General features: G+C 70.3%; 55 protein-coding genes (2 of these 55 cut by a window edge). 16 read left to right on the forward strand and 39 right to left on the reverse strand.

Going from position 1 to position 56075, the window contains the following annotated elements; translation table 11 throughout:
• Window positions 1–723 carry the 3' portion of a DivIVA domain-containing protein gene (locus ACFXJ8_RS30220; RefSeq protein WP_379647369.1) on the forward strand. The gene continues 579 nt to the left of window position 1, outside the view, so only the last 723 of its 1302 coding nucleotides appear in the window; its start codon lies beyond the left edge, outside the window; its stop codon occupies window positions 721–723.
• A 116-nt stretch (window positions 724–839) separates the two neighbouring features.
• On the forward strand, window positions 840–1976 hold the full coding sequence (locus ACFXJ8_RS30225; protein WP_379647370.1) for an AI-2E family transporter: 1137 nt from the start codon (window positions 840–842) through the stop codon (window positions 1974–1976).
• Here the strand turns inward: ACFXJ8_RS30225 and ACFXJ8_RS30230 are convergent.
• The 4 genes from ACFXJ8_RS30230 to ACFXJ8_RS30245 form a co-directional block, all read right to left on the reverse strand.
• Entirely contained in the window at window positions 1936–2730 is a 795-nt protein-coding gene (locus ACFXJ8_RS30230) for an alpha/beta fold hydrolase (RefSeq protein WP_379647371.1), read from the reverse strand. The genes ACFXJ8_RS30225 and ACFXJ8_RS30230 overlap by 41 nt on opposite strands.
• 61 nt (window positions 2731–2791) lie before the next feature.
• Window positions 2792–3526 (reverse strand): alpha/beta hydrolase, encoded by a 735-nt coding sequence (locus ACFXJ8_RS30235; protein ID WP_379647372.1) that lies wholly within the window; start codon window positions 3524–3526, stop codon window positions 2792–2794.
• 10 nt (window positions 3527–3536) lie between these two features.
• Window positions 3537–3827 carry an ATP/GTP-binding protein gene (locus tag ACFXJ8_RS30240; protein ID WP_379647373.1) on the reverse strand — a complete coding sequence of 97 codons (291 nt, stop codon included), beginning with the start codon at window positions 3825–3827 and terminating at the stop codon, window positions 3537–3539.
• Window positions 3824–5236: a 3-hydroxyacyl-CoA dehydrogenase gene (locus ACFXJ8_RS30245; protein WP_379647374.1), complete on the reverse strand. Its 1413-nt coding sequence runs from the start codon at window positions 5234–5236 to the stop codon at window positions 3824–3826. The genes ACFXJ8_RS30240 and ACFXJ8_RS30245 overlap by 4 nt, the downstream gene beginning before the upstream one ends.
• A gap of 36 nt (window positions 5237–5272) precedes the next feature.
• Between ACFXJ8_RS30245 and nucS the strand changes: the two genes are divergently transcribed.
• The 3 genes from nucS to ACFXJ8_RS30260 all read left to right on the forward strand — a co-directional run bounded on the left by nucS (window position 5273) and on the right by ACFXJ8_RS30260 (window position 8331).
• Window positions 5273–5935, forward strand: a complete 663-nt coding sequence (gene nucS, locus ACFXJ8_RS30250) for an endonuclease NucS (RefSeq protein WP_379647375.1) — start codon at window positions 5273–5275, stop codon at window positions 5933–5935.
• A 231-nt stretch (window positions 5936–6166) separates the two neighbouring features.
• A complete protein-coding gene (locus tag ACFXJ8_RS30255; protein WP_379647376.1) occupies window positions 6167–7639 on the forward strand; it encodes an aldehyde dehydrogenase family protein in 1473 nt (490 codons plus the stop codon).
• A gap of 146 nt (window positions 7640–7785) precedes the next feature.
• Window positions 7786–8331: a TetR/AcrR family transcriptional regulator gene (locus ACFXJ8_RS30260; RefSeq protein ID WP_379647377.1), complete on the forward strand. Its 546-nt coding sequence runs from the start codon at window positions 7786–7788 to the stop codon at window positions 8329–8331.
• Window positions 8332–8463: 132 nt separating this feature from the next.
• Here the strand turns inward: ACFXJ8_RS30260 and ACFXJ8_RS30265 are convergent, their stop codons facing one another.
• The 5 genes from ACFXJ8_RS30265 to ACFXJ8_RS30285 all read right to left on the reverse strand — a co-directional run bounded on the left by ACFXJ8_RS30265 (window position 8464) and on the right by ACFXJ8_RS30285 (window position 12247).
• The gene (locus tag ACFXJ8_RS30265; RefSeq protein WP_379647378.1) at window positions 8464–8781 is read right to left on the reverse strand and encodes an STAS domain-containing protein; all 318 of its coding nucleotides are present in this window, start codon (window positions 8779–8781) and stop codon (window positions 8464–8466) included.
• A gap of 99 nt (window positions 8782–8880) precedes the next feature.
• Window positions 8881–9474: a response regulator gene (locus ACFXJ8_RS30270; RefSeq protein ID WP_379647433.1), complete on the reverse strand. Its 594-nt coding sequence runs from the start codon at window positions 9472–9474 to the stop codon at window positions 8881–8883.
• Between the two features lie 14 nt (window positions 9475–9488).
• Window positions 9489–10568 carry a sensor histidine kinase gene (locus tag ACFXJ8_RS30275; RefSeq protein ID WP_379647379.1) on the reverse strand — a complete coding sequence of 360 codons (1080 nt, stop codon included), beginning with the start codon at window positions 10566–10568 and terminating at the stop codon, window positions 9489–9491.
• A gap of 12 nt (window positions 10569–10580) precedes the next feature.
• Window positions 10581–11300: an ABC transporter permease gene (locus tag ACFXJ8_RS30280; RefSeq protein ID WP_379647380.1), complete on the reverse strand. Its 720-nt coding sequence runs from the start codon at window positions 11298–11300 to the stop codon at window positions 10581–10583.
• On the reverse strand, window positions 11297–12247 hold the full coding sequence (locus ACFXJ8_RS30285; protein ID WP_379647381.1) for an ABC transporter ATP-binding protein: 951 nt from the start codon (window positions 12245–12247) through the stop codon (window positions 11297–11299). Before ACFXJ8_RS30285 ends, ACFXJ8_RS30280 begins: the two co-directional genes overlap by 4 nt.
• Before the next feature lie 876 nt (window positions 12248–13123).
• On the opposite strand from ACFXJ8_RS30285, the gene ACFXJ8_RS30290 reads away from it, so the two are divergent.
• The gene (locus ACFXJ8_RS30290) at window positions 13124–13714 is read left to right on the forward strand and encodes a cob(I)yrinic acid a,c-diamide adenosyltransferase (RefSeq protein WP_379647382.1); all 591 of its coding nucleotides are present in this window, start codon (window positions 13124–13126) and stop codon (window positions 13712–13714) included.
• Window positions 13715–13724: 10 nt separating this feature from the next.
• Window positions 13725–15158, forward strand: a complete 1434-nt coding sequence (locus tag ACFXJ8_RS30295; protein ID WP_379647383.1) for a serine hydrolase domain-containing protein — start codon at window positions 13725–13727, stop codon at window positions 15156–15158.
• A 173-nt stretch (window positions 15159–15331) separates the two neighbouring features.
• Here ACFXJ8_RS30295 and ACFXJ8_RS30300 read toward each other — a convergent pair whose 3' ends face one another.
• The 19 genes from ACFXJ8_RS30300 to rpmE form a co-directional block, all read right to left on the reverse strand.
• Window positions 15332–15721 (reverse strand): DUF2550 domain-containing protein, encoded by a 390-nt coding sequence (locus ACFXJ8_RS30300; RefSeq protein ID WP_379647384.1) that lies wholly within the window; start codon window positions 15719–15721, stop codon window positions 15332–15334.
• A 25-nt stretch (window positions 15722–15746) separates the two neighbouring features.
• The gene (locus tag ACFXJ8_RS30305; RefSeq protein WP_379647385.1) at window positions 15747–16151 is read right to left on the reverse strand and encodes a F0F1 ATP synthase subunit epsilon; all 405 of its coding nucleotides are present in this window, start codon (window positions 16149–16151) and stop codon (window positions 15747–15749) included.
• 66 nt (window positions 16152–16217) lie between these two features.
• Complete coding sequence (gene atpD, locus ACFXJ8_RS30310; protein WP_379647386.1) at window positions 16218–17651, reverse strand: F0F1 ATP synthase subunit beta; 1434 nt, start codon at window positions 17649–17651, stop codon at window positions 16218–16220.
• A 1-nt stretch (window position 17652) separates the two neighbouring features.
• Window positions 17653–18555 carry a F0F1 ATP synthase subunit gamma gene (locus ACFXJ8_RS30315; protein WP_379647387.1) on the reverse strand — a complete coding sequence of 301 codons (903 nt, stop codon included), beginning with the start codon at window positions 18553–18555 and terminating at the stop codon, window positions 17653–17655.
• Window positions 18556–18558: 3 nt separating this feature from the next.
• Window positions 18559–20208, reverse strand: a complete 1650-nt coding sequence (atpA, locus tag ACFXJ8_RS30320; protein WP_379647388.1) for a F0F1 ATP synthase subunit alpha — start codon at window positions 20206–20208, stop codon at window positions 18559–18561.
• A gap of 47 nt (window positions 20209–20255) precedes the next feature.
• On the reverse strand, window positions 20256–21065 hold the full coding sequence (locus ACFXJ8_RS30325; RefSeq protein ID WP_379647389.1) for a F0F1 ATP synthase subunit delta: 810 nt from the start codon (window positions 21063–21065) through the stop codon (window positions 20256–20258).
• A complete protein-coding gene (locus ACFXJ8_RS30330; RefSeq protein WP_379647390.1) occupies window positions 21065–21616 on the reverse strand; it encodes a F0F1 ATP synthase subunit B in 552 nt (183 codons plus the stop codon). Before ACFXJ8_RS30330 ends, ACFXJ8_RS30325 begins: the two co-directional genes overlap by 1 nt.
• A gap of 35 nt (window positions 21617–21651) precedes the next feature.
• Complete coding sequence (gene atpE / locus ACFXJ8_RS30335; protein ID WP_132595523.1) at window positions 21652–21882, reverse strand: ATP synthase F0 subunit C; 231 nt, start codon at window positions 21880–21882, stop codon at window positions 21652–21654.
• A gap of 72 nt (window positions 21883–21954) precedes the next feature.
• Window positions 21955–22749 (reverse strand): F0F1 ATP synthase subunit A, encoded by a 795-nt coding sequence (atpB, locus tag ACFXJ8_RS30340; protein WP_379647391.1) that lies wholly within the window; start codon window positions 22747–22749, stop codon window positions 21955–21957.
• A gap of 70 nt (window positions 22750–22819) precedes the next feature.
• Window positions 22820–23035 carry an AtpZ/AtpI family protein gene (locus ACFXJ8_RS30345; protein WP_379647392.1) on the reverse strand — a complete coding sequence of 72 codons (216 nt, stop codon included), beginning with the start codon at window positions 23033–23035 and terminating at the stop codon, window positions 22820–22822.
• Window positions 23036–23101: 66 nt separating this feature from the next.
• Window positions 23102–23524, reverse strand: coding sequence for a hypothetical protein (locus ACFXJ8_RS30350; RefSeq protein WP_379647393.1), 423 nt, complete (start codon window positions 23522–23524; stop codon window positions 23102–23104).
• A 131-nt stretch (window positions 23525–23655) separates the two neighbouring features.
• On the reverse strand, window positions 23656–24903 hold the full coding sequence (locus ACFXJ8_RS30355; protein WP_379647394.1) for a glycosyltransferase family 4 protein: 1248 nt from the start codon (window positions 24901–24903) through the stop codon (window positions 23656–23658).
• Window positions 24904–24960: 57 nt separating this feature from the next.
• A complete protein-coding gene (glyA, locus tag ACFXJ8_RS30360) occupies window positions 24961–26220 on the reverse strand; it encodes a serine hydroxymethyltransferase (protein WP_379647395.1) in 1260 nt (419 codons plus the stop codon).
• Window positions 26221–26241: 21 nt separating this feature from the next.
• Window positions 26242–26619, reverse strand: a complete 378-nt coding sequence (locus tag ACFXJ8_RS30365) for a hypothetical protein (protein WP_379647396.1) — start codon at window positions 26617–26619, stop codon at window positions 26242–26244.
• A gap of 55 nt (window positions 26620–26674) precedes the next feature.
• On the reverse strand, window positions 26675–28492 hold the full coding sequence (locus ACFXJ8_RS30370) for a hypothetical protein (protein WP_379647397.1): 1818 nt from the start codon (window positions 28490–28492) through the stop codon (window positions 26675–26677).
• Between the two features lie 55 nt (window positions 28493–28547).
• Window positions 28548–29195: an L-threonylcarbamoyladenylate synthase gene (locus ACFXJ8_RS30375; RefSeq protein ID WP_379647398.1), complete on the reverse strand. Its 648-nt coding sequence runs from the start codon at window positions 29193–29195 to the stop codon at window positions 28548–28550.
• Between the two features lie 11 nt (window positions 29196–29206).
• Window positions 29207–30061, reverse strand: a complete 855-nt coding sequence (gene prmC / locus ACFXJ8_RS30380) for a peptide chain release factor N(5)-glutamine methyltransferase (protein WP_379647399.1) — start codon at window positions 30059–30061, stop codon at window positions 29207–29209.
• Window positions 30058–31110, reverse strand: coding sequence for a peptide chain release factor 1 (gene prfA / locus ACFXJ8_RS30385; protein WP_379647400.1), 1053 nt, complete (start codon window positions 31108–31110; stop codon window positions 30058–30060). The genes prmC and prfA overlap by 4 nt, the downstream gene beginning before the upstream one ends.
• 93 nt (window positions 31111–31203) lie before the next feature.
• A complete protein-coding gene (gene rpmE, locus ACFXJ8_RS30390; RefSeq protein WP_379576741.1) occupies window positions 31204–31419 on the reverse strand; it encodes a 50S ribosomal protein L31 in 216 nt (71 codons plus the stop codon).
• Window positions 31420–31667: 248 nt separating this feature from the next.
• Between rpmE and ACFXJ8_RS30395 the strand changes: the two genes are divergently transcribed.
• Window positions 31668–32765: a hypothetical protein gene (locus ACFXJ8_RS30395; protein WP_379647401.1), complete on the forward strand. Its 1098-nt coding sequence runs from the start codon at window positions 31668–31670 to the stop codon at window positions 32763–32765.
• Window positions 32766–32915: 150 nt separating this feature from the next.
• The gene (locus tag ACFXJ8_RS30400) at window positions 32916–33245 is read left to right on the forward strand and encodes a helix-turn-helix domain-containing protein (protein ID WP_379647402.1); all 330 of its coding nucleotides are present in this window, start codon (window positions 32916–32918) and stop codon (window positions 33243–33245) included.
• A gap of 273 nt (window positions 33246–33518) precedes the next feature.
• Here the strand turns inward: ACFXJ8_RS30400 and ACFXJ8_RS30405 are convergent, their stop codons facing one another.
• Window positions 33519–33752, reverse strand: a complete 234-nt coding sequence (locus tag ACFXJ8_RS30405; protein ID WP_379647403.1) for a hypothetical protein — start codon at window positions 33750–33752, stop codon at window positions 33519–33521.
• Between the two features lie 113 nt (window positions 33753–33865).
• On the opposite strand from ACFXJ8_RS30405, the gene ACFXJ8_RS30410 reads away from it, so the two are divergent.
• Window positions 33866–34507, forward strand: a complete 642-nt coding sequence (locus ACFXJ8_RS30410) for a hypothetical protein (RefSeq protein WP_379647404.1) — start codon at window positions 33866–33868, stop codon at window positions 34505–34507.
• 557 nt (window positions 34508–35064) lie between these two features.
• Here the strand turns inward: ACFXJ8_RS30410 and rho are convergent.
• From rho to thrC, 3 genes are all read right to left on the reverse strand, one after another.
• Window positions 35065–37059: a transcription termination factor Rho gene (gene rho, locus ACFXJ8_RS30415; RefSeq protein WP_379647405.1), complete on the reverse strand. Its 1995-nt coding sequence runs from the start codon at window positions 37057–37059 to the stop codon at window positions 35065–35067.
• Between the two features lie 451 nt (window positions 37060–37510).
• Window positions 37511–38482, reverse strand: a complete 972-nt coding sequence (thrB, locus tag ACFXJ8_RS30420; protein ID WP_379647406.1) for a homoserine kinase — start codon at window positions 38480–38482, stop codon at window positions 37511–37513.
• Between the two features lie 216 nt (window positions 38483–38698).
• A complete protein-coding gene (gene thrC, locus ACFXJ8_RS30425) occupies window positions 38699–39739 on the reverse strand; it encodes a threonine synthase (protein WP_379647407.1) in 1041 nt (346 codons plus the stop codon).
• Window positions 39740–39897: 158 nt separating this feature from the next.
• Here thrC and ACFXJ8_RS30430 point away from each other — a divergent pair, with 158 nt between their 5' ends.
• Window positions 39898–41355 carry a glycosyltransferase gene (locus ACFXJ8_RS30430; protein WP_379647408.1) on the forward strand — a complete coding sequence of 486 codons (1458 nt, stop codon included), beginning with the start codon at window positions 39898–39900 and terminating at the stop codon, window positions 41353–41355.
• A 162-nt stretch (window positions 41356–41517) separates the two neighbouring features.
• On the opposite strand, the gene ACFXJ8_RS30435 is transcribed toward ACFXJ8_RS30430, so the two are convergent.
• Window positions 41518–43137: a glycosyltransferase gene (locus ACFXJ8_RS30435; protein WP_379647409.1), complete on the reverse strand. Its 1620-nt coding sequence runs from the start codon at window positions 43135–43137 to the stop codon at window positions 41518–41520.
• Window positions 43134–44252, reverse strand: coding sequence for a glycosyltransferase family 2 protein (locus ACFXJ8_RS30440; protein ID WP_379647410.1), 1119 nt, complete (start codon window positions 44250–44252; stop codon window positions 43134–43136). The genes ACFXJ8_RS30435 and ACFXJ8_RS30440 overlap by 4 nt, the downstream gene beginning before the upstream one ends.
• A gap of 261 nt (window positions 44253–44513) precedes the next feature.
• On the opposite strand from ACFXJ8_RS30440, the gene ACFXJ8_RS30445 reads away from it, so the two are divergent.
• Genes ACFXJ8_RS30445 through ACFXJ8_RS30460 form a run of 4 tightly spaced genes read left to right on the forward strand, consistent with a single transcriptional unit; the run spans window position 44514 to window position 49844 of the window.
• Window positions 44514–44900, forward strand: a complete 387-nt coding sequence (locus ACFXJ8_RS30445) for a hypothetical protein (RefSeq protein ID WP_379647411.1) — start codon at window positions 44514–44516, stop codon at window positions 44898–44900.
• On the forward strand, window positions 44897–46366 hold the full coding sequence (locus ACFXJ8_RS30450) for a glycosyltransferase (protein WP_379647412.1): 1470 nt from the start codon (window positions 44897–44899) through the stop codon (window positions 46364–46366). Before ACFXJ8_RS30445 ends, ACFXJ8_RS30450 begins: the two co-directional genes overlap by 4 nt.
• Complete coding sequence (locus ACFXJ8_RS30455) at window positions 46363–48222, forward strand: glycosyltransferase (RefSeq protein WP_379647413.1); 1860 nt, start codon at window positions 46363–46365, stop codon at window positions 48220–48222. Before ACFXJ8_RS30450 ends, ACFXJ8_RS30455 begins: the two co-directional genes overlap by 4 nt.
• Entirely contained in the window at window positions 48219–49844 is a 1626-nt protein-coding gene (locus tag ACFXJ8_RS30460; protein WP_379647414.1) for a glycosyltransferase, read from the forward strand. Before ACFXJ8_RS30455 ends, ACFXJ8_RS30460 begins: the two co-directional genes overlap by 4 nt.
• A gap of 114 nt (window positions 49845–49958) precedes the next feature.
• Here ACFXJ8_RS30460 and ACFXJ8_RS30465 read toward each other — a convergent pair whose 3' ends face one another.
• From ACFXJ8_RS30465 to ACFXJ8_RS30485, 5 genes are all read right to left on the reverse strand, one after another.
• Window positions 49959–50483, reverse strand: coding sequence for a DUF6609 family protein (locus tag ACFXJ8_RS30465; RefSeq protein WP_379647415.1), 525 nt, complete (start codon window positions 50481–50483; stop codon window positions 49959–49961).
• A gap of 6 nt (window positions 50484–50489) precedes the next feature.
• Entirely contained in the window at window positions 50490–51458 is a 969-nt protein-coding gene (locus ACFXJ8_RS30470) for a hypothetical protein (RefSeq protein ID WP_379647416.1), read from the reverse strand.
• Window positions 51459–51743: 285 nt separating this feature from the next.
• Entirely contained in the window at window positions 51744–52337 is a 594-nt protein-coding gene (locus tag ACFXJ8_RS30475; protein ID WP_379647417.1) for a TetR/AcrR family transcriptional regulator, read from the reverse strand.
• Between the two features lie 525 nt (window positions 52338–52862).
• The gene (locus ACFXJ8_RS30480) at window positions 52863–53264 is read right to left on the reverse strand and encodes a DUF6463 family protein (RefSeq protein WP_379647418.1); all 402 of its coding nucleotides are present in this window, start codon (window positions 53262–53264) and stop codon (window positions 52863–52865) included.
• 91 nt (window positions 53265–53355) lie between these two features.
• The gene (locus ACFXJ8_RS30485; protein ID WP_379647419.1) at window positions 53356–54810 is read right to left on the reverse strand and encodes an alpha/beta fold hydrolase; all 1455 of its coding nucleotides are present in this window, start codon (window positions 54808–54810) and stop codon (window positions 53356–53358) included.
• Window positions 54811–54952: 142 nt separating this feature from the next.
• Between ACFXJ8_RS30485 and ACFXJ8_RS30490 the strand changes: the two genes are divergently transcribed.
• Window positions 54953–56075, forward strand: partial view of a sensor histidine kinase gene (locus ACFXJ8_RS30490; RefSeq protein ID WP_379647420.1) — the 5' portion only. Its footprint extends 125 nt past the window's final position; the window shows 1123 of its 1248 coding nt (coding positions 1–1123); the start codon lies at window positions 54953–54955; the stop codon falls past the right edge of the window.

The following is a 56075-nucleotide window of genomic DNA, read 5'->3' on the forward strand; positions in this document are numbered from 1 at the left end:
CGCACCACCACCGAGCGCGAGGTCGCGCAGCTGCGCGCCTCGACCAAGCGGGAGCGCGACGAGGTCCTCACCACCGCCAAGCGCCAGGCCGACGAGATGCGCGCCCAGGCCCAGCGGGTGCTGGAGGAGTCCGAGGCCAAGCGGGCCCAGGACGAGGCCGAGTTCGAGATCCAGCTCGCCTCCCGCCGCGAGGAGGCCGAGCGCCAGGAGGCCGAGCGCCACGCGACCGCCCAGGCCGCCACGCAGAAGCTGGTCGCCGAGGCCGAGCAGCGCGCCGCGACCGCCGAGTCCCGCGCCACCAAGGCCACCCAGCAGGCCGAGCAGACCCGCCGCGAGGCCGACACCCACGCCAAGCAGCTGGTCGCCAACGCCCGCAAGAACGCCGACCAGGTGGCGGCCGAGGCCAAGGCCAGCGCCGAGCACATCGTCAGCGAGGCCAAGTCGGAGGCCGAGCGCACCCGCACCAACATGCAGCGCCAGGTCGACGAGCTGACCAGGCAGCGCGACAGCATCACCAGCCACCTCGCGCAGCTGCGCCAGCTGCTCGGCGGCGCGCCGCTTCCTGGCATGGAGCCCGAGCCCGCCGTCACCGCCGCCCCGCCGAAGCCGGCCCTGGCCCCTTCGTCGTCCAACGGCGACAAGCCCGCGCCCGCGCCGGCTCCCGCCACGGCGTCCGCCAAGCCGCAGGCGGGTGACGACGACTCGGAGTGGTGGCAGGAGTAACCCGATCCGGGGGCTGATCGACGGCTGAAGAGAGCCTGGTGACCTTGAGGTCGCTAGGCTCTCTTCTTGTCTTTGTACGGCTTGCCCAGATTCGCCCCCACCCTCCTGGAGCCACCGTGACCGCCAACGTCGACGAGCCCGCGTCCCCCGAACCGGGAGTCCAGGAGGAGGACCGGCAGGCGGGCTGGAACCTGCAGGAGGGCGCGCTGCCGTACGGGATGCCGGGCAAGCCGCTGGCCAGAGGCCCCTTCCTGTTCGGCCTCGTGGGCGGGCTCGGCGTGCTGACGGCGATCGCCATCGGCCACCTGATCACCAACTCCCTCAGTGTGATCATTCTCATCGTGGTGGCGATGTTCCTCGCGGCGGGGCTCAACCCGGCCGTCGAGGCGCTCCAGCGGCGCCGGATGAAGCGGCGGACGTCGATCTCGATCGTGTTCGCCGGCGTGATCGTGCTGTTCGTGCTGTTCGGCCTGGCGATCGTGCCGCCGGTGAGCAAGGAGTCGGCCGACTTCATCGCCGCCGTGCCCGGCTACTTCGAGCAGCTCATGGCCAATCCGACGCTCAGGCAGCTGGACGCCGACTACCAGCTCCTGCCGAAACTGGCCGAGTTCGTCACCGCCACGCTGGCCCCCTCGCTCGCGGGCGGGCTGGTCGGCGCGGGCCTGGTGGTGCTGGACGGGGTGTTCACCGGCGTGACGCTGTTGGTGCTGATGCTCTACTTCCTCGGCTCCCTGCACTCGATCAAGGAGTATCTGCTCAAGCTCGTCCCCGCCTCGCGCCGGACGAGGACGGCGGCCATCGCCGACGAGATCCTCGACGGCATCGGCGGCTACGTGGCGGGCAACGTCCTCATCTCGGTCATCGCGGGCGTGCTGAGCTGGGCGTTCCTGACCATCGCGGGGGCGGACTACGCCCTGGCCCTGGCGCTGGTGATCGCGCTCACCGACCTGATCCCGCTGGTGGGCGCGACGATCGGGGCGGTGCTGGTGAGCGGCGTGGCGTTCCTGCAGTCAGTGCCGCTCGGCATCGCGTGCGCGATCTTCTTCATCGTCTACCAGCAGGTCGAGAACTACCTCATCTACCCGCGCGTCATGAAGCGCTCGGTGGACGTGGCGCCCGCGGTGACCGTGATCGCGGCGCTGTTCGGCGGCGCGCTGCTGGGCATCGTCGGCGCCCTGCTGGCCATCCCCGTGGCGGCCGCGATCGCGCTGATCATCCGTGAGATCGTGCTGCCTCGCCAAGCTCGGAGCTGACGAAGGCGGCCACGGCCGCGTTGAAGGCCTCGGGCTGCTCGACCGCGCTCAGGTGCCCGGCCCGCTCGATGATCGTCAACTGGCCTTCGGGCAGGGCGCGCAGCATCTCCTCGGCGTCGTCGCAGGTGGTGAGCCTGTCCTCCGCACCCACGATCACCAGGGCGGGCGCCTTGAGCGCGCCCAGCGTGTCGAAGGAGTCGGGACGTCCGGCCATGGCCCGCTGCGCCCAGGCAACCGCGCCCGGCGGCGCCGACTGGACCAGCCCCCGCACCCGGCCGTAGACCATCGCCCTGCGTTCCCTCGTGGTCGTCCCGACGAGGCCGGGCAGGACCTCCTCGATGAGCACGCCCGTGCCGTCGGCCTCGACCTGCCGCGCGATGCGCTCCCTGTTCTGCCTGGCCTGGTCGGTGTCCTGGCCGGCCTTGGTGTCAGCGAGGACGACGCCTGCGACGCGGTCGGGGTGGCGCCTGCAGAAGGCCATCGTCACGTAGCCGCCCATCGACTGCCCGCCGATCACCGCCCGCTCGACCCCCTCGCTGTCGAGCACGGCGGCGACGTCGTCTGCCATGAGGTCGATGGAGGGCTCGTCGTCGCCCAGCTGGGAGCCGCCGAAGCCGCGCAGGTCGGGGGTGATGACCCGGCAGGTGGCGGCCAGTCCTTCACGTTGGGCCAGCCACATCGCCGACGACAGCGGGAAGGCGTGGAGCAGGACGACGGGGACACCGGTCCCCGTTGATCTCGTGTAGAGCTGCACGGACCTCACGGTAACCCGGTTCCCGGCGACAATCACCGTGTGGCATGTGCCGTTTTCCGCCCTACGGCCTGACCGCTTCTCCTCCGGCGTCGACCACGTCGGTGGGCAGGGGGTAGGCGTCGGGGTTGACCCGCTTGACGATCTCGTTCAGCGCGATCCGCACGTACGGCTCGCCGACCCACAGATGCTTGGCCCCCTCCACCCCGATGACCTCGGCCTGGGGCACCCTGGCGAACCTGGCCTTGGCCTCCTCGGGCCGCAGGTAGTCGTCGAACTCCGGCACCAGCGCCGCCAGCGGACGCCCGAAGGCGGCCCACGCGTCGAGGTCGGCGTCGGTGGCCCGCTTCAGCGGCGGCGACAGCAGGATCGCGCCCTCCACCAGGGGGTCGTGCGCCCACCTCAGCGTGAGCTCGGTGCCGAAGGACCAGCCGACCACCCAGACGTGCGGCAGGTCGTGGAACTCGGCGTACTCCAGGGCGGCCGCCACGTCGTAGCGCTCCCCCTCGCCGCCGTCGAAGGCGCCCTCGGAGGTGCCGCGCTCGGAGGAGGTGCCCCGCGTGTTGAAGCGCAGGACCGCCAGGTCGGCGAGGGCGGGCAGCCGGTTGGCGGCCTTCTTGTAGACGTGGCTGTCCATGAACCCGCCGTGGGTGGGCAGCGGGTGCAGGGTGACGAGCGTCGCGACCGGCGGCCGGTCCGCGGGCAGGGCCAGCTCGCCGACCAGGGTCAGCCCGTCGGCGGTGTGCAGCTCGATCGGCTCGCGCCTGGCGGGCAGGACGGTGGCCGCGCGGATCTCCAAGTCAGTCTCCTCAGTACCTGCTGCGGCCGGGACCTCGGTCCAGCCGCTTGCGCCAGCAGTTGGTGTGCCAGTGGCGGCGTTCCTCGTCGCCGCCCGTCCAGTTGGGCCAGCTCACGATATGCGGAGCGCCGGAGCGGATCTCCTGGTCGCAGCCAGGGCAGCGGTAGTGCTTGGCCGAGGTGGCACCGTTGAGCATGCGGACTTTCCACTCCCCGTCCGGCCACTCCTCCACCCTGTCGGTCGAGCTGGAAAAGCCGACCGGGCGGGTCGACTCCTTACGGCGGGCACGGCGAGGGCTCATGGCCGGGGGAACCGGGTCAGCCCCGCGGTGACGAGCTGGTCGAGCAGGGGGGCGGGGGCGGAGGACGGCGTCAGCCGCTCGGCGTGCAGGGCGCGCAGGCCGTCGCGCACCGTGGCCAGGCCGATGGACTCGATCAGCTCGAAAGGACCGGTGACGTATCCGCAGCCGAGCCGCATGGCCGCGTCGATGTCGTCGATGGCGGCGTAGCCGGACTCGTACATGCGGACGGCGTCGTTCAGGTGGGAGAACAGGAGCGCCTCGATCACCAGCCCCGCCCTGTCCTTGCACGGCACGGGCGTATAGCCGGCGATCTTCAGCAGGCCGTGGGCGCCGAGCGCGGCCTCCTGCGTGGTCAGCACGGAGACGGCCAGCTCGGCGACCTGCCCGCTCAGCCGGACGCGGACGGTGTTGCCCGAGAGGGGGAGGGAGCCGCCCACCTGGAGGACCACGTCGGGGTCGTCGCTCTCCTTGAACCCCGCGGTGTCGAGTCGGTCGGCCAGCTCCGGCGAGCCGACGACGCGAACGGTCCGCGCGGGCGCCTTGTCCTGCGGGCCGTCGCCGGCCTCGCCGTAGAAGCCCCTGCCGGACTTGCGGCCGAGCAGGCCCGCCGCGACGTAGGAGCGCAGCAGCGGGGAGGGCACGTGCCGGTCGGAGCGCGACTCGTCGAACAGCACGTTCATGATCTCGTAGGCGGTGTCGAGGCCGATCAGGTCGAGCAGCTGGAAGGGGCCCATGGGCAGCCCAACGCCGAGCTTCATGGCGTGGTCGATGTCGTCGCGGGCGGCCACGCCGTGGTCCAGCAGGGTGACGGCGTGGTTGAGGTACGGCAGCAGCAGCCTGTTGACCACGAACCCCGCCCCATCGCCCACCGTGACGGGCGACTTGCCGAGCCTTACGGCCAGGCCGGCGACCTCGTCGACGACGCCGGGGTCGGTGACCACGGTGCCGACCACCTCGACCAGGCCCATGACGGGCGCCGGGTTGAAGAAGTGCATGCCGACCAGCCGTCCGGGGCGGCCGGTTGCGGCGGCCAGCGCGGTCACCGACAGCGAGGAGGTGTTGGTGGCCAGGATGGTGGACGGCTTGCAGATGCGGTCGAGCTCACCGAACAACTCGACCTTGAGGTCCATGCGCTCGGGGATCGCCTCGATCACCAGGTCGGCGTCGCGCAGGTCGGCGCGCGAGGTGGTGAGCGTCACCCTGGCGAGGATCTCCTCGCGCTCGGCCGCTGTCAGTTTGCCCTTGTCGAGCGCCCTTCCCGTGGACCTCTCCAGGTGCGCGCGCCCCCTGGCCAACGCCACCTCGTCCGCCTCCACGCCGCACACCCGGATGCCCGCGCGGGCGAAAACCTCCGCTATGCCCGCCCCCATCGTGCCGAGGCCGACCACTCCCACCATTTCCAACACCATGCGACCAGTTTTCCAGAGCCGGTAGGGTTGGCCGTCATGCGGCTGGTCATCGCGCGATGCAGCGTGGATTACATGGGGCGGCTCACGGCACACCTGCCGATGGCGCCGCGGCTGGTGCTCATCAAGGCGGACGGAAGCGTGAGCATCCACGCCGACGACCGCGCGTTCAAGCCGCTCAACTGGATGAACCCGCCGTGCAAGCTCAAGGAGGACGGCGGCACCTGGACCGTCACCCACGGCAAGACCGGCGAGAAGCTCGTGCTGACGATGGAGGAGATCTTCCACGACTCCTCCCACGAGCTGGGCGTCGACCCCGGGCTGATCAAGGACGGCGTCGAGGCGCACCTGCAGGAGCTGCTGGCCGAGCACATCGGCACACTGGGCGAGGGCTACACGCTGATCCGCAGGGAGTACATGACGGCGATCGGCCCCGTCGACATCCTGTGCCGTGACGCGGCGGGCATGACGGTCGCGGTGGAGATCAAACGGCGCGGCGAGATCGACGGCGTGGAGCAACTGACCCGCTACCTGGAGCTGCTCAACCGCGACCCGCTGCTCGCCCCGGTGCGCGGCGTGTTCGCGGCGCAGGAGATCAAACCGCAGGCGCGGGTGCTGGCGTCCGACCGCGGCATCGACTGCGTCACCCTGGACTACGCGGCCCTCCGCGGCATCGAGCCCGAGAACCCGACCCTCTTCTAGTTTCTGTACGGCAGCTTCTAGGTTCTGTACGGCAGGCGGGGTCATGGCCACCGTGGTCACCGGTGGCCGCCCGTCCATTACGGCACTCCGGCCGGACTTCGGCCGGCCGCCGTTACATCGCCCCTAAACCCAACCCCTCACACGCCCCTCGGGAGAACCCTTCCGGTCGCGCCGCGGCCCTCGACCCGGCGGGCCGTTGTAAGTAAGGGTTTACCGGCTTATCGTGGCGCCATGACGACCCTGACCTTCGATTCGGTGAATCCCGCGACCGGACAGGTCGTCGGCAGCCACGCCAAGCAGGACGCCCAGGCCGTACACGAGGCGGTCACGCGGGCCGAGCAGGCCGCGCGCTGGTGGGCCGAGCTGGGCGCCGCCGAGCGCAGGCGCAGGCTCCTCGACTACAAGGCGGTCATCACCCAGCATCTGCGGCCGCTGGCCGCGCTGGTCCACCAGGAGACGGGCAAGCCGGAAGACGACGCCATCCTGGAGATCGTGCTGACGATCACCCACCTCGACTGGGCGGCGCGCAACGCCGGGAAGGTGCTGGGCAGGCGCAGGGTCGCCACCGGCCTGGTCGGCCTCAACCTGGCGGCCACGCTGGAGTACCTACCGCTCGGCGTCGTCGGCGTGATCGGCCCGTGGAACTACCCGGTCTTCACCCCGATGGGCTCGATCTCCTACGCCCTGGCCGCGGGCAACGCCGTGGTGTTCAAGCCGAGCGAGCTCACTCCGGGCGTCGGGGTGCGGCTGGCGGAGCTGTTCGGCCAGGCCGTACCCGAGCAGCCGGTGTTCCAGACCGTCACGGGGCTCGGGGAGACGGGCGCCGCGCTGGCGGGCGACCCGAGGGTCAAGAAGATCGCCTTCACCGGCTCGACGGCCACGGCCAAGCGCGTGATGGCCGCCTGCGCCGCGAACCTCACCCCGATCGTCGCCGAGTGCGGCGGCAAGGACGCCTTCATCGTCGACGCCGACGCCGACCTGCCCGCCGCCGCCGACGCCTGCCTGTGGGGCGCGCTGTCGAACGCTGGGCAGACGTGCGTGGGCGTGGAGCGGGTGTACGTCGTGGACCAGGTCTACGACCCGTTCATGCGCGAGCTGACGTCGAGGGCCGAGCGGGTCAGGGCGGGCGAGCACTACGGGCCGATCACCATGCCCGCGCAGCTCGACGTCATCAGGCGGCACATCGACGAGGCGGTCGCGTCGGGCAAGGCGGTCACGGGCGGGCCAGAGTCGGTGCGCCCGCCGTACGTGGATCCGGTCATCGTCGAGGACGTGCCGGAGGATTCGGCGGCGGTGCGGGAGGAGACGTTCGGCCCGACCATCACCGTGCGCAGGACGAGTGACGTCCACGAGGCGCTGGAGCTGGCCAACGCCTCCGCCTACGGCCTGGGCGGCACGATCTTCTCCCGCGACACCCGCCGGGCCGCGCGACTGGCCCGGCTGATGCGCAGCGGCGCGACCGCGATCAACTCGGTGATCTCCTTCGCGGGAGTGCCGTCGCTGCCCTTCGGCGGGGTCGGCGACTCGGGGTTCGGCAGGATCCACGGCGCCGACGGGCTCAGGGAGTTCGCCAGGCCGAAGGCCGTCTCCCGCCAGCGCTTCGCCATGCCTGGAATGCGGCTGACGTCCTTCAGCCGCGGTCCCGACGATCTTGAGCGACTGATCAGGATGATGACCATTTTCCACGGACGACGTAAGCGCTAATGTAAATGCTCTTTCCCCATTGGGATCATCCATCCATAATTGTGTGCTCTGGGGGCTCGCGATCATGTAGGAATGGGTGAAAAGTGAACCGGTCTTACCGGGGAATGTCAGCCGAGCAAAGAGTGGCTGACAGGCGGGAGCGGCTGATGACGGCCGCGTACACGCTCTATGCGAAACCGGGGTTCGCCGCGACCACGATCGAAAGATTGTGCACGGAGGCGCGCATCTCCAACCGCGCCTTCTACGAGTGTTTCGGCGGCAGGGAGGAGCTGCTCCAGGCCCTCTACGAGCGCTGCGTCGACGAGGCCCTGACCGTGATCTCGAAGGCGATGCAGGACGCTCCGGCACGACTGGACGCGCGCATCAGCGCCGGGATAGCCACATATATCGATTTCGCTACATCTGACTGGCGTCGCGCCCGAATCATGCACGTGGAGGTCCGGCGGTCGGGCGACGTTCTCGCCGCGTCGCGGCAACGGGCGGTGGAGTCCTTCGCCCGCATCGTCGAGGACGAGACGCAACCGTTTCCGCGCTCCGCTCCGTTCGACCGGCATCTACTCGCGCTCGGCCTGATTGGCGTGCTACAGGAGCTGCTCATCGAATGGGTGCTGGCCGAACAACCGCCTTCCACGGATGAACTCGTGCGCGCAGCTGTCCATATCTTCCACCGGTCGTTTTCCGGTCTTTCCTGACAGGCCGTTACGGTCAATACCAATTATGTGATCATTTGCCGGACATGAAGAGGGCAGAGCGCGGCTGATCACACTCTGCCCTCAAATATGTTGTGGCGTCCGGCGAACTCCCGACCCCCGCCGGATGTCACATCAGGCCACCGCGGCCGCGGGCACTTCCACGTGGAGCACTCGATTCAGCCGAGTGACCGCGAGCACCCGCATGATCCTTGGTGGCACACCCCGGAGAACGAGGCGGCGTTCCGCGCTCAGCGCGCGGCGATGCGTGCCGACGAGCACACCGAGGCCGGTGGCATCGATCATCTCCAGCCGGGAGAGATCAACGATCAGGTCGCCGTCACCAGAGTCGACCGCGTCGTGCAGACGCGGACGGACCCCTGCCACGGTCCCCACGTCGAGCCGCTGCCCGACGTACACCACCTGAGCTCCAGGCCTACCCTTGACCCGCATGCCACCTCCTCAGGTCACGCTGCCATCTAATCACGCAACGTAGTCATTCTTTCTCTCGGGGTGATAATCGACACACCAACCATCAGTACGGGTACCCGGTCAGAGCCAACCCATGTCCCGAGCCATCCGAATTGCGGTGATCCGGTTGCTCGCGCCGAGTTTGGTGATCGCGCTCGACAGGTAGTTACGCACGGTGCCCTCGGTCAGGTGCATGACCGCGGCGATCTCAGTGACCGACGACCCCGCCGCGGCCAGCTCCAGCGCCCCGCGCTCGCGATCGGTCAGCGGGCTCTCCCCCGCCATCATCGCCGAGGCCGCCATCTCCGGGTCGAGGTAGCGCCCGCCGTCGCGAACCTTCCTGATCGCCGCCGCGAGCTCGCTGGCGGAGGCGTCCTTGGGGATGAACCCGCGCACCCCCGCCGCCAGCGCCCTGCGCAGGTAACCGGGGCGGCCGAAGCTGGTGAGGATGACGATGGCCTGGCCGGGCAGCGCCTCGGCGACGCTCAGGCCGTCCATGCCGGGCATCTCGATGTCGAGCACGACCACGTCGGGCGCGTGCTCGCCGACCGCGGCCACCACCTGGTCGCCCCTGCCGACCTGGCTGACCACCTCGATGTCGGGCTCCAGGCCCAGCAGGGTCGCCAGCGCCTGCCGGATGAGGTGCTCGTCGTCGGCGAGCAACACCTTGATCATGTGGATATCCTCGATCATGTGGGAATCCTCGCCCTCACCACGAACTGTCCTTCGCTCTCCCCTGCCGTCAGCACGCCGCCCAACGCGGCCACCCGCTCGCTCATGCCCGCCAGGCCGGTGCCGGCCGTACCCTTGGCCGGCTTGGGATGGTTGTTGGCCACGGTCAGCTCCACCGCGCCGGAACCGGTGACCACCTTGATCCGGCAGGTGGTGGCGGCGCTGTGGCGCAGCACGTTCGTGCTGCTCTCGCGCACCAGCCAGGCCAGCAGCGTGCTCGTCTCCTCGCTCAGGGCGTCGTCCGGCAGCTCCAGCGCGCAGCTGATGCCCGCCGCCTCCATGACCGCCCGCACGCTGAGGAGCTCGGCGTTGAGGTCGACCGTACGGTAACCACGGACCACCGCGCGGATCTCCTTCAACGACTCCCTGGCCAGCCGCCTGACCTCCATCATCTCCTTGGCCGCCTCGCCCGTCGCCAGCCGGGCCGCCAGCTCGCTCTTGACCGCGATGGCCGAGAGGCTGTGGCCGACGACGTCGTGCATGTCTCGCGAGAAGCGCAGCCGCTCCTCGGTGACGGCGAGCTTGGCCTTGGCGTCCCTGCCGTCGTGGGCGGCCTTGACCATCGTCCAGAACCAGAACTGGAAGCGGCTCAGCCACGCCACCAGCCCGATCATCAACACGTAGAAGACGACACCCATGGGCATCAGCGCCACGCACACCGCGGCGGCGCCCAGGCCGATCAGGACCGCGGTGATCCTGGAGACGCGCAGCACCGCCAGCGCCGCCCACGCGACCACGGCCATGGCGCCGGCGACGAACTGCTCGCGCAGCAGGACGAAGGAGAGCGCCGCCAGGACGCCTGTGATGATCACTTCACGGCGGGCGTACTCGCCCTGCACCATGATCCTCGCGCCGCGCACGTAGAAGAAGGTGAAGGCGATCACCACGATCGCCGCCGCCACCAGCTGCCACACGGCGGGCTGGACGCGGTTGGTAACCGCCGCAGGCAGGGAGAGCCACGGCAGCACGACGCCTCCGGCGACGGTCCACAGCGTGGCCCGCCGGAGGCGCTCGTAGTCAGTGCTGATGTCGGTCATGTCGCAGTAAACCTAGCTGTGCCGGGGATCCCACCGGAACAGCCACTTCACCAGCAGCGCGGCGACGCCGAGCCAGACGAGCAGCACGCCGATCCACGGCAGCGCGTCGGCCCACGAGCCACCGCCCGTGTAGCCCATCCGCATCATCTCGGCGATCGGCGTCGTGGGCACCAGCCTCGCGACGAAGGGCAGCTCCGTCACCGGCACCATGAGCGGCGCGCCGATCACCGCGACCAGCAGCACCGGCAGCACCGCCACCTGGGCGAACTCCGCGTTCGGCGTGATCCCGGAGAAGGCCGCCGCCAGCAGCGCGAACACCCCCACACCCAGGACCGCGGCCACCAGCATCATGGGCACGTTCACCGGCAGGCCGCCACCCGCGCGGTTGATCCACACGGTCAGCAGCGCGACCTGCGCCGCGTACACCGCGAACCCCGACAGCGCCGCCCCGCCGAAGATCGCCGCCGCCGAGCCCTGCCCGCCGCGCAGCCGCTTCAGCACCAGCTCCTCGCGGCGGGCGGTGAAGGAGTTGACCAGGTTGACGAAGACCGCGAACACCACCATCAGCCCCGGCAGCCCCGTCAGCACGAACGTCTGGTCGCCCATCTGCGAGAACATCAACCCGAACAGGAACGGCAGCAGCACCACGTTGACCATCGCGGTCGTGTTGCGGCCCAGCAGCTTCAGATCCATCCTGGCCAGCCGTACGGCGTGCAGCGCGTCGGTCCTCATCGGTTGTCCTCCACCACTCGCAGGAAGACGTCCTCGAGGGTGCCCCTGCGCACCTCGAGCCGCTCAAGAGTCAGGCCGTGCCCGTCGGCCCAGGCCAGCAGGGTCCGCACCGCCGGATGCGCCTCACCCGTCAGCGTGTAGACGACCTGCCTGTTGGCGACCACGGGAGCCGCGCCGTGCAGGAACGGCGGCTCGGCGGGCTCCGACAGCCTGAAGGTGATCTGGTCGCCCGTGGTGCTCACGACCTCGTCGACCGTGCCGTAGGTGCGGATCACGCCCTCGTGCATGATGGCCAGCCGGTCGGCCAGGCGCTCGGCCTCCTCCAGGTAGTGCGTGGTCAGCAGCACCGTGGTCCCGCGCTCCCTGAGCCCTCTGATGACCTCCCAGGTGGCCTGCCTGGCCTCGGGGTCCATGCCGGTGGTCGGCTCGTCGAGGAAGAGCACCTCGGGGCGGGACAGCACCGCCAGGGCCAGGTCCAGCCTGCGCTTCTGCCCCCCGGACAGCTGCCGGACCCTGGTCTTGGCCTTGTTCGCCAGATCGACGACCTCCAGGATGTCTCCCTCGGCGGGCGGGCGGCCCGCGTCGGCGCTCATCCCCTTCCAGACCGCGACCGTCTCCGCGACGGTGAGATCACCGAGGAAACCGGCCTCCTGCAGCATGATCCCGACGCGCGGGCGCAGCGCCCTGCGCTGCCGGACGGGGTCCAGGCCCAGGACCCGCACCGTGCCCTCGCTCGCCCTGGTGTAGCCCTCCAGGACCTCCATCGTGGTGGTCTTGCCCGCGCCGTTGGTGCCGAGCAGCGCGAACAGCTCGCCCGGCCGTACCTCGAAGGAGATGCCGCGCACCGCCTCGAAGCTCCCGTACCGCTGCCGCAGCCCGACGACCTCGATGGCGGGCCCGCCCACAGCCGTGGGGGCGGCGGTGTCCCGCGTCTCTGTGATCCTCATGGCATCTAGCCTGGCTTTTGCGGGTCTGTCCCAGTAGTCGCCGATATCACCGGCCGCTGATGAAGATCGCGCCACTCGCCCATGACATCTGTCATCCCTCGCCACGCCCGCCCCCACCGAGCCACCCGCCCGCTCCGAGCCACCCGCCCGCCCTCCACGCGGCACGGCCACCTCCCTGGTCACCGGCCCGCCGCCCTTTCAGGCAACGAGAGGACGGCCGGGCGAGCGCGACGGCCCCCGCCACACGAGAGGGTCTCCCAGCGAGCACAGCGGGGCCGGTCCCGCGAGAGGGCGCCCCGCGAGCAAGGCGGGCGGCCTCCCACTGAGGTCGCCCGGCAACGCAGTGGGACCCTGGACCCACGGACAGGTCCCGACCCCAGGCGGGCGGTCTCCCCTGGGATCGCCGAGCGAGCACGGCGGGCCCGGTCCCACGACAGGGCGCCCCGCGAGCAAGGCGGGCGGCCTCCCACTGGGATCGCCCGGCAAGCACAGCGAGCCCAGCCCCGCGAGAGGGCGCCCCGCGAGCAAGGCGGGCGGCCTCCCACTGGGTCGCCCGGCCAACGCGGCGGACTCCGGTCCCACGGACTCCCGACCTCCAGGACAGGCGGGAGGCCGCCCTCCTCGGGGGCCGCTCGGTGAGCACGAAGGACCCCGGCCCCACGAAGGGCGCCCCCAAGGCGGGCGGCCTCCCCTGGGGGGCGCCCGGCTACGCGGCGGACCCTGGACCCACGGACAGGTCCCGACCCCAGGACGGGAGCCTGGGGAGCGACCGGTCGGTGGGGTGGAGGCCGGTCCCGTGGACGGGTCTCGACGCCCTGGACAGGCTGGAACCCCACCTTGGGCCGTCACGTGGGGGAGGTCTGCGATGCTGGAGGCATGACGCGCGCAGACAAGGACAAGCCGGTCGTCCTCTCCAAGATCTACACTCGGACCGGCGACGACGGCACGACCGCGCTCAGCGACCTGAGCCGCACGTCGAAGACGGACCCGAGGCTCGCCGCGTACGCCGACGCCGAGGAGGCCAACGCCGCTATCGGTCTGGCCCTCGCCTACGGCACGCTCTCCCCCGAGATCACCGACGTGCTCGGCAGGGTCCAGAACGAGCTGTTCGACCTGGGCGCCGACCTGGCCACCCCGCTCGTCGACAGCCCCGAGTTCCCCCCGCTGCGCGTCGAGCCCTCCTACATCGCCTGGCTCGAATCGCAGTGCGACCACTTCAACGCCGAGCTGCAGCCGCTGCGCAGCTTCATCCTGCCCGGCGGCGACCTCGCCACGGCGCAGCTCCACGTCGCCCGCGTGACGGTCCGCCGCGCCGAGCGCTCGGCCTGGGCCGCGCTGGAGGCCCACGAGGACGTCAGCCCGCTGCCCGCCAAGTACCTCAACCGGCTGTCCGACCTGCTGTTCATCCTGTGCAGGACCGCGCACAACGGCGGCGAGATCCTGTGGAAGCCCGGAGGCACCCGATAATCGTCGCCATATGAAGAATGGATTCGCCCTCGTTTTCGCCGTTCTGGCGGTCGGTCTGGCCGTCGTCTCCCCCTGGCCCACGGGTCTCGGCGAGACGACCACCGGCGATCCCCGCCTCGCGGCGGCGCTCAGGGACACCGCCCCCTCCACCGGCCTGCGCGACGCCTCCGTCGCGATGATCGAGAACGGCAGGGCCAGGTTCGCCGGCGTGGGCGACCGGCCGATCACGCCCGAGACCCCGTTCGAGATCGGCTCGATCACCAAGACGCTGACCGCCATGATGATCGCCGATCTCGCCGAGGACGGCGTGCTCAGGCTGAGCGACCCCGTGGAAGGATTACTCCCCGAGCTGAAGGGCACCCCCGCGGGGAAGGCGACGCTGGAGGAGCTGCTCTCTCACCGCGCCGGGCTGCCGAACACCCCGGCGGGCGGCCTGCAGGGCATGGCCCGTGTGATCCTGTCGAACTTCTCCGGCGCCAACCCCTACCCGCTGTCCACCGAGGACGTCCTGCGCGAGGCGGCAGGCGCCGAGATCGAGGGACGCGGCACCGTCGCCTACTCCAACCTGGGCGTGGCGCTGGCCGGCCACGCCGCCGCCCGCAGAACCGGCACCCCCTACCCCGACCTGCTCAAGAAACGGGTCCTCATCCCGCTCGGCATGACCTCCACCGTGGTCAGGGGCCTGGACGAGGCGCCTCCGCAGGGCGCGGCGCTCCCCCACCGCGCCAACGGTCACCGGGTCAGCCCGTGGTCGGGCGCGGGCTACTCCCCCGCGGGCGGCGGCGTGTGGTCCACGACAGGCGACCTGACCAAGCTGCTCACCGGTGTGATCGCGGGCACCGCCCCCGGCGCGGACAGCGCGCGACCGCGGTTCGACGTGGGGGAAGGCGAGCGGATCGGCCTGGCCTGGTTCACCACGCCGAAGGGTGGCCGCCAGATCACCTGGCACAACGGCGGCACCGGCGGCTCGCGCTCCTACGCGGGCTTCGACGCGACGACTGGCAAGGCGGTCGTCGTCCTGTCGAACACCGCCCAGGACGTCGACGAGCTCGCCCTCCGCCTGCTCGGAATCGACGAGGAGGAGGGGTCCCTATCGATGCCGTTCCTGGTCCTCGGGATCGTGTGGCCGCTCATCGTGGCCTTCACCTCGATCTCCACGATCAGGCGCATCGGGGGCATCAACCGGCTGCAGGCGGTCAACGACGCCGTGTGGAGCGCGGTGCTGCTCTACCTGGCCTGGGTCACCGGGCCGTGGGAGCGGCTGACTGTGCTGCCGTGGCTGGCCGCGGCGAGCCTGTTCGCCGCGTCGGCGGTGATCGTGATCAGCAGGTGGCGGGACCTGCCCGCCACAAGAGAACGCAACCCGGCAGCCCAACGCTGGTCGGCGGGCCTCTCGCTGGCCTTCGCAACACTGGTGGTAGCCGCGATCACAGTCCCGACGTAGCGGTAATCGGTCAACGCCCGGCCCCGGTGCGACGGCAAGGCAAAGCGACTGCTGCCGTTACGGGCGACGTAGCGGCGGCCAGCCAGAGTCCTGCTGGGGTGGCGTGATGGACGGGCGGTCGCCGGTGACCACGGTAGCCTTGATCCGGCTTGCCGTACAGGATGAAGAAGAAGTCAGGCGACGTCGAGGTAGGCGCTGGGCGGGGCGGACTCGAGCCAGGCCAGGAAGCCGGTCAGCGCGTCCTCCGACATCGCCAGCGACACCTCGCCGCAGTCGACCGCCCACAGGCCGCCGCTGATCGGCTGCCGGGCGGAAACAGTCAGGCCGCGCCTCGCGATAGCGTGGCGCGGCCTGAACAGCACACCGATGAGCGGGATCCAGTGGAGCTCCCCGTCGGCATAGCGGGCTACACCGCTGCGCCAGCCACCGGGGCCCATGGACGGCCCTACTTTGAGTCGACATGGCACGCTCCCACGGGAGCGTGCCAGCGCGAAACCGCGGATCACCATGAGAGCTGCGAGCAGTAGGGCGACGAGCAGCGCGTCCGTGAGAATCGTCAGCATCGCCGCCCCCGCGTGTCGTGAAAGATCAGACGTTCTCGCCGGCCGCGCGCAGCCTGGCCCGTGCTCGCTTGGCCGCGACCGCCGCGTCGGCGTCCTCCTGGTCGGCCTCGATCGAGGCCTGAGCCCGCTCGAGAGCGTCGCGGGCAGCCGCGACGTCCACCTCGGAGCCCAGCTCGGCCGCTTCGGCCAGCACGGACACCTCGTTGTCGGCCACGGAGATGAACCCGCCGTGCACCGCGGCGATGAGGTCCTCCTCGCCGCCGCCGCGCTTCACACGCAGGACCCCGCCCTCGACGAGCACGCCGAGCACCGGTGCGTGTTGAGGCATAATACCGATCTCGCCGTCCACGGTCTTGGCAATCACCATGTCGGCCTCGCCCGACCAGATCTCACGCTCCGGTGAGACGACCCCTACGCGTAGCTTCGCCACTTGTGTAGGTTCCTTTCCGATCAGATGCCAGGTGCGGCTTTTCACCACACCTGGCACCGAAGGCGATTACTTGGAGAGTTCCTTGGCCTTGGCGATGGCCTGCTCGATGCCACCGACCATGAAGAAGGCCTGCTCGGGCAGGTGGTCGTACTCGCCCTCGCACAGACCCTTGAACGAGGCGATCGTCTCGTCCAGCGGCACGAACTCACCCGGCTGACCGGTGAACGCCTCGGCGGCGTACATCGGGTGCGACAGGAAACGCTCGATACGGCGGGCCCTGTTGACGGTGACCTTGTCCTCTTCGGACAGCTCGTCGATACCGAGGATCGCGATGATGTCCTGGAGCTCGCGGTACTTCTGCAGGATTCGCTTGGTCTCCTGGGCCACCGCGTAGTGCTCCTCGCCCACGACCTGCGGGTCGAGGATCCGGGAGCTGGAGTCGAGCGGGTCCACCGCGGGGTAGATGCCCTTCTCCGAGATCGGCCGCGACAGCACGGTCTGCGCGTCGAGGTGCGCGAACGCGTTGTGCGGGGCCGGGTCGGTGATGTCGTCCGCGGGCACGTAGATCGCCTGCATGGAGGTGATCGAGTGACCACGCGTCGAGGTGATGCGCTCCTGGAGCACACCCATCTCGTCGGCCAGCGTGGGCTGGTAACCCACGGCGGACGGCATACGGCCGAGCAGGGTGGAGACCTCGGAACCGGCCTGGGTGAAGCGGAAGATGTTGTCGATGAACAGCAGCACGTCCTGCTTCTGCACGTCGCGGAAGTACTCCGCCATGGTCAGCGCGGACAGCGCGACACGCAGACGCGTGCCCGGCGGCTCGTCCATCTGGCCGAAGACGAGGGCGGTGTCCTTGAGAACGCCGGCCTCCTCCATCTCCAGCCAGAGGTCGTTGCCCTCACGGGTACGCTCACCGACGCCGGCGAAGCACGAGGTTCCGGAGAACTTCAGCGCGACTCGGCGGATCATCTCCTGGATCAGAACGGTCTTGCCGACACCGGCGCCACCGAACAGACCGATCTTTCCACCCTTCACGTACGGCGTCAGCAGGTCGATGACCTTGATGCCGGTGGGCAGCATCTCGGTACGCGACTCGAGCTGGTCGAACGCGGGCGACGGGCGGTGGATGCCCCACTTCTCGGTGACCTTGAGGGTCGCGGTCGGCACGTCGAGCGACTCGCCGAGCGCGTTCCACACGTGGCCCTTGACGACGTCGCCGACCGGCACCGAGATCGGCGCGCCGGAGTCGGTGACCGCCGCGCCGCGGACCAGGCCGTCGGTGGGCTGCATCGAGATGGCGCGGACGATGTTGTCACCCAGGTGCTGGGCGACCTCCAGGGTCAGCGTCTTGGTCTCCTCGCCGAGGGTCACCTCGACGTTGAGGGCGTTGTAGATGTCGGGCATCGCCTCGACGGGGAACTCCACGTCGACGACGGGACCCGTGACGCGAGCCACGCGGCCCGTGCCGGTCGTGGTCTCAACAGTCTCTGCAGTCATTTCACTCTTTCCCCGCTGCGGCGTCAGCCAGCGCGTTGGCGCCACCGACGATCTCGCTGATTTCCTGGGTGATCTCGGCCTGGCGAGCCTGGTTCATCTGCATGGTGAACACGCGGATGAGCTCGTTGGCGTTGTCCGTGGCCGACTTCATGGCGCGCCGACGTGAGGCTTCCTCGGCCGCCGCCGACTGGAGCAGCGCGGTGAAGATGCGCGACTCGACGTAGCGCGGCAGCAACGACTCCAGAACATCACCGGCCGTCGGCTCGAACTCGAAGTACGGCGGGATCGTGTCGGACGCGGTCGCCTCGGTCTCCTCGACCTCAAGCGGCAGAACCCGCTTGACCACGACCTCCTGCGTCAGCATCGAGACGAACTGGGTGGAGACGATGTGGATCTCGTCGATCCCGTGCTCCTCCTTGAACGACTCGATGAGCGTGTTCGCGATCTCCTTGGCGTGGGTGTAGGAGGGCTTCCTGGAGAAGCCGGTCCACTGACCGCCCATCTCCCTGTTTCGGAAGCTGTGCCACACCACACCCTTGCGGCCCGTGACGAACGGCACCACGGTGAGGCCGCGACCCTCCAGGAGACCCCGGAGCGCCTCCGCCTCACGCAGGATGTTCGCGTTGAAGCCGCCGCAGAAGCCGCTGTCGCTGGTGACGATGAGGACGCCCGCCCTGGCGGGGTTCTCCTTCGCCACGGTCAGCGGGTGGTCGACGCTGGCCGCGTTGCTGACGACGCCCGTCACGGCGCGAGTGATCTCACGCTCGTACGGCAGCGCCGCCTGCATCCGCTGCTGCGCCTTCACGATCCGCGAAGAGGCGATGAGCTCCTGGGCACGCGTGATCTTGGCGGTCGACTTGACCGACTTGATCCGCCGCCGCAGCAGCCTTAGCTGGGCACCCATCGGCTACTTCTTCTCCGCCGGGCGGACGACCTTGCGGATCTTCTCCTGACCCACCTCGTCGGCGCCGAGCGGCGCGACGGGCTCGTCGACGATGAGCAGTTCACCCGAGGAGGTGGTGAAGCCCTTCTTGAACTCGGTGATGGCGTCCTTGAGGGCGGTCACCGTGTCGTCGGACAGGTCCCTGGTCTCGGCGATGCTGTCGAAGATGCCCTTGTGGCCGCTCTGGATGTAGTCGAGGAACTCGCTCTCGAAGCGGCGGATGTCCTCGACCGGCACCTCGTCGAGCTCACCGGTGGTGCCCGACCACACCGAGACGACCTCGCGCTCCAGGGAGAACGGGCTGTACTGCGGCTGCTTGAGCAGCTCGACCAGACGCAGACCGCGCTCCAGCTGGGCCTTGGAGGCGGCGTCCAGGTCGGAGGCGAAGGAGGCGAAGGCCTCCAGGTCACGGTACTGCGACAGGGCAAGACGGAGCGTGCCCGCGACCTTGCGCATCGCCTTCGCCTGCGCCGAGCCACCGACTCGGGAGACGGAGATACCGACGTTGATGGCGGGGCGGACACCGGCGTTGAACAGGTCGGTCTCGAGGAAGACCTGGCCGTCGGTGATGGAGATGACGTTGGTCGGAATGAACGCCGAGACGTCGTTGCCCTTGGTCTCGATGATCGGCAGACCGGTCATCGAGCCCGCGCCCATGTCGTCGGAGAGCTTGGCGCAGCGCTCCAGCAGACGGGAGTGGAGGTAGAAGACGTCGCCGGGGAAGGCCTCACGGCCCGGCGGGCGACGCAGCAGCAGCGAGACGGCGCGGTAGGCGTCGGCCTGCTTGGTCAGGTCGTCGAAGACGATCAGGACGTGCTTGCCCTGGTACATCCAGTGCTGGCCGATGGCCGAACCGGTGTAGGGGGCGATGTACTTGTAGCCGGCCGGGTCGGAGGCCGGAGCGGCGACGATGGTGGTGTACTCCATCGCGCCCGCCTCCTCCAGGCGGCCCTTGACCTGCGCGATCGTCGAGCCCTTCTGGCCGACGGCGACGTAGACGCAGCGAACCTGCTTGCTCGGGTCGCCCGACAGCCAGTTGTCGCGCTGGTTGAGGATGGTGTCGACGGCGATCGCGGTCTTGCCGGTACCACGGTCACCGATGATCAGCTGGCGCTGACCACGGCCGATCGCGGTCATGGCGTCGATCGCCTTGATGCCGGTGGCGAGGGACTCCTTCACCGGCTGGCGCTGGACGACACTCGGCGCCTGGAGCTCGAGAGCGCGCAGGCCCTCGGACTCGATCGCGCCCTTGCCGTCGAGCGGGTTGCCCAGGGGGTCGACCACGCGGCCGAGGAAGTTGTCGCCGACCGGCACCGACAGGACCTCGCCGGTCCTGCGGACCGTCTGGCCCTCCTCGATCTTGCTGAAGTCGCCCAGGATAACGACACCGATCTCGCGGGTGTCGAGGTTCAGTGCCAGGCCGCGCGTGCCGTCCTCGAACTCGAGCAGCTCGTTCGCCATCGCCGAGGGAAGGCCGGAGACATGGGCGATGCCGTCGCCACAGTCGACGACGGTCCCGATCTCCTCGCGCGCGGCGCCTTCCGGTTCGTACGCCTGGACGAATCGCTCAAGCGCAGACCGGATTTCATCCGGTCGGATCGTAAGCTCCGCCATCTCTACTCTGTCTCCCACATGTCTAATTCGCCCGAGCCCGGCGCTGCCTAGCCGGCCAACCGGCGGCGGACTTCTTCGATTCGTCCCGCGATGGTGGTGTCGATGATCTCGTCGCCGATGCGAACCGAGAAACCACCGAGCACTCGCGGGTCCACCTCGACGTTCACGTGAACGTCACGGCCATAGGAGGTGCGCAGCCACGCACCCAGACGCTGCTTCTGCTCGTCGGTCAGCGGCACGGCGCTGCGGACCACCGCCACCAGACGCTGACGCTGCGCCGCGACCAGGCCGGAGTATTCCTCCAGGCCCGTCTCCAGGCTACGTCCTCGCGGGTGGACTGCCAGCTGCGTGATGAGACGCAGGCTGGAAGGGGCGACCTTGCCGTCGAGCAGCTCGGCGAGCAGCCGGCGCTTGCCTTCGGCCGGGGTGGCCGGGTCGGTGAGCGCGCGACGCAGTTCGGCGTTGGCGGCGACGATACGGCTGAAGCGGAAGAGCTCGTCCTCCACATCGTCGAGCCGTCCCTCGGACTCGGCCTGCGCGGCCGAGGCGACCACACTGAGCCGCTCGAGCGCGTCGGCCAGGTCACCGGCGCGCGACCACTTGGCCTCGGCGGCCGCCGCGGCCGTCTCCAGCGCGGCGTCGCTGACCTTGCCTTCGAGCAGCATGCGGATGACCTGCGACTTCTGGGCCGCGGGCCGCGCCGGGTCCGACAGGCTCCGGCGCAACCCGTGCTCGCGGTCGAGCAGGTCCGCGATGGCGCTCAGGTCGTCGGCCAGGCGCCCGAAGTCCGCCGAAGCCGCCACCGCGTTGAAGCGCTCCTCAACAGCGGCCAGCGAACTCCTGCTCAGACCACGCATCAGCGCACCGCCTGCGCAGAGGAGCTCTCCAGCTCGTCGAGGAACCTGTCGACGGTGCGACGCTGACGCGCCTCATCCTCGAGGGACTCGCCGACGATGCGGCTGGCGAGGTCGGTCGACAGCCGACCGATCTCGTTGCGCAGCTGGGCGAACGCCTGCTGGCGGTCGGCCTCGATCTGCGCGTGCGCCGCCTCGACGATGCGGCGCGCTTCGGCCTGGGCCTCCTCGCGGAGCTCGACCTTGATCTGGGCGCCCTGCTCGCGAGCCTCCTCGCGCAGCCTGGCGGCCTCGTGCCTGGCCTCGGCCAGCTGGTCGCGGTACTGCCGCAGCAGTGCCTGCGCCTCGGCCTGGGCGTCCTCCGCCCTCTTGATGCCGCCCTCGATCGCGTCGGTCCGCTCGGCCAGAGTCTTCTGGATGCGCGGAGTGAGGATCTTGCCGACGACGATGAGAACGACGAAGAACGCGAAGATGCCCACGACCAGCTCGTACACGTGCGGAAGGAGCGGGTTGGCGCCGCCCTCCGCCGCGAGGAGCGAAGCTGCCGTATTCATGGATGCAGCCTTTCGTCAGGGGTTCTTCTGGATCGTCAGATGGCCTGGAAGATGAACGGCGCGACCAGACCGATCAGGGCGAGGGCCTCGGTGAGGACGAAGCCGAGGAGCATGTTCTGGCGAATCAGGCCATAAGCCTCGGGCTGGCGCGCGATGGCCTGCACGCCCTGACCGAAGATGATGCCGACGCCGATGCCGGGGCCGATGGCGGCAAGGCCGTAACCGATGGCGGTGACGTTGCCGGAGACCTCAGCGAGAACGCTCATTACTATTTTCCTTTACTTGGTCGGCCGGTGATGCGGGTCGATCACCGGTCTGGACAGTCCGGTAAGTGGTTCTTAGTGCTCCGGGTGCAGGCTGTTGCCGATGTACATGGCGGCCAGCATCGCGAAGAGGAACGCCTGCAGGAACATGATGAACATCTCGAAGCCGGTCATGATGATCGTCATAATGACGCCGAGCACGCCGATAGGGGCACCGAGAGGGGTCAGTTGCTCGAACAGGAACCAGAAGCCGACCATGCTGAAGAAGGCGATGAGCATGTGGCCGGCGAACATGTTGGCGAAGAGTCGCACCGCGTGCGTGAAGGGCGCGATGATCATGTTCGACAGGAACTCGATCGGCGCCAGGAGGACGTAGATGAACTTGGGAAGCCCAGGCGGGAACATCATGTTCTTGAAGTAGCCGCCGACGCCCTGCGTCTTGAAACCAAGGTAGAGCTTCAGCACGTAGATCGACACGGCGAGCACGATCGGGAAGGCGATATGCGAGGCGACGGGGAACTGGGCGATGGGGACGACGCCCATCATGTTCCAGACCCAGATCACGAAGAACATGGTGAGCAGCAGGCCCATGAACCGGTCGGCGTCCTTGCCCAGGAAGGGCCTGGCGACCTGGTCGCGCACGAACATGTAGCCCATCTCGGCGACGTTCTGGACGCCCCTGGGCACGATCTTCGGGCTGGAGAAGGCGGCCCACAGGAAGCCCAGCACGATGATCGAGCTGAGGACCGCCAGCAGCACCGGCTTGGTGAACCATTCGACCCCGGGAATGATCGGGGGGAGTTCGAACAGTTCGGCGGGCAGCGGAGCCTGGAACTGATCAGGATCGGCGAGGAGCGTCAGCGCGATCACGCGGCGTTCCCTTCAGCGTGGTAGGTGGTCACAACGAAGTTCCTTTGGCGGGCTGTCCCGCCGCGCGGAGTTAGCGGCCGTGCTTCCGGTAGACCAGGTAGACGGCGAGCACTGTCCCCAGGACGATGCCTATGGGGAAGAACGCGGACGTGTCGAGATACCGGTCCAGCAACCAGCCAGCACCGCCGTAGAGAACCATCCCGGAGAGCAGGTAGCTGGGAATCGACCACGCGGCGTTGGCGAAGTCGCGGCCGTCGTCCTCGGGCCGGCGTTTCTCTTCGCTCATCGCGCGCCCGACGATAGCAGGCACAGGCAGGACTAGTCATATCGGGCCCCGCTACTTTGCCGGGGATCATGACTGACCCTGCCCCGGCACCTTGGTCTCGGGGTCGACGTAGAGCATCTTGGTCTTCATGAAGGCGCGCACTTCGCCCGCGGTCCACACGATGGTGCCGACCACGACGGTCCAGGCGAAGGCCTTCGGGTTCCACGCGGTCGTGTCGCCGAACGTGCGCAGCATCGCGAGGATGACGAGAACCTTGACGAGGTAGCTGAGCATCGCGGCGATCGCCATCATCTGCGGAGAGACTCGGGCGGCGTAGGACACCGCCACCACGCTGATGGTGAAGAAGACCGCGACGAGGGCGAGGCCGACGGCGGCGCCGAGCGCCCCCTTACCGCCGGCGACCAGGAAAGCCACGATGACAGCGACGGCCCCCACCACCAGGGTGGGTAGCGCGGCGCTTTTGAGGACGCGCACGTCGTTGGCCTGCATCGGTGCTCCAGACAGTCAGTTAACAAGCGAGCGATTGCTACCCCAAGAGCCGTACTCCGTGGGGGCCCTGCTCGTGAAAGATATCACAAGCTCACGGATGACCGCCTTTACCTGCTCTTTCTAGTTCGCGATCAAGGTGAACGAACGGGAAACGCCGGGACAACGGCGGAGTCGTCGCCGCTCCCGGCGAGCCCCTGGGCATCGGCCCTGATGGGAGGCATGGGACCCGTCGCGGGGCCGTCGTCCTCGTCGTCCGGCGTGTTCTTTCGCCTGGCCGAGTGCGAACCGCCCCTCCCGCGCCACCGCGGCAGCGCCATCAGCACCAGCACGCCGATCGCCAGCACGATCACGACCGGGAAGAACTCGCTGGGCACACCCCTGACCGACATGCCGACCAGGCCGAGCGCGAACAGCGACGTCCACGCGTACATGATCAGCACCGTGCGCCGGTGGGAATGGCCGATGTCGAGCAGCCGGTGGTGCAGGTGCCCCCGGTCGGGGGCGAACGGCGACAGGCCCATCGACGTGCGTCTGATGACCGCGCCGATCAGGTCGATGAGCGGGAGCACCATCACCGCGGCGGGCAGCAGGATCGGCATCAGCGCGCCGAACCTGTTCATACCCTCGATCACGTCGGCGTCGACAGGGGTCACGGTGATCAGCGACGCGGCCAGGACCAGGCCGAGCAGCATCGCGCCCGTGTCACCCATGAAGATCTTGGCCGGATGGAAGTTGTGCGGCAGGAAGCCCAGGCACATGCCGATCAGGATCGAGGTGATGGCCGCGGTGGTGTTGATCCTGTTCTGCTCGATGTTCTGGTCGAGGAAGATAGCGTAGACCCAGGTGGCGGCGGCGGCGATGCCGACGATGCCGGCGGCCAGGCCGTCGAGCCCGTCGACGAAGTTGACCGCGTTGATGGAGACGACGACGACCAGGATCGTGATGATCGCGCTCAGGTCGGGCGCGAGGCCGATGCTCTCGCCGCTGACCCACGGGATCCACGGCAGGAACAGGCCGAAGTAGACCAGCACGCCCGCCGCCCCGATCTGCCCGCCGAGCTTGATGAAGGGGTCCATGCCCCACCAGTCGTCGAGGAAGCCGGTCAGCGTGATGAGCCCGCCGGCGACGATGAGCGCCAGCACGGTTTTGTCCTGGGCGAGCACGCCGCCCGTCTTGTCGAGCTGCGTGGCCGTCAGCAGCCCTGCGACCAGCCCGCCGTACATCGCCAGGCCGCCGAGTCGCGGCGTCGGCGTGGTGTGCACGTCACGATCGCGAACCTCGGGCATGGCTCCGATGCGGATGGCGAAACGCCGTACCAGCGGGACGAGCAGGTAGGTCACCGCCGCCGCTGCCAGCGCCATGAAGAGGTATTCGCGCACGGACCTAGTTTCCCGGATGCACCGGCCACCTGTGACCGGAAATCGACACAGATCACCTTATAATTCACTGAGATAAGGCTGATGTTCAGCGGCCAGCTCCGCGACACGTTCCCGCACTTCATCCACAGTTTCGGGATATCTCACCGCACGCGAGACCAGCGTTCCCACCTCCTTCATCTGCTCGGCGCCCATCCCCTGCGTCGTCACGCACGGCGTGCCGACCCGCAGACCCGACGTGACGGCGGGCGGCTCGGGGTCGTAGGGGATGGCGTTGCGGTTCAGCGTGATGCCCGCCGCCGCGCACCGCCGCTCGGCCTCCGCGCCCGTCACCCCGAGGGCGCGCAGGTCGAGGAGCGCGAGATGGCTGTCGGTGCCGCCGGAGACCGGACGCATCCCCTCCAGCGCCTCACACAGGGCGCGCGCGTTGTCGACCACCGCGCGCGCGTAGTCGGCGAACTCCGGCCGCATCGCCTCGCCGAACGCGACCGCCTTGGCGGCCACCGCGTGCATGAGCGGGCCGCCCTGCACGAACGGGAACACCGCCCTGTCGACCCTCGCCGCCAGCTCCGCCGTGCACAGGATGGCGCCGCCGCGCGGCCCGCGCAGCGACTTGTGCGTGGTGAACGTGACGATGTCCGCGTACGGCACCGCCGAAGGGATCGCGCCACCCGCCATCAGGCCGATCGTGTGCGCCACATCGGCCATCAGCCACGCGCCCGCCTCGTCGGCGATGCCCCGGAACACGCCGAAGTCGATGAGCCGGGGATAGGCCGTGGCACCGCACACGATCAGCTTCGGCCGGTGCCTGAGCGCCAGGTCGCGCACCTCGTCGTAGTCGATGAGCTCGGTGTCGCGGCGCACGCCGTACGACACCACGTCGAACCAGCCGCCCGAGAAGTTGACCCGCGAACCATGGGTGAGATGACCGCCGTGCGGCAACGCCATCGCCAGCATCGTGTCGCCGGGATGCAGCAGCGCGGCGTAGGCGGCCAGGTTCGCGCTCGCGCCCGAATGCGGCTGCACGTTGGCGTGGTCGGCGCCGAACAACTGCCCGGCCCGCCGCAGCGCCAGTTCCTCCGCCCTGTCGACCACCTCGCAGCCGCCGTAGTAGCGCCTGCCGGGGTAGCCCTCGGCGTACTTGTTGGTGAGCGTCGACCCGAGCGCCGCCAGCACCGCCGGCGAGCTGAAGTTCTCGCTCGCGATGAGCTGCAGGCCGCCCCGCACCCGGTCCAGCTCGTCCAGCAGCACCTGCGCGATCTCGGGGTCCTCCCGCTGGAGGGCTCCGAAGTCCGGGCCGTAGTGGGGTGCGTCACCCATTCCCCCACTGTAAGCCCACAATCACGAGAAGGCATGGGGCGCGCCGACCGGCGCGGGCACCCACCGCGGCGTGTCCGCCGCCTGGTCGCTGATCGCCGTCAGCACCGACTGCCGATACAGCGCCAGCCTGTTGCGCCACTCAGCCAGATCCTCGACGTACCGCCCGCCGACCGGCGCCTCCCACGTCTGCGGGCTGCGCGCCAACTGGTAGGCCTTGTCCAGGGCCGTCGTCAGCGTCTCCAGCAGGGGCAGGACGGTCTGCCACGCGGTCACCAGGCGCTGGTAGTCAGGGTTGAACTCCCAGGCCCTCGGATGGCCGTCCAGGGGGCTCGCCGAGGCCGTCGCGGGCGGCTGCTCGCCCGGCTGGCGCGGCTGCGGGGCCGGTGGATCGACGTACATGCGCGCTCCCTCTCAGCTTCCCGGGCTCGGCTTCCCGGGCTCGGCTTCCCGGCCTTCAGCTTCCCGGCGGCACGGTCGGCCGGTCGGGCGCGTTCGCCTCGACCCGGCCGGGCTCGCCGTCCGGCCCGAAATCTTCGGCGACCCACTCGCCGCTGCCCCACTCGCCGGGCGGGACCCGCACGGTCGGCATGTCCATGGGCTCGATGTCGCTCGCGTGGTCCATGAGCGCCTTGAGCGCGGCGTCGGACGGCGGCCTGGCATCGGCCGACACCACGTCACTCCCGTCGTTCGCCCACCGCGCCACATCGCCACCACCCACCGGAGCGGCCACTGTCGCCGCCGGATCGGTCCCGGTCGCGAGCGGGGTGTCTGCGGTCGGCGAGGGGGTGGCTGCAGTCGGCGTGGGGGATTCCGCGGTCGGCTGGGGGGTGGCTGCGGTCGGTATGGGGCTGGTCGAAGTCGGCGTAGGTGAGGCCGAGGTGTCTGCGGAGGGCTGGCCGGTGCCGCCTGGGGTCTGCGGCGTTGCTCCGCCGGGATCAACTGAGCCCGCGGGCCCGTCGGGGTGAATTCCGGGGACGGCCGCCTGGCCCCACTCTCCGGTCGGCAGCCGCACGCCCGGCATGTCCATCGGCCCGATGTCGCGCGCGTTGTCCACCAGCGACTTCACCGCCGCGTCGGACGGCGGCCTCGCGTCCGCCGACACCACGTCGCTGCCGTCGTTCGCCCACGTGGCGGGCCCGTCGCCGGTACCCGCCGAGGTTCCGGTACGGCCTGCCGTACCGTCGGACGATTGAGCGGGCTCGGCCGCGCCCACGGAGGGGACGTCGACCGGCCGCACGTCGTCGGCGTTCTCCAGCAGGTCCGCGACCTCGCGCGCCGTGGGCGGGTCGAGCGGAATCTGCAGGACCTTGACCCCGTCCACCTCGACCACCTGCGGTTTGCCCGCGCCAGTCTGATCGAGGTCGTCCGGATGATCCTTCTTCGGGGTGTCGAGAATGTCCTGGCCGGATCTGTCGGGCTCGACGCCCCTGTCCCGACGGCTGTCCCGCTCGTCGCTCTTCGGCGCGTCGGCCTCACTCTTCGGCTGGTCGGTCCCGGTCCTCGGCTCGTCCGCGCCGGTCTTCGGCTGGTCCGTCCTGGGCTGGTCGGTCCCGGTCCTCGACTCGTCCGCGCCGGTCTTCGGCTGGTCCGTCCTGGGTTGGTCGGTCCCGGTCCTCGGCTCGTCCGCGCCGGTCTTCGGTTGGTCGGTCCCGGTCCTCGGCTCGTCCGCGCCGCTCTTCGGCTGGTCGGTCCTGGGCTCGTCGGTCCAGGGCTGGTCGGTACCGGTCCTCGACCGGTCGGGCTCGCTTTTCGGCTCGTCGGTGCCCGTCTTCGACCGGTCGGGCTCGCTCTTGGGCTCGTCCGTGCCCGTCCTCGGCTGGTCATTCTTGGGGTCGTCGGGCCCAGTCTTCGACTGGTCGGTCCCGCTCTTCGGCTCGTCCGTGCCGGTCTTCGGGTGGTCGGTCTTGGGGGGTGGGTCCGTGGGGGTGGTGTCCCGAGGCGTCTCGCTTCTCGGGGCGGGCTCCGGTGGTGAGGTGTCCTTCTCGGACGCGGGCGTACCGTTCGTCGACAGGTCCTTGACCGGCTGCTCCCCCGTCCGGGGGGCGGCCTCCCTCTTCTCCAGCAGCGCCAGCCGTCCCGTGACGTCGCGCGCCATGGTCTCGCACGCGTCGGCCACCTGCGAGGGCCGGTGCGTCGAAGGCGTCGCGAGCCCCGCGGTCCTGGTCACCTGCGCGACCCTGGCCTCGATCGTGCGCATCTGCTCGGCGGCCCGCCGGACCTCGGCCAGCAGGTCACGTACCAGGGTCGGATCCATACCGTCGAACGAGCCCATGCGCCACACGGTAGGTGCAGGAGGGCCCGCCCGCCTCAGGGATAAACAGACGGCATCAATCGTCGGTGGCGATGTATCCCACGATGCCGCGCAGCTTCTCCACCGAGATGGCGCCCTTCCTGAGCAGGCGGGGCACCGCCGTCGTCAGGTCGAGGATCGTCGAGGGCGTGTCGTCGGCGCAGGGCCCGCCGTCGAGGTAGACGGCCACCGACTCGCCGAGCTGCTCCTCCGCGTTCTGCGCGGTCGTCGCGGCGGGCGCGCCCGAACGGTTGGCGCTGGAGACCGCCATCGGGCCCGTCTCCTTGAGCAGGTCGAGCGCGACGGGGTGCAACGGCATGCGCAGCGCGACCGTGCCCTTGGTGTCGCCGAGGTCCCACGACAGCGCCCTGTTCGCCTTGCACACCAGCGTCAGCGGCCCCGGCCAGAAGGCGTCGATGAGGTCCTGGCCGTACGGGCCGAGGTCTTCTGCCAGCGCGTTCGCCGCGCGCACGGTGCCGACGAGGACGGGCGGCGGCATGTCGCGGCCCCGTCCCTTGGCATCGAGCAGCGCGGAGACTGCCGCGGGGGTGAAGGCGTCGGCGCCGATGCCGTAGACGGTGTCCGTCGGCAGCACCACGAGCTCACCCTTGCGTACGGCAGAGGCGGCGTCGGTCAGCCCGGCGGCCTTCTGGTCGGGGTCTGCGCAGTCATAACGTCGTACCACGGCGAGCAATCCTATTCCTGGCCGAACTTGGCGGTGACGAAGCGGTCCCGGCGGGTGAGGTCCTGGCGCAGCCGGGCGTCGCGCCAGCCCTTGTCCTCGGGGAAGAGGCGGTAGACGGCTTGGCCCTGCTCGTCGGCGTGCTCGACGGCCACCAGGCCACCCGGCCTGAGCAGGCGGCGGGCCGTACGCTCGACGGCTCTGACCTCGTTGAGCCCGTCGGCGCCGCTGCCGTACAGCGCCCGAGAAGGGTCGTAGTCGCGCACCTCGGGGTCGCGCGGGATCGCGCCGGGCGGGATGTAGGGCGGGTTGGAGATGACGAGGTCGACCTTGCCGTTGAGCTCGGGCAGCGCGTCGGCGAGGTCCTCAGGGTGCAGGTGGACCCTGCCCTGGCCGTGCTCGGCGATGTTGCGCTTGGCCCAGCCGTACGCGTCGGGATCGACCTCGACCGCGTGGACCTGCGCCAGCGCCACCTCCTGCGCGATCGACAGCGCGATCGCGCCCGAACCGGTGCCGAGGTCAACCACGAGCGGCTCGGCGACGTCCATCTCGCGCAGGCGCTCGATCGCCCAGCCCGCGACCACCTCGGTCTCCGGCCGCGGCACGAAGACGCCAGGGCCCACCGCCAGCTCCAGGTAGCGGAAGTAGGCGTGGCCGGTGATGTGCTGCAGGGGCTCCCTGGCCGCGCGCCTGGAGACGCCCTCCCAGAAGAGGGCGTCGAAGTCGGCGTCCTTGACCGTGTGGAGCGCGCTCCTGCGCACACCGTGAACGAACGCCGCGATCTCCTCGGCGTCAGTGCGCGGCGACGGAACCCCGGCCTCGGCCAGCCGAGCGGTTGCGAGGGCGATCTCGTCCAGCAGGAATGTCATGAGTGTTGTGCGAGCTTCTCCGCCATTTCGGCGTCGATGAGGGCCTGGGTGACAGCGCTCAGTTCTCCGTCGAGCACCTGGTCGAGGTTATACGCCTTGAAGCCGACGCGGTGGTCGGAGATGCGGTTCTCGGGGAAGTTGTAGGTCCTGATGCGCTCAGAGCGGTCCATCGTGCGAACCTGCGACTTGCGCTCGGCCTGGGCGGCGGCCTCGGCCTCCTCCTGCGCCACGGCCAGCAGCCTGGCCCGCAGGATGCGCATCGCCGACTCCTTGTTCTGGAGCTGGCTCTTCTCGTTCTGGCAGGAGACGACCACGCCGGTCGGCAGGTGGGTGATGCGGACCGCCGAGTCGGTGGTGTTGACGCTCTGCCCGCCGGGACCGCTGGAGCGGTAGACGTCGATGCGCAGTTCGTTGGGGTCGATGTTGACCTCGACCTCTTCGGCCTCAGGGTAGACCAGGACACCGGTCGCGCTGGTGTGGATGCGGCCCTGCGACTCGGTGACGGGCACCCGCTGCACGCGGTGCACGCCGCCCTCGTACTTCAGCCTCGACCAGACGCCCTCGTCACCCTTGGCCTTGATCGCGACCGTGACGTCCTTGTAGCCGCCGAGGTCGGAGTGCTGGGCGTCGATGATCTCGGTCTTCCAGCCGGCCCGTTCGGCGTAGCGCAGATACATCCGCAGCAGGTCGCCGGCGAACAGCGCCGACTCCTCGCCGCCCTCACCCTGCTTGATCTCCATGATGATGTCTTTCTCATCATTGGGGTCACGCGGGATGAGCAGGTGCTTGAGCTTCTCCTCCAGCTTGGGGATGCGCTCCTCCAGCTGGGCGGCCTCCTCTGCGAAGGCTTCGTCCTCCGCGGCCAGCTCCTTGGCCGCGGAGAGGTCGTCTCTGACGCCCTCCAGCTCGCGGTAGGTGCCGACGATGGGCGTCAGCTGGCGGTAGCGCCTGCCGAGCGTGCGGGCCTTGTTCTGGTCGGCGTGCACGGCGGGATCCGCGAGCTGCTGCTCCAGCTCGGCGTACTCACTGAGCAGTTCGTCGAGATTCACCGTGCGTCCTTCTTCCGCTTTGTCGCCGCCCTCTTCACTACGAACGCCGACCCGGGAGCGCGCATGTGCGTCTCCGGGCCGGCGTCAGGGAAGCTACTTGCTGGCCTTCTTGCCGAAGCGCTGCTCGAAGCGCGCCACGCGACCGCCGGTGTCGAGGATCTTCTGCTTGCCCGTGTAGAACGGGTGGCAGGCCGAGCACACGTCGGCGTGGATGACGCCGTTCTTCGCGGTGCTGCGCGTGGTGAACGAGTTACCGCAGGTGCAGGTCACCTGAGTCACGTGGTACTCGGGGTGGATGTCGCGCTTCATGACTGTCCTTTCGGGGTGCGGTCGCCGGGTCGCTCCGTACGGCTTGCGCGCTGTCGCACACGGTCGGTCGCGCGCTGCGGGAACCGGTACCGCTTCGGTTCAGCTACCAGTGTGCCAGATCCTCCAACCACCCCAGGCCACGAGCCATTCCCACGGATCTTGTGGACGAGTCACACGTGCCCCACTAGGCTCCAGTGTCCAATCCGTAACTTTTCACCCATTTACACCGATGCAAGGGGCCCCATCACATGAAAAGAAGGATGCGGTTGCTGCTGGCGACCGCAACGGGGGTGGCTGTGCTCGTCGGGGGCGCCGGCCTCTCCTCGGCCAGCGCATCCGTGTCGCGTGCGGCCTACGTGGCAGCCGACGACATCACCAATGTCTCCGTCGGCAACGCGTACGTGCCCGCCGACAAGGAGATCGAGGTCAGCTTCAGCTTCGCGCTGGCCAACCCGCTCGGCCCCGGGACCGGGCCGACCACCGACGCCGACAAGGTCACGATCACCGCGGCCGACATCACCCCGGCGGGCAAGAGCGCCAAGGCGGTGACGACCTCCGTCAACTACCCGGCGCACGTCACCGGCGAATCGACGGCGCCCCGCCCGGCCTCCGCGTCGGGAACCGGCAAGTTCACCATCAGCAAGGACGACCCGGCGGGCGACTGGACGCTGCGCCTGCAGACCTCGCGCGGCAACACGAGCACCTTCACCGTCAAGGTGGCGGGCAAGCAGGGCATCACCGGCGCCTCGGTCACCCCGAACCCGGTCAACCTGGTCAAGGGCCAGGAGGTCAAGGTCACCGTGCAGGCCGCGGTGAAGGACGCCACGCTCGTCAGCGCCAAGATGGTCAGCGACACCACCTCCGAGTACTACGACCTCGGCAGCCTCGAACTCGCCACGGACGGCTACTACACGGGCACCGTCTACTTCACCGACGACAGCGCGCCGGGCGACTGGACGCTGGAGATCTCCGCCAGCCGCGGCGGCGAGACGCTCAAGGGCGTCGGCTCGTTCAGCGTGAACGCGCCGGAGGGCGGAGCGTCCAAGAAGTCCAAGTCGAAGATCACGCTGAGCGCGCCCAACAAGGCGAAGCTCGGCAAGACCTTCAAGATCTACGGCAAGGTCTATCGGGGGACCAAGGCGTACAAGGGCAAGGTCGTCGAGGTGTACTTCAAGAAGAAGGGCACCAAGTCGTACAAGTTCATGGGCTTCGCGAAGGCGACGTCGACGGGCAAGTACACGAAGACGGTCAAGCAGAAGTACGACGGGTACTGGCGCACGAAGGTGCCCGCGACCAGCAAGACCCACAGCTCCTGGTCGGCCCAGGAGTTCGTGGACGTCAAGTAACACCCGGCTCTGCCGGTACGGCCCGCTCCATTGAGGAGCGGGCCTTCTTTTTGGGTTCTCGCAGGGAGAATTCGACGCAAGCCCCGGCACCGCGCAGAAGGTTGAGGCTACGTTCACCTTCACGAACTGCGACCCGGATTCGGTGACCCTGTGAGCCCTGCGCACCGCTGGCAGGAGGTCAAGGCGGAGGCGCACCGGCTACACCCCGAGCTTGCCGATCCCGACCGCCAGGCCGTCGCCAACGCTCGCCTGGACGCCTACGTGGCCGGCTACCACCTGAAGGAACTGCGCAAGTCTGTGGGCAAGACCCAGGCGGACGTCGCCGCCACACTGGGCATCTCCCAGGCCCGTGTCTCCCAGATCGAGAACGGCGACTTTGAGTCGATGGAGTTGGAGACCATCCGGGGCTATGCGGCCGCGCTCGGCGGACACGTCGACGTGACGATCAGCGTGGGGCCGCACTCGATCAAGGTCGCGTAGCGCGCATCTCCGGTCCGACGCATGTCGCGGGGCAGAGGTAGCCAGCAGGCCTCCACCGGTGCCTGGCTGGCCCGCTTGAAGCTCTGCCTCGCGTTCCCTTAACGATCTTCCATTTCGACGGGCGTCGAGGGCCGGGAGCGCGCGTACCGCCCACTGGCGAGGACCACGGGTCTGCCAAGATGACAAGCGGTTGGTTGGCACGAACTTGACCCTGGACGAGCCCGATGAGGTCCGCGTCAGCCCAGAGATCTCCGTCAGAACGTCTACACGCGGTCACTCACCTGCGGCCACCTGGAAGCCCTGGGCCCTGGCTTGTCTTTCGATGTGCTTTCTCATCCGCTCGACGCGAGCCGGATCGGCTTGAGCGGCTCGCTCGCGCAGCTTGGCGTGAGCGTGCTGGTCGCGGAGGCGTTTGGCTGCCATGGCCTCGTTGAACGCGGCTGACACCGATTCGGCCTTACCGGTTTCGACAAGTCGCTCGGCATAGGTGGCCAGATGCGGGTCCACCGCAATGGTGATCCGCTTCTTGTTGCCGCTGTCGGCGTACTGGTTCCAGCGTGGAGCCGGGTACGGGTAAACGTGCAGACACCAGCGAGTATCGCCCGATAGCTTGAGCTGCCATGACCCCGCAGGAGGCCCGCGCCGTCGTGGCGGCTGTGCCCACAGCCCGCGAGCGCTGGCTGGCCCAAACGGTTACGACAGTGCAGGCAGAGGCGCTGTGGCTGGCCGGTTCCTTGGGACGCAGTGGCGGCGATGCGTGGAGCGATGTCGATCTGATCGTGGTCGATGGTCCCCCCGCTCTGGACAACGCCCTGCTCGTCCTGGAGCAGCCGAGCAACGGCCCGGTTGGCGGCGGGTACGTCGGAGCCATGTACGACATCGGCCCGCTCACGCTGTGGGTTGACTGGTACCTGTGGCCGCCCGGCATCGAGGTGCCGAGCGATACGCGGCTGCTGCTCGGCCATGGCACGCCGGGGAATCTCGGCCTGGGAGAAGCGCTTGATCACATCGGACGCGGCCGTCCCGGACCCACGCCGGACCCTGCGCTGTTCGCCCTCGCGATGCTCCCCCTCGCGGCAAAGTCCATCGCTCGGAGGCAAAGCGAGGCTGCCATGGCGATGGCCACGATGCTCGGCGCGCCACCAGACCTGGATCCCCTCGACGGCCTGATGACGGTGCTCTCGCACATCGCGGGACATGCCACGGTTCGTGACCGGGTCGAGCGCTACCTCCATGTCGTAAGTACCTTGGTCCGCAGCTAAGACCCAATCCGTACCCTCCAGGGTGCCCGCCGGGCCTAGCCAGACGGTGGGTCAGATGGGGCCTCTGGTGACCGCGCCGTCACGTCGATGGTGCGTCCCATGGACGTGGGATTCCCGAGGCACCCGCACGTTCTGGCCGTCCCCGATACTCCTAACGATCTCCCGTTACGGCGAACGTCGAGGGACCGGGGAGCGCGAGGGGCCGGCAGGCCACTCGCTGGGGGTGCGGGGGCATGCCCCCGCTCGGAACTGCCCGAGCCCCGAGGCGCGAAGCGCCGATCGGCGAGGACCATGCCGTTGCCGGGGGCGCGGGGGCGTGCCCCCGGTCAGAACTGCCCGAGCCCCAAGCGCGAGGCGCCCACCAGCGAGGACCATGCCGTTGCCGGGGGCCCCGCATAAAACAGCCCGAGTCCCAAGCGCGAAGCGCCACCAGCGAGGACCATGCCGTTGCCCGGGGGTGCACCACGGCCTGAGCTCCGAAACGCGAGAAGCATGCCGGAAAGGGCGAAAGCGCCCCAGGTTCGGAAACCTGGGGCGCTTTCGTCGTGATGCCGGTGCTAGTCGCGGTCGGAGCTGACCGTCGTCTTCTGGACCTGGAGGAGGAACTCCGCGTTGGACTTCGTCTCCTTCATCTTCTCCAGGAGCAGCTCCAGCGCCTGCTGCATGTCCAGCGCGTGGAGGACGCGGCGGAGCTTCCAGACGATCTGGAGCTCGTCCTTGCCCATGAGGATCTCTTCCTTACGGGTGCCGGACGCGTCGACGTCCACCGCGGGGAAGATGCGCTTGTCGGCCAGGGAGCGGTTGAGCTTGAGCTCGGCGTTGCCGGTGCCCTTGAACTCCTCGAAGATGACCTCGTCCATCTTCGACCCGGTCTCGACCAGGGCGGTGGCGAGGATCGTCAGGGAGCCGCCGTTCTCGATGTTGCGCGCGGCGCCGAAGAAGCGCTTCGGCGGGTAGAGCGCGGTCGAGTCGACACCACCGGACAGGATGCGTCCGGACGCCGGGGCCGCCAGGTTGTAGGCGCGGCCGAGGCGGGTGATGGAGTCGAGCAGGACCACCACGTCGTGTCCGAGCTCCACCAGCCGCTTGGCGCGCTCGATGGCGAGCTCGGCGACGGTGGTGTGGTCCTCGGCAGGACGGTCGAAGGTCGAGTGGATGACCTCGCCCTTGACCGAGCGCTGCATGTCGGTGACTTCTTCGGGCCGCTCGTCGACGAGCACGACCATCAGGTGGCACTCGGGGTTGTTGCGGGTGATCGCGTTGGCGATCGACTGCAGCACCATCGTCTTGCCGGCCTTGGGCGGGGAGACGATGAGGCCGCGCTGGCCCTTGCCGATCGGCGACACGAGGTCGATGATCCGCGTGGTCAGGATGTTGGGCTCGGTCTCCAGGCGCAGCCGCTCCTGCGGGTAGAGCGGGGTGAGCTTGTTGAAGTCGGGCCTGTTGCGAGCCTGCTCGGGGTCCATGCCGTTGACGGTGTCGAGGCGGACCAGGGCGTTGAACTTCTCCCTGCGCTCGCCGTCGCGCGGCTGGCGGACGGCGCCGGTGACGACGTCGCCCTTGCGCAGGCCGTTGCGGCGGATCTGGGCCAGCGACACGTACACGTCGTTGGAGCCGGGCAGGTAGCCGCTGGTCCTGACGAAGGCGTAGTTGTCGAGGATGTCGAGGATGCCGGCGATCGGGATGAGGACGTCGTCGTCGCCGATCACGGGCTCGTTGCTGTCGAAGCGGTCACGGCCCCTGCCGCGGTTGCGCTCCCTGAAGCGCCCGCGCCTGCCGCGCCCGCGCTCGTCGTCGTCGCCCATGCCGCGCTGGTCCTGGCCGCGGTCCTGCGAACGGTCCTGCGAACGGTCCTGGCCACGCTCCTGCGAGCGGTCCTGGCCCCGGTCCTGCGCGCGGTCGCCGCGGTCGGTGCGCTGCGGCTGCTGCTCGCCGCGCTCCTGGCGGTCGCCGCCACGCTCCTGCCGCTCGCCACGGTCACTGCGCTCGCCACGGTCACCGCGCTCGCGGCGGCTGCGGCGCTCGCCGCGGTCGCGGCGGCTCTCGCCACGCTCGGCGCGGCCTTCGGACGGCTGGTCGGCCTGCTCCACGGCGGGCTGCTGCGGCTGCTCGACGACGGTCGGGGCCGCTGCCACGGCGGGCGCGGCGGCGGCAGCGGCAGGCTGCTCGGGGGCCGCGACGGGCTCGGGAGCGGTCACGGGCTCGGCGGCGGCAGCGGAGCGGGAACGTTCCCTGCGGCTGCGAGCGGGGCGCTCGGCCACGGCCGGCGCTTCGACGGGTGCGGGCGCCTCGGCGGCCGCTGGGGCGCTGTCACCGGCGCCGACTCCCTGCTTCTCCTGGATACGCGCGATGAGCTCGCTCTTGCGCATCCGCCCGGTCCCGCTGATGCCCAGCTCGGCGGCAATCTTCTGCAGCTCGGGCAGCACCTTCGCGGACAGTCCGGTGCCGGAGCGACGCGCGCGAGGCTTGGCCGCGGCGCGGGTGGGGGTGTCGCCGGACGCGCTCGCGGCGGAGCCGGAAGCGTCGGAGAGGAGTTCGGTGGTGTCGCTCAACTAAGGGTCCTTCCCAGGGGTCGGGCGTCGGCCATGATCAGCCGATCGTCCCGGAGGTGCTGTCGATCCGGCGGGACAGACCGGGTCGGGGTGCACTTTGCGATCTTCGGCCGCCGCGCAGGACGGCCGCCACGGTTGGGGAGGGATTCGTCCAGGTCGCCACAGGACGGTGACGAGTGGAGGGAACCCCCCAGATTGCTGTCGCCAGATGTCGAAAGCGGTTCGCACGCGCACTTCCCCGGATTCGCCACCTCGCGTCGCGCCGACCGGGTGTTGGCCGAACGGGGCGAGCGGATTCGGGGAGACAGCCGTGCTGCTCACGCCTCGCGACGTGAAGCATGATGCAGCGATATCCGGCTGACAAGCACGCACCCAACAAGGGGGCATCTGGTGCGGCTACCAGCCTAACATCACCAGCGCACACGGCTATTCCCTGAAAGTCCAAGAGGCATCAGCGTGTCTCGGGGAACTGAACGTTCGCACCGTTCTGGTCGACGTCCATTTGCTGGATGTGCCAGTCACTACCCACTTCTGGCGCGATCAAATCCTGCACATCCGGTGTCGAAAGCACAAGAATCGTGGGACCCGCTCCCGAAACGGTGGCAGGCAGGCCCACGGCACGCAGCCGTTCTACCAGATCGGCCGTCCGCTGCATGGCAGGCGCGCGGTAGTCCTGGTGAAGACGGTCTTCCGTGCCCGCGAGCAGCAGGTCGCGTTCGGGTCGCCCGGTCAGCGCGGCGATCAGCAACGCGGCCCGCCCCGCGTTGACGGACGCGTCCTTGTGGGGCACGTCCTTGGGTAGAAGCCCCCTGGCCGTCTCGGTGGACAGCCGCGTGGCGGGTATCAGCACGACTGGCCTGATATTCGCGTCGGGAACCAGTTTCACCATATGCGGTGCTCCGCCCTGGTCGCTCCACGCGATGGTGAGGCCACCGGCCAGGCACGGGGCCACGTTGTCCGGATGCCCCTCCATTTCGGTGGCCAGGGCGAAGACCTCCTCGTCGCTCAGCTCCGTTGTTCGCTGAGAGCCGAGCGCCGCCGTCCCTCCCTCCGGCGTGTACGGCATGCCCGCCAGCGCCCTCGCGGCGAGAATTCCGGCGCAGATCGCGGCGGAGGACGATCCGAGGCCTCGCGCGTGCGGAATCCTGTTGCGGCAGTGCAGGCGGATTCCGGCGGGTTGCGGGGCGTTCATCCGGTCGAAGGTCCTGCGCATGGCCTGGATGATGAGGTGTTCGTCGCCGAGGTCGAGTTCGCCGAAGCCTTCGCCCTCGACCGAGATCTCCACGCGCCGCCCGCTCGGCGGGGTGAACAGCGACGCCTCGATCTCGTCGTGGAGGCTCAGTGCCAGGCCGAGGGCGTCGAATCCGGGGCCCAGGTTCGCCGAGGTCGCCGGAACCCGGACGATCACCCTGCTGTCGGTCATGTGTCTCCTACTAATGGGAAACCTGCTAAGTGGACTGCCACTACGGCCCTGACCAGGCACGACAGTGGGGTGGCGGTACGGCGAGCAGGTTTCCCATTAGTAAGGGTCGCCGTGACGGCGGGCGCCGGAGTCCTGCTGGGCGGCGCGCCTTCGGCGGACGGGACCCCGTGACCACGGAGGCGCCGAGCCCGCTTGCCGTACCGGAAGAAGGGAGGGTCAGTCGAGGCCGAGCGCCGAGGCCGCGGCGTGCACGTCGATCGGGATGGTGACGGGCGCGGGCGCGCCCGAGATCGCCCAGTCGGGGTCCTTGAGGCCGTTGCCCGTGACCGTGCAGACGATCCGCTGCCCGGCCTCCACGAGGCCCTGCTCGTGCGCCTGCAGCAGGCCCGCGACGCTGGCGGCCGAGGCGAGCTCGACGAACACGCCCTCCTCCTGCGCCAGCAGCTTGTAGGCGGCGGCGATCTGACGGTCGGTCACCGCCTGGATGACGCCGCCCGACTCGTCGCGCGCCGCCTCGGCGAGCTTCCACGACGCCGGGTTGCCGATGCGGATGGCGGTGGCGATGGTGTGCGGGTGGGTGACGGGCGCGCCGTTGACGATGGGCGCCGCGCCGCTGGCCTGGAAGCCGAACATGCGCGGCGACGTGCCGTACTCCTGGTAGCCCATCCAGTAGGCGGAGATGTTGCCCGCGTTGCCGACGGGGATGCAGTGGATGTCGGGCGCGGCGCCGAGCGCGTCGACGATCTCGAAGGCGGCCGTCTTCTGGCCCTGCAGGCGGTACGGGTTGACCGAGTTGACCAGGGCGATCGGGTAGTTCTCCGACAGCTTCCTGGTCATCTCGAGGCAGTCGTCGAAGGAGCCCTCGACCTGCAGCAGCGTCGCGCCGTGCACGAGCGCCTGCGCCAGCTTGCCCATGGCGATCTTGCCGCGGGGCACGAGCACGGCGCAGGTCAGCCCGCCGCGTACGGCGTAGGCCGCGGCCGAGGCGGAGGTGTTGCCGGTCGAGGCGCAGATGACGGCCTTGGCGCCCTCTTCCACGGCCTTGCTGATGGCCATGGTCATGCCGCGGTCCTTGAAGCTGCCGGTCGGGTTGGCGCCCTCGACCTTCAGGTAGACCTCGCAGCCCGTCAGCGCCGAGACGCGGTGGGCGGGGACGAGGGGCGTGCCGCCCTCCAGGAGCGTGACCACGGGCGTCGTCTCGCTCACCGGCAACCGGTCCCGGTATTCCTCGATGAGGCCTCGCCATGCCCTGGTCATGATTCGCTCCTGCGACTACCTGCGGTGTTGGGCACAGAGTCTACGACCACCCGGCTCATCCGGTGGTACGGCGGTCCACCGATTGGACAGACTCTTCCGCCAATACCCCACAACCCCGGATAAGGTCTCCCACAGGGGACGGGGAGGGCTTGATCACCATGACTGCGATAAGGCAGAACGACTACTCCGCACTGACGCCGCCGCCACTGGGCGAGTGGTCGCCGTCCCTGTCGGTGAGCGTGGTCGTCCCCGCGCACGGCGGTCCGCATCTCGATCTCACGCTGGCCGCGCTGGCCTGCCAGACCTACCCCGAGCAGCTCATGGAGGTCGTGGTCGTCGACGACGGCAGCGAGCCGCCGATCACGCTGCCGGAGACCAGGCCGGTCAACACCAGGATCGTCCGCGTCACGGACGGCTGGGGCATCTCCGCCGCGGTCAACACCGGGGTGAAGGCCGCCGACGGCGAGATCATCCAGCGGCTCGACTCCGACATGGTGGCCTGCCGCGAGCACATCGAGGCGATGGCCCGATGGCATCACGTATCGGACTACGTGGTCTCGATCGGCATGAAGAAGTTCGTCGACAAGCCGCCGCTCACGCCGAAGCAGGTCTACCGGGCGACCGACCTGGGCGAGCTGTTCGACCTCTCGGCGGCGATCCCGAGCTCGACGGAGGCGACGATCGAGAAGACGGACGGGCTGCGCAAGAGCCGCAACCCGTATCACGTGTGCACGGGGCCGACGTTCGCCCTGCCACGTGAGGTGTTCCACGCGGTCGGCGGCCTCGATCCGCACGTCCTGCGCGGCGAGGACACCGAGTTCGCCTACCGGCTGGCGATGCACGGCGTGGTGTTCGTGCCCGACGAGCGGGCGCAGGCCGTCCATCTGGGGCTCCCGGCCCAGCACCGCGACCGCGAGCGGGCGGTGCGGGTGGTCGAGCCGTTCCTGGCCCACCGCATCCCGCTCCGCCGCGACCTGCGCAAGGACAAGGGCAGGCGGTGGCTGGTGCCGTACGTGGAGATCGTCCTGGACGTCACGGACACCTCCGAGGCCACGGTACGGCAGGCGGTGGCAGCCGCGCTCGACGGGAAGCTGCAGGACGTCGTGGTGACGCTCGTCGGGCCCTGGTCGCGGCTGGGCGACGGACGGCGTTCGGTGCTCGGCGACCCGTGTTTCGAGCTCAGGGTGATGCGCGAGCTCTACGCGCACGACGATCGGGTCAGGCTCATCGACGAGGCGGCGCCGACGCCCTCGCCGACGCCGTTCCGCTACGTCGGGCCCGTCGACGTGCCCCTGCACAGAGCGACGCTGGAACGGATGGTCGAGTCGGTGCAGAAGGACCTGGCGGGCGTGCTGGTCGTCGAGCTGCCCGACGGGCGCGAGGCCAGGCTGGAGCGCACGTCGGCGCTGGCCCGCGCGCGGCTGCTGGCGCCCGAGGGCGGCGGCGACCCCGACGAGATCATCGAGGTCACCCACGGCATCAGGCGCGAGGGTCCCGACCGCTACTGGCCCGCGCCCGCCGCGCCCAAGCCGGTCTCGATCCCCGCCCCCGCGCCCGCCGTCCCCGAGGAGCGCACCCTGCTGCGCCGCCTGAAGTCCGCCCTGCGCCCCAACTGACCCACCCGAACCACTCCCCCCGGGGCCCGGAGCCCCGAGGGACTGGACCGGGTTCCCTGGAAACCGGAAATCCGGGAACCGGGATGGGACGGGAGACGGGTCCGGGAAGCGGGCGTCCGGGAACCGGGGAGGTCCGGAGACCAGGGTCCGTGGGGAGGCCGGTCAGTCCTTCTTGCGGAGCGCGCGCCGGAGCGAGGCGGTGAGGGCGGCCCGCAGGCCCTGCTGGACGCGTCCCGCCTTGGCCAGCTCGCGCCGCAGCGACCCGACCTCGCGCCGCAGCTCCACCGCGCTCCTCCGCCACTTGCCCGACTCCTCCCGCCACCGCTCCACCTGTCCGCGCAGGCGCTCCACGTCGGCGTGCAGCCTCTCGACCTCCGCCTGCGCGTCCAGCCTGGCCCGGTGGACACTGCCCCGGCCGGGGATGTCGCGGGTCTTCCTGGTGAACCCGCAGGTCTCCCCCTCCACCCAGCGGACCCCGAACACCGAGTCGACCACGTCGTCGAGGTCCTCCCCCGGCTGCGCCACGATCGCGGCCCTGGCGAAGGCGGCGGTACGTTCCAGCCTGGCGGTGACGACGCCCTCGGCCGTCTCCGACAGCAGCACGTCGACCAGCCCCTGCCCCTCGTCGGCCGCCACGCCGAGCAGGCGCGCGAGGGTGTCGGCGCCCGGCGCCCACCCCGCGGGCACCCTCAGCACGTACGGCACGGCGGGCTCGACCGCGTCGTCGACGGCCAGCCGTACCCTGCCCTCGTGGGCGTAGTGCCCCTGGACCAGGACGAGGTCGAGGTTGGGGTCCTTGAGCGGCGCCCGCCTGTCGCGGGTGAGCGTGTCCCACGGCCCGACGATCGCCACCCGCACGTCGGGGACGGTGCCCGCCAGCAGCGCGTCGACGGTCGCGCGCACGTCCTCGTATCGGGCGCCCGCGGCCTCGACGACGGCCTCGACGAAGGGCACCTTCCACTGGCGTCCCGGATGCGAGCGCAGCCACCGGTAGGAGGGGACGCGGTCGGCGACGGTGGCGTGGCTGACCCTGTCGATCGGCGCCTTGTCGCGCATCCGCATCGTGGGCCCGAGGTGGTAGGCGCGGGCCAGCGGCTCCGGCACGAAGACGGCGCCCGCCTGGGCCAGCCGGTAGCCCATCTCGGTGTCCTGGCCGAGGACGAGCTCCTCGTCCATGGGGCCGGCGGCGGCGATCAGGCGGGCGTTGACGGAGGTGGCGCCGCCGACGTGCAGGCTGAAGGGGCGGGTGGGGTTGGCGGTGAGCCCGTCGGTCCGCGCGACCAGGTCGACGATCCACTGGTGGGGCTCGGCGGGCTCGAAGCTCCGCTCCAGATCGTCGGGCAGCCGGGCGGGCACCGGCGCGGAGGTGAAGCGGATGTAGCCGGTGACCACCAGGTACGGCGCGGCGTGATGCCAGCGCATGTGGGCTTCGAGCGCGCGCGGTGTGAGCACCACGTCGGAGTCGAGCCAGTGGACGACCTCGCCCGAGGCCACGGCGAGGCCCGCGTTGCGCGCGCTGGCCCGCCCGGGCTGCTCGCAGCCGACGAGCTTGACCCAAGGGGGGACGGTCAACGGGGGTTCGCTGCCGTTGTCGACGACCACGACCTCGGTCAAGTGGCGGGGGTAGCTCTGCCTGCCGAGCCCCTCGATGACCAGGTCGAGCTTGTCCTGCCCGCCGTACGCGGGAATGATCACACTCACGGTCATGCCGGGGGTCCATGCGCCGAGCGCGGGCACGTCGAGCGTGCGGTAGTCGTTGCCCCGCACCCGGGGAGTGATCATGTGGATTCCATGAGCAGGCTGGGCCGGAAGCCGCGCCACTGGTTGTGGGCGACCTTGAGGAAGTGCGACAGCGGCAGCTGCCAGGTGTGGCCCTCGCTGAGCGAGCGGCGCAGTACGTAGCCGAGGCCGTGGGTGCGGTAGATGCGGGCGCCGTCGGCGTGGCGCGCCTTGAGCAGGGCGGCGTCGACGCCGCGGGTCAGCGGCTCGAAGCCGGGGAAGCCGTCCCTGTCGAGCAGGATCGTGCCGCCCGCCACGAAGTCGCTCCACGTCTCGCTGCGGTAAGAGGTCCGACGAATCGTCGTCCGGAGTGGTTCGAGGTAGAAGAACTCGGCCGCGGTCCCGACGATGTCGGCGCCGGAGGCGCGCTTGGCGAGCAGGAGGTCGGCCAGGTGGTCGGGGCCGTACCAGTCGTCGTCGTCCCACTTGGCGAGGTAGTCGCCAGAGGCGTGGGAGGCGGCCCTGTTCAGCAGCGCGCCGAACGGCACGTCGGCCCCTGCCGACACCACGCGGATCGGCACCGCGCACGCCTCGACGGCGCGGCGGGCCAGCGGATGGTCCTCGATGCCGTGGAGGCCGAGCAGCACCTCCACCTGGACGTGGCGCTGCCGCGCGATCTGGTCGAGGGCCGAGCCGAGCAGGTGCGGCCGCATGCTCGACATCACGACGCTGACCGTGGGCGTCAGCGACGGCCTGGGCGCGAGCCTGCGCAGCCGTACGCTGTGCTCCTCGCGGCGCAGGTCGGCGACGCACCGGGGGCCGAGCTCCCGTGGTACGGCCGGCCACGCCCGGTCGGCCAGGAGGCGGCCCAGGTCAGCGGGCACCCATGGGGGCACGTCAGCGGCGGGTTCGGCCGTCAGCGGCACGCCCGCGCAGGCCAGGGCGAGCAGCCCGTCGACGGCGGCCCGCCGCCCGGCCTCCCCGAACTCCTCGGCCTCCTTCGCCGACGGCCACTCCACCGACAGGCCCGCCCATGTCCTGAGCGCGTCGGGTTCGGGCAGCGGCGCCCCCTCGACGGTCCATCGCGCGCCCTCCCACCGCAGCGGGGCGATCCCCTCGGTGGGGGTGCGCAGGAAGCCGATCGCCCCTCGCGTGTCCACGGAGGGGGTGGCGGTCATGGGGGGCTCCTCCTGCCTTGGTCGTCGAGCGGCGCCCACTTTACGCCGAGCTGACAACCAGGATGGAGGAGCCATGCCCAATGAGCACGTGGAGCTGGGGATTCCCAGCGTTCCTGCAGAAACTTGTGGCACGGTAGTGGCTGGCCTTGACTATGGTGTAAAAGTCCGGACTTGCCCTGCATGGCCATCTCGAACATGGAAAGGTATGCGCGGATGCTTTCGCCCCGTCGACTGGCCGCGACCGCAATCCTCGGAGCTCTGGTGCTTGTCGCGCTGGCGATGCTGGCGTACGCGGGCGTCCTGTCCTTCGCCGCCGCCCTCGCCGCGGCCGCCTTCCTCCTCGCGCTGGCCGCCCTGGCCTTCCTCGTGCTGACCGTCCGCCGCCTGGACGGCAAGGCGCACCGCATCGACCTGCGCGTGAAGAAGATCGAGACGGGCCTCGCGCAGACCGCCACCGGGCTGAAGCGGATCGAGGTCCGCATCGACACACTCGCGGCCGCCGTCGAGGAGTCGGCGAGCAGGCGCGGGCAGGATCTCAGCGCGATCCTCGCCTCCCTCGGCGAGGACAGAGTCAACGCGATGACCCACGCCGAGGAGGTGGCCGAGCTCCGGGCAGAGCTTCGCGAGCTGCGCGGGGAGCGCGTGTGAGGGTCCGCCACAACGACTACGGCTCGCTCGACCCCCCGCCGATCGGAGCATGGACGCCCGAGCTGCCGGTCACGGTGGTGATCCCCGCCTACAACTGCCAGGACGAGCTCGACAGCACGCTGGCCACGCTGGCCACCCAGACCTATCCCGCGCACCTGCTCGACGTGATCGTCGTCGACGACGGCAGCAGCCCGCCGCTGCGGGCGCGGGGCCCGCGGGTCAAGGTCGTCAGGGTCGAGGAGGGCTGGGGGCGCGGCAACGCGCGCAACACCGGCGCCCTCGCCGCGACGGGCCAGGTCATCCACTGGCTCGACGCCGACATGTTCCTCGCGCCCGACCACATCGAGGCGCACATGCGCTGGCACCACCTCATCGACCACGCGGTGGTGATCGGCGACATCGTGTTCGGCGACGACTTCGACAGCGGGACGGCTCAGCCGTACACGGCCAAGATGCTGGCGGAGACCCGCAGGCTCAAGGACGCGGGCCGCACCGCCTATCTGCTGCACACCGGGGCGACGACCTCGGTCTCCGCGCGCCTGCTCGCCGACGCGGGCGGCGTGAACCCGAGCCTCAACATGGCCGAGGACACCGAGCTCGGCTACCGGCTCGCGCAGGCCGGCGCGGTCTTCATCCCCGACGGCCAGGCGCGCAGCCTCCACGTCGGCGAGTCGACGGTCATGCGCAGGCAGCAGGAGGTGCACCGGCACAACTGGTCCTACCTGGGCGACCACATCCCCGACCTGCGCTGGCTGAGGACCCATCCGCGCAGGCAGTGGCTGGTGCCGTACGTCCGGGTCGTGGTGGAGGCGGGCGGCTACGAGCAGACCCGCGCCACCGTCGACTCCGCGCTGGCGGGCTCGGTGCCCGACGTGGCGGTGACGCTGGTGGGCCCGTGGTCGCTGCTGACCGGCGAACGACGCTCGAACCTCGATGACCCGCACCTCGACCTGCGGCTGCTGCACAACCTGTACGCGCACGAGCCGCGCGTCGCCTTCGCGAGCAGCGCGCCAGAGGGCGTGGCGCCGACGCCGTACCTGGTGCGCGTGCCGCGCGGGTGGGTGCTCGGCGCCGACAGCCTGGCCAGGCTCGTCGCCCACGATGAGGGGCTGGTCAGCGTCGCGCTGACCGAGCAGGCCGACGGCGTGGTCAGCGCGCGCGTGGAGCGCACCGCCGCCTTCGCCAGGGCGCGCAGGGTCGGCGGCGAGCTCGACGCGCTGGTGGACGAGATGTTCGGGTCCCTGTGGGTGAGCGGGTCCGAGTACGGCATGACCACCGCCGAGGAGGCCGAGCCCCTCGCGGGCGACCCCGCCAAGTGGCGCGCCCTGGCCACCAGGCGCCAGGAGGAGATCAAGGCGCTGAAGGCCCAGGTGGCCGCGCTCGAACAGCGCCTCGCCGCCCCCGTCACCGATCCGCCCGAGCCGCGCAGGAGTGGCCTGGCGACGTTCCTGAGGCGCGTCATATGATCGCCGACCTGGTATCGCAGGCGCTGGCCCGCGCCGGCGACGTGCGCGTCTTCTACGCCGGTCTCGACGTCGACCTGGAGGGCACCGACCTCGACCACGAGCTGGTCGAGCCGCCCCCGGCCACCGAGCGGGCCGACGAGGTGCTGGTGCTCGCGGGCACGCCCGCCGACCTGCGCAGGATCGCCACCCTGCACAAACTGCTGCCCGAGGCCGAGCGGGTGACCGTCGTGGTCGCCGACACGCCCGCCGCGCACCCCGCGCCCGTGCCCACGCCGACCCCTGCCCACCGCTGGAGGTCGCTGGCCGAGCTGCGCGTCCACCAGCCGAAGGACCGGATGTGGGTGGTCGACGCGCGCTTTTCCGCCCCCACCCCCGCTGGCCGTACGGTCACCGCCACCGCCCGCGCCTTCGCCGGACACCGGCTCGACGTGATCGCCGCGCCCGCCGCCGCCATCGCGGGCGTCGGCTCCGCGGACTGGCGTCCTGGCGACCCCAACGCCACCCCCGCCGAGCTGACGGGTCCGGTGCCCGAGCGCGTCGGCGCGCCCGGCGGCGACATCTTCCTGCGCACGGTCGAGGACGAGATGGAGTGGAGCGAGGAGGAGCCGCCGGTGGACCGGCCGACGGCCGAGGCCACGAGCTGGGAGCGGATCGGCCGCCCCGGCGGCACGAGCCTCGCCTCCGTCGCCGCCGAGCCGTCGATGATCCCGCCGGTCGACGAGCGCCTGGTGAACCCGATGGGCTTCGTCACCACGCCGTCGCGGGCCATGGCCATGCTCGTGGAGTCCGGCGGCCGGTGGTCGGTCGTGCTCGACGGCAGGCCCGTGGTGACGTTCGCCGCGTCGGGCGGCGTGACCGACGCGGACGTGGCCAGACTGCGGCAGATCCGCGGCGTGACGATCGACTGGCGCCAGGCGCACAGCGGCCCGCTGTCGGCCGTGCGGGTGCTGGCCGGTCTGGCCGCGGCCGGGGTGCCGCTCGTCGCCGACGAGGTGCCGCGCTGGGCGGGCGCGCTCGGCGAACCGCTCGCCTCGCTCGTCACCACGCCCGTCGACCTGGCCGACGACCTGCGGCGCGAGGAGCACAGCATCAGGCTGCGCCGCCAGGCGCTGCGCACGCACGGCGTGGCCGCGCGCTGGGAGCAGCTCGGCGCGCCCGCCCCCGCTCCCCCGCTGACCTCGGTGCTGCTGGCCACGCGCAGGCCCGCCATGGTCGGCTTCGCGCTGGAGCAGGCGGCCAGGCAGCGCGACGCGCAGCTCGAGGTGATCCTCGCGCTGCACGGGTTCTCCGCCGCCCATCCCGACGTCGTCGACGCCGTGAAGCGCTTCGACCGGCCGATCACCGTCTTCGAGACGGAGTCGGTGTTCGGCGAGGTGCTCAACGACGCGGCGGCCCGCGCCTCCGGGTCTTTCCTGCTCAAGATGGACGACGACGACTGGTACGGGCCCGACTTCCTGTCCGACCTGCTGCTCGCGCACTCCTACTCCGGCGCCCAGGTCGTCGGCACCGTGCCCGAGTTCGTCTACCTGTCCTCGATCGACGTGACCGTGCACCGCAACCAGATCACCGAGCAGATCACCAGCTTCGTGGCCGGCGGCACGATCCTGGTCGAGCGGTCGGCCTTCCAGGCGGTCGGCGGGTTCCGGCCGCTGCGCCGTTCGGTCGACACCCAGTTCCAGGAGGCGCTGCAGGCCGCGGGCGGGCAGATCTACCGCACCCACGGCCTCGGCTACGTCCTGCGCAGAGGCCCCGCAGCCAACCACACGTGGCAGGAGCCGATCGGCACGTTCCTGCGGCGCAACCGGCGGCAGTGGCGCGGCTTCAGGCCGAGCGCGCTGATGGAGCTGGCGCCGTGAGGATCCGCCGGAACGACTTCGGGGTGCTCACCCCGCCCGAGCTCGGCACGTGGGAGCCGACGATGACGGTGACCGTGGTGATCCCCGCGCACGACTGCCAGGAGACGCTCGACCTCACGCTGGCCGCGCTGTCGGCCCAGACCTACCCGTCCCACCTGCTCGACGTCATCGTGGTCGACGACGGCAGCGATCCGCCGATCGAGGCCGCCGGTGAGATCGTGCGCGTGCGGGAAAGCTGGGGCAGGGCCGCCGCGGTCCAGGCGGGTCTGGAGGCGGCCACCGGCGAGGTCGTGCTGGTGCTCGACGCCGACATGGTGCCGCACCCCGAGCACGTCGAGGCGCACCTGCGCTGGCACCACCTGGCCCCCTACCTGGTGGTCCTCGGCTGGATCGACTTCACCCAGCCGCCGTCGCCGCCCACTCCCGCCGAGGTGGCCGCGGGCGTCAGGGACCTGTTCCCGATGTCCTCCCACCGCCATGACTGGGCCGAGGAGATCATCGGCGAGCACGACGGGCTCAGGTCGGCGCCCAGTTCGCTGGTGTCGCGGGTGCACGTGGGCGCGACCGCGTCGTACCCCGCGTGGCTGCTGCGCGCGTGCGGCGGCATGGACGCCTCGCTCAAGCTGGCCGAGGACACCGAGCTCGGTTACCGGCTGACGCAGGCGGGCGCGGTGTTCGTGCCCGACCCCGAGGCGCGGGCCTGGCATCTCGGGCTGCCGACGGCCATGCGCTCGGTCGCGGAGCTGAAGCGCTACAACGACCCGTTCGTCGCCGACCGCGTGCCGTACCGGCGGTACCTGCGGGCCGACCAGGGGCGGCAGTGGCTGGTGCCGTACGTGGACGCGGTGGTGGAGGCGGGCTCCTACGAGGACGTCCGCGCGAGCGTCGACGGGCTGCTGGCCGGTTCGCTGCCCGATGTCAGGGTCACGATCACCGGCCCGTGGGAGTGGCTGACCGACTCGCGCCGCTCCCCGCTGGCCGACCCGCTGCTCGACCTGCGGCTGCTGCACGCGCAGTTCACCCACGATCCTCGGGTACGGCTGGCGGACCCACCGCCCGGCGTGGCCCCGTTCCGGCTGATATGCCCTCCCGGCTGGATGCCCGGCCACGACAGCGTGGAGCGGCTCGTCGAACGTCTGGAGGAGACCGACGGCGGCGTCCTGTGCGTGGCACTGGCCGAGACGCCCGACGGGGTGGTGACGGCACGGCTGGAGCGGACCGCGGCGCTGTCCCGCGCGGCACTGGTCATCCGCCCCGGCGAGGTGCTCGACGACGTGCTGGACGAGGTGTTCGGCGTGGAGTGGGTGGACGGCGCCGACTTCGGCTTCACCCGCAGGCCGCGCCTGTACCCGCCGCGCAGGCGGCCCGTGCCCGAGCACGAACGGCTCGCCCGGCAGCGGGAGCAGGAGCTGTCCAGGTTGCGCGAACGGGCGGCCGCGCTGCGCGCGGAGGTGACCCAGTTGCGCAGGGAGGCCGCCAAGGGACGCAGGGACACCGCCCGGTGGAAGGAGAAGGCCGAGCAGTGGCGCCGGGAGGCGGTCAGGCTCGCCCGCGAGCGGAACCACACCGTGCTGACCAGGGCGGTTCGCCGGGTACGGAGCCTGACATTCCCGGACCGCTGACCAGCTTCCGGACCACTGACCAGTTCCAGGGCCCCTGACCGGCTTCCGGACCACTGATCGGTTTCCGGATCGCTGATCGGCTTCCGGAGCGCTGATCGGTTTCCGGGCCGCTGATCAGGTGAAGGTCAGCGCCGGGTAGGCGAACAGCATCACCGCGCCGAAGCCGATCTTCAGCAGCGCGTCCACGACGCCGAACACCTGCATCGGCACGCCGCGCGCCACCCGCAGCCCGACAAAGGCATTGATCGTCGTTGCTACGCCCAGCAGGACGATCAGCGGCCCATGAGCCAGCCCCATCGGCAGGAAGTGCAGCCCCACCACGACGAAGATGGCCAGGATGAGCGTGCGCTCGTCCGCGTCCTTGTAGCGCGAGACCACCAGGTAGATCAGCCCCATCTCCAGGACGATCGCGCCGACAAGGCCCGCGATGTGGACGAAGGAGGGGCTGCCCAGCGACGGCAGCAGCGCGCTCAGCCCGCTCGCGGTCAGCCCCGTGGCGAACCCGCCGATCATGAAGGGCAGCCAGTTCTTCCTGAAGATCCAGCTCAGCAGGAAGCCGAGCCCGAGGAAGAGGAGGAACAGCCCGCCGCCCCTGATCAGGGGATAAGGGTGCTCAACGAGGGCGAGGGGGACGGACATGAAACCTCATTCAGCGCGTCTGCGCAGGTAGTAAGCGTAGGTGGCGGCGGCGAGGGCGAGCCCCCACGGCAGCCACGACAGGCCCGGCCCGAACGAGCCCCAGTCATCGGCGGTCAGGACGATGTCTCCCTTGGCCCACCACAGGAAGAGCCGCGAGCCCGACTGGATCAGCATGGTCGCCGCACACAGCCCCGGCACCACCGCGAGCCAGATCGGCACCCGCCTGCCGCGAAGGAGGGGAATCCATCGGGGAAAGACCTCACCCCAGCGCTGGACCAGTCCGAGCGTGAGGATCGCGCCCACGACGCACAGACCGCCGAGCACCGCCTCGACGACCCAGCCACCCGACGCGTTCCCCCCTGAGATCGTCTCGGGCTGGACCCCGAGCGGGATGCCCACCGCCCACGACAGGCGCGAGATCCCGTACGGCAGCGCCAACAGGGCCGCCGCATAGGTTACTGGCGTTCCCCATCGGACGGGCTCCCGCGTGCCGCCGCCCTGGTAGCGCCATGCCGCCGCCGCCCAGAGCGCCCCACCCCCGATGCAGAACAGCATGAACAGTAGCGGACCATCCCAAAACCCGGTATATCCCATGAACAAATAGCCGAAGTTCTGGATCACTCGGACATCCGGCACCGCGACCACCAGACCGACGCTCATCGCCCACGCCAAGACGAGCGGCAGCCTGGCCCCCGCGGATCGCACCATCACCAGCGCCGCCGCCGCACCCAGCAACCCCAGCGCCGCGATGGCCAGGCCCGTCGAACCGGGCTCCGCCGCCGCGAACAGCGACCCCACCTGCGCCGCCCTCGGGTCGCCCGCGCCGAACGGGAAGCCCCCGCCGCCCGCCGCCCAGTAACCGCCCGCCGCCCCGAACGCCAACGACCACACACCCGCCGCCGTCGCCGCCCACGACGACCGGCCCCGCGCCACGACGGTCACGCTTCTGCTCTCTGCCATCCTGCTCTCTGCCATGACCACCACTCTTCGCCGTACGGGCCCAGCGCACCTCCCCAGCACGGGGGAGGCAACTCCCCTCAGGAAGGGATCTCACGGGTGAGCACGGCGGCCGGCCGGGCGGCTCGGGAGCGAACTCGCAGGTAAACCGGTGGCTCAGGGAGGGGTCCTGCGGGTGAGCGCCGCGATCAGCCGGGCGACTCAGGAAGACAGCTCGCGAACGAACGCCACAGCCAACCGGGCGACTCAAGAAGACAGCCCGCGGGTGAACGCCGCAACCAGCCCCGCGGCTCAGGAAGACAGCTACCGGGTGAACGCGGCAGCCAGCCGGGCGGCCAGCTCAGCGGCGAAGGCGCCCCTGTCCTGGCGGCCCATCATGAACAGCCAGGCGAACACCGGCCCAACCAGCATGGCGTGGACCACGTCCAGGTCGGGAGCCTCGCCCAGTTCCCCTCTCCGGACCGCGCGGTCCAGGACCTCCTTGACGCAGTCGCGCTGCCGTTCCACGAACGTCTGGCGGAACCTGGCCGTCAGGCCGGCGTCCGCGGTGACGTCGGCCAGCAGACCGGGAACGGTGACCAGGGCAACAGGATTGCCCAACGTGGCGAGGATGTCGTCGATCAGCGCGGCCAGGTCGGCGGAGAAAGAGCCGGCGTCGGCGGGCGTCTCCAGAGTCATGGAGTGAACGGTGGCGGCGAACACCATCTCCTGTTTGGTGGCGTAGCGACGGTAGATGGCGGCCTTGCCGACCCCGGCCCGCGCGGCGACGGCGTCCACGGTGAGCCGGACGTAGCCGGTCTCGGCGAGCACCTGCCTGGTCGCGGCCAGGATGGACGCGTCAACCCTGCTGTCCCGCGGCCGCCCCGTCCGCGCCCCCTCCCCACCTTGCCGCTCCACCCGCGCTCCCTCCCGCCAACTTGTACGGCATGCCGCCACAAGACTCCCACCCGCGCCCCTGCGCCTGAGCCCCCTCAGCGGTGAACCCGCCCGACCGACCTCGCCGCCTCGTCGATCACCACCCGCCCAACCGACCCGGCCGCCTCGCCGGTCACCGCCGCCTGACCGGCCCACCTCCTGGCCGGTAGCCGCGCCCGACCCGGCCCCCACCTCCCCACCGATCGCCACCCGCCCAACCGGCCCATCTCCCCACCGGTCGCCACGCGCCCGACGGACCCCGCCTCCTCGCGGGTCACCGCCCTGCCGTACCCCAGGCCACGCCTTCTCGCCACCGGTCACGCTCGCTCTGCCGTACCCCAGGCCACGCCTTCTCGCCACCGGTCACGCTCGCTCTGCCGTACCCCAGGCCACGCCTTCTCGCCACCGGTCACGCTCGCCCTGCCATACCCCTTGTCGCCGGATCGCCGACCGCGCGGGTGCCGGTGATGTCCTGGCGGGAACGCCGGAGACGGGCAGGTCCTGGGTTCAGGCGGGTCTCCTAGCGGCGAGCAGGAGAACGACGGCCGGCGCCCAGATCAGGAGGAACGGCGACGGCTCGAAGGCGAGCGCCCCGACCGTGCCCCACCCGCCGAGCAACCATGCCACGAACGCGGGAGGAACGACGTTCCTCTTGCCGAGCCACGAGATCAGGAGCCCGAGCGTGAGCAGCGGCAGACCGAAGGACCCGACCGTCAACCAGAAGGCCCCGGCGGCGGGCGAAAGGGCGCTCAGGCCGTTGGCTGGGAACCACAGACCTCCGGAGACCCAGCCGGAGACGTACGACAGGCTGAAGACGGCGCAGATGACCAAGTGGAGTGCACCGAGGAAGGCGGTGATCCGGCCGGCGAGGACGACCTTGCGGCTTTGGGAGGTGACAGCGATGTCCATGAACGCCCCTTACGGAACCAAATGTTTCGGAACTTTCAGTTCCGTATGCTGTCACGGCGTGTAGCCGGGGTGATTGCCGGGGTGCCCGAACTCACTCCTCAGGCAGGCAGACAGTCCCGCCGGGCGGCAGCGTCAGATCCGTGAGATAGCGGGTGGCATGACCGATCGCACAGCGATTGCCCGACAGGTACAGGACATGGCCGAGCCCCCCGTAGCGGATCGTGGCCGAGCCGGGAACACGCCGCACCAGGCTCTCGGTCCATGCGTAGTCGACCCAGGTGCCCGCTCCCAGCAGCGGCGGCAGCTCTTCGGTCGGCAGCGGACGCGGTGGATTGGCCACCGGCAGCGGCCATCCGGAACAGCCCACCGAGTCGAACGCCGCGCCGCCGAAGTTCGGGGAGACCGCACGCGCCTGGCGGCGGAACCTCTCGTACTGCGCATAACCGGTGTAGCCTCTGCCGTCCCCGCAGCTCATCCCGAGGACGAGCGGCATCGCCCAGACACGCGCGTTGCCCAGGGCGACCTCGGCGAAGCCGGAACCGTCGCCGTGCCGTGCCCTGTCCACCGCCTCGGCGAAGGCCTGCCATCGAGCGTTCCCCGGCCCCGGGTCGGGCATAAAGCCGAACCAGCGAATCTGCGAGCCGGTCAGCCGCGCCTTGCCGAACTCCGCGGAAGAGACCGGGATCGGCGTCCGGTCCGCTCGCGCGATGAGCCTGCGCCAGACCTTCCCCGCGTCCTCGCCGTGCAGCGCGCAGGACTCCGTCGCCGCGCACCAGGTGCTGAATCGGGAGAACATCCGCTCCATGCCGCGCATGGCCACCAGATGCTGGCTCTCCCACCCGGCGGGCTGATTGATCACCCCGTCGAGATACATGGCACGGACGCGCTGCGGGAACAGCCGCAGGTACGCCGCGGCGGGCACGCCCCCGTAGGAGTTGGCCATGAAGCTCAGCCGTCGCTCCCCCAACGCGGCACGGATCGCCTCCATGTCATGGGCCACCGCGAGCGAGTCCAGCCTGCCGTACAGACCACTGCGGTCCTCGGTGTGGCAGGTCCTCATGGCCTTGGCGAACGCGGCGGCCTGAGCCTCGTACTCGGCGCGGTCGCGCGGCTCCACCAGGAAGGGGACCGCGAGTCGCGCGCAGGTCGGGGGCAGCTTGGCCATCAGGTCCGTGTTTCGGGGGTTGTAGGCGACGAGGTCGAAGCGCCGGCGCAGGCCCGTCAGGTCGCCCGCCGCGTGTCTCAGATCATCGATCCCCTTGGCACCCGGCCCACCCGGAACGTGCAGCACGCTGCCGATCCGGTGGGCCCGAGCCGTGGCCGGCAGCCGCGCGAGATCCAGAGTGATCTTCCTGCCACCGGGGTCCGCCCAGTCCAGCGGCACCTTGATGGCGGCGCACTGCATCCCCGCCTTGGCCTCCTCGCCCGCGCACGCCTTCCATTCGATCCGGGAGGCGTCTCCACTCGCGGCGGCCGCCGGTGGGAGCAGCCCGACCATCCCCGCCGCCGCCAGCCCGACGGCCAGCGATCCTCTCCTGCCCCGCATAGGTGCTCCCTCCGTGTCGACGGTGCTTGATCGCACCCTCCACGTTCGTGGAGTCGCGGCAGCGGGACCATGGGAAGAGCCTCCAGGAATTTTCGGGATGTCCCCGTCGAAAAGCGGGCCGGATGTCGGCCAGGCTGGAGGCGTGGGAACGCACTTACGCCGGCTGCTGACCGCTCCGCTGCGCAGGACGGCCTGGCGCGAGCTCGGATACGCCCTGGTGTCGCTGCCGATGGCCGCCGTCGGCCTGGTCCACCTGCTCGTCATGCTGCTGACCGCCGCCGCCTCGGCCACGTTCGTCGGAGTGCCGATGCTCGCGGCGGGCGTGGTCGGGGCACGGGGCCTTGGCGCCGTCGACCGGGGTCTGGCCCGCCTGCTGCTGGACCTCGACGTGCCCGCGCCGCCGCGGTTACGGCCCAGGCCAGGCCTGATCGGCTGGCTCGGATCGGCGCTCGGCGACACCGTCGGATGGCGCACCGCCGGCTACCTGGTGGCCAAGCCGCCCGCCGCGCTTGTCGCCTTCGCAACCGCGACAGGGGTGTGGGGTACCGGCCTGCTCCTGCTCAGCTGCCCGCTCTGGTGGCAGGACCGCCCTGTGCCGTACCTGACCGTCGGCACCTGGCCGCACGCCCTGCTGGCCGGCGTGGCGGGGACGGTCGTCCTGCTCCTGGCGCCCTGGGCGGTCCGCGTCGCGCTGATCCCCCATCGGCTGCTCGTGCGAGCGCTGCTCGGGCCGAGCCGAGCCGCCGCCAGGATCCGCGAACTGGAGCTGACCAGGGCGCGAGCCGTGGACGACTCCGCCGCCACCCTGCGCCGCATCGAACGCGACCTGCACGACGGAACGCAGGCGCACCTGGTGGCCCTGGCCATGAACCTCAGCATGCTGAAGGAGGAACTCGCCGAAGCGGGCCAGGACGAACGTCTCGACAGCACCCGCACCCTGGTCGACCAGGCGCACCGCAACGCCAAGGACGCCCTCACCGAACTGCGCGACCTCGTCCGCGGCATCCACCCGGCCGTTCTCGACCAGGGCCTGGAGGTCGCCCTCGCCACGCTCACCGCGGGCAGCGCCCTTCCGGTGGAGCTCCGGGTCGATCTCGTCCGGCGGCCGTCCGCCGCGATGGAGACCATCGTCTACTTCTGTACGGCGGAGCTGCTCGCCAACGCCGCCCGGCACAGCGGTGCCCGCCACGCCGTGGTCGAGCTCCAAGCGAGCAACGTGCGACTACGGCTGCGCGTCCGCGACAACGGCGCCGGCGGAGCGGCAC

Origin of the sequence: Nonomuraea sp. NPDC059194 (genome assembly GCF_042754765.1) — a bacterium.
Taxonomy (GTDB): domain Bacteria; phylum Actinomycetota; class Actinomycetes; order Streptosporangiales; family Streptosporangiaceae; genus Nonomuraea.

Bases quoted from the DNA above. Each gene is read 5' to 3' on its own strand.
- ACFXJ8_RS30240 (WP_379647373.1), bottom strand. From the start codon at position 3,827: ATGAGCCCTCGCCGTGCCCGCCGTAAGGAGTCGACCCGCCCGGTCGGC.
- ACFXJ8_RS30245 (WP_379647374.1), bottom strand. From the start codon at position 5,236: ATGGTGTTGGAAATGGTGGGAGTGGTCGGCCTCGGCACGATGGGGGCG.
- nucS (WP_379647375.1), top strand. From the start codon at position 5,273: ATGCGGCTGGTCATCGCGCGATGCAGCGTGGATTACATGGGGCGGCTC.
- ACFXJ8_RS30255 (WP_379647376.1), top strand. From the start codon at position 6,167: ATGACGACCCTGACCTTCGATTCGGTGAATCCCGCGACCGGACAGGTC.
- ACFXJ8_RS30260 (WP_379647377.1), top strand. From the start codon at position 7,786: ATGACGGCCGCGTACACGCTCTATGCGAAACCGGGGTTCGCCGCGACC.
- ACFXJ8_RS30265 (WP_379647378.1), bottom strand. From the start codon at position 8,781: ATGCGGGTCAAGGGTAGGCCTGGAGCTCAGGTGGTGTACGTCGGGCAG.
- ACFXJ8_RS30270 (WP_379647433.1), bottom strand. From the start codon at position 9,474: ATGATCAAGGTGTTGCTCGCCGACGACGAGCACCTCATCCGGCAGGCG.
- ACFXJ8_RS30275 (WP_379647379.1), bottom strand. From the start codon at position 10,568: ATGACCGACATCAGCACTGACTACGAGCGCCTCCGGCGGGCCACGCTG.
- ACFXJ8_RS30280 (WP_379647380.1), bottom strand. From the start codon at position 11,300: ATGAGGACCGACGCGCTGCACGCCGTACGGCTGGCCAGGATGGATCTG.
- ACFXJ8_RS30285 (WP_379647381.1), bottom strand. From the start codon at position 12,247: ATGAGGATCACAGAGACGCGGGACACCGCCGCCCCCACGGCTGTGGGC.
- ACFXJ8_RS30290 (WP_379647382.1), top strand. From the start codon at position 13,124: ATGACGCGCGCAGACAAGGACAAGCCGGTCGTCCTCTCCAAGATCTAC.
- ACFXJ8_RS30295 (WP_379647383.1), top strand. From the start codon at position 13,725: ATGAAGAATGGATTCGCCCTCGTTTTCGCCGTTCTGGCGGTCGGTCTG.
- ACFXJ8_RS30300 (WP_379647384.1), bottom strand. From the start codon at position 15,721: ATGCTGACGATTCTCACGGACGCGCTGCTCGTCGCCCTACTGCTCGCA.
- atpD (WP_379647386.1), bottom strand. From the start codon at position 17,651: ATGACTGCAGAGACTGTTGAGACCACGACCGGCACGGGCCGCGTGGCT.
- ACFXJ8_RS30315 (WP_379647387.1), bottom strand. From the start codon at position 18,555: ATGGGTGCCCAGCTAAGGCTGCTGCGGCGGCGGATCAAGTCGGTCAAG.
- atpA (WP_379647388.1), bottom strand. From the start codon at position 20,208: ATGGCGGAGCTTACGATCCGACCGGATGAAATCCGGTCTGCGCTTGAG.
- ACFXJ8_RS30325 (WP_379647389.1), bottom strand. From the start codon at position 21,065: ATGCGTGGTCTGAGCAGGAGTTCGCTGGCCGCTGTTGAGGAGCGCTTC.
- ACFXJ8_RS30330 (WP_379647390.1), bottom strand. From the start codon at position 21,616: ATGAATACGGCAGCTTCGCTCCTCGCGGCGGAGGGCGGCGCCAACCCG.
- atpE (WP_132595523.1), bottom strand. From the start codon at position 21,882: ATGAGCGTTCTCGCTGAGGTCTCCGGCAACGTCACCGCCATCGGTTAC.
- ACFXJ8_RS30345 (WP_379647392.1), bottom strand. From the start codon at position 23,035: ATGAGCGAAGAGAAACGCCGGCCCGAGGACGACGGCCGCGACTTCGCC.
- ACFXJ8_RS30350 (WP_379647393.1), bottom strand. From the start codon at position 23,524: ATGCAGGCCAACGACGTGCGCGTCCTCAAAAGCGCCGCGCTACCCACC.
- glyA (WP_379647395.1), bottom strand. From the start codon at position 26,220: ATGGGTGACGCACCCCACTACGGCCCGGACTTCGGAGCCCTCCAGCGG.
- ACFXJ8_RS30365 (WP_379647396.1), bottom strand. From the start codon at position 26,619: ATGTACGTCGATCCACCGGCCCCGCAGCCGCGCCAGCCGGGCGAGCAG.
- ACFXJ8_RS30370 (WP_379647397.1), bottom strand. From the start codon at position 28,492: ATGGGCTCGTTCGACGGTATGGATCCGACCCTGGTACGTGACCTGCTG.
- prmC (WP_379647399.1), bottom strand. From the start codon at position 30,061: ATGACATTCCTGCTGGACGAGATCGCCCTCGCAACCGCTCGGCTGGCC.
- rpmE (WP_379576741.1), bottom strand. From the start codon at position 31,419: ATGAAGCGCGACATCCACCCCGAGTACCACGTGACTCAGGTGACCTGC.
- ACFXJ8_RS30395 (WP_379647401.1), top strand. From the start codon at position 31,668: ATGAAAAGAAGGATGCGGTTGCTGCTGGCGACCGCAACGGGGGTGGCT.
- ACFXJ8_RS30410 (WP_379647404.1), top strand. From the start codon at position 33,866: ATGACCCCGCAGGAGGCCCGCGCCGTCGTGGCGGCTGTGCCCACAGCC.
- thrB (WP_379647406.1), bottom strand. From the start codon at position 38,482: ATGACCGACAGCAGGGTGATCGTCCGGGTTCCGGCGACCTCGGCGAAC.
- thrC (WP_379647407.1), bottom strand. From the start codon at position 39,739: ATGACCAGGGCATGGCGAGGCCTCATCGAGGAATACCGGGACCGGTTG.
- ACFXJ8_RS30430 (WP_379647408.1), top strand. From the start codon at position 39,898: ATGACTGCGATAAGGCAGAACGACTACTCCGCACTGACGCCGCCGCCA.
- ACFXJ8_RS30435 (WP_379647409.1), bottom strand. From the start codon at position 43,137: ATGATCACTCCCCGGGTGCGGGGCAACGACTACCGCACGCTCGACGTG.
- ACFXJ8_RS30440 (WP_379647410.1), bottom strand. From the start codon at position 44,252: ATGACCGCCACCCCCTCCGTGGACACGCGAGGGGCGATCGGCTTCCTG.
- ACFXJ8_RS30455 (WP_379647413.1), top strand. From the start codon at position 46,363: ATGATCGCCGACCTGGTATCGCAGGCGCTGGCCCGCGCCGGCGACGTG.
- ACFXJ8_RS30465 (WP_379647415.1), bottom strand. From the start codon at position 50,483: ATGTCCGTCCCCCTCGCCCTCGTTGAGCACCCTTATCCCCTGATCAGG.
- ACFXJ8_RS30470 (WP_379647416.1), bottom strand. From the start codon at position 51,458: ATGGCAGAGAGCAGGATGGCAGAGAGCAGAAGCGTGACCGTCGTGGCG.
- ACFXJ8_RS30480 (WP_379647418.1), bottom strand. From the start codon at position 53,264: ATGGACATCGCTGTCACCTCCCAAAGCCGCAAGGTCGTCCTCGCCGGC.
- ACFXJ8_RS30485 (WP_379647419.1), bottom strand. From the start codon at position 54,810: ATGCGGGGCAGGAGAGGATCGCTGGCCGTCGGGCTGGCGGCGGCGGGG.